This window comes from candidate division KSB1 bacterium (assembly GCA_022566355.1).
In the GTDB taxonomy this organism is placed as follows: Bacteria; Zhuqueibacterota; JdFR-76; order JdFR-76; family DREG01; genus JADFJB01.
This window is the reverse complement of sequence record JADFJB010000022.1, coordinates 1-42,317: the sequence shown is the minus strand read 5'-3', so window position 1 is coordinate 42,317 and position 42,317 is coordinate 1. Positions and strand designations below refer to the sequence as shown.

Genomic DNA, 42,317 nt, shown 5'->3' with positions numbered 1-42,317 from the left:
AAACCCTGTTCAAACCGGTATTCCCGGATTTATGGGAAATTCGGACAGAACTTTGATATTTGAACCAGAATGTTGTTCATTATCAAATAGATTAAAATATGTTAACTCCAGTAGATTTATTCCAAAGCCCTAACAAACTGGTAAAACATTACAGTCGCTTTCGTGTTGATGAGCGATTGCTTTTAACCGGCCATTCACATCAAGCGTGGCCGGATTGCGGTTTAGAAGGACAAAAACAAGCCTGGCTGGATGCATCAGAATTCGTCGATGAAAAATGGCAAAGAGCCTTTGCCAAAGCCGAATTAGTAGGTAGCGGTTTTGCCCGCCTCCTCGATGATGAAAATGGTATCATTGCCCTGGCGGGAAATACGCATGAATTGGTGATTCGCTTTCTTTCCGCCTTGCCTTTAAAACAACGACCAAAAATAGTGACCACAGATGGCGAATTTCATACGATCCGGCGGCAATTAGACCGATTGGCTGAGGAAGAAGTGAAAATCGTAAAAGTGGCAGCTTATCCTGCATCCTCAGTTTCGAATCGACTGGCTGATGCTGTAGACGATCACACGGCTGCGGTTTTGGTATCCTCGGTTTATTTTAAAAATGCCCACATTGTCCCGGGACTTTCTCATGTTTTAGATGCCTGTACAAAAGTAGGTGCAGAATTATTAATCGACGTTTATCATACTCTTAACGTCGTGCCGTTCTCAATTAAAAAGGAAAATCTACAACAAGCTTTTATGGTGGGCGGCGGCTATAAATATTGTCAGTTGGGTGAGGGCAATTGCTTTCTTCGATTTCCTAAGGATTGCCAAATGAGGCCGGTCATCACAGGATGGTTCAGTGAATTTGATGCGCTGACTGATAAAACCAACAGATTATCTTATGGTAAAGGACCCGCCAGGTTTGCCGGGGCGACATACGACCCAACCAGCCATTACCGGGCAGCAGAGGTATTTGCCTTTTTTGACAAGCATCAACTAACTCCTGAATTTCTTCGCAAAGTCAGTCAACACCAGGTTGGCCTGCTACAACAATTATTCGATAACCTCGATGCCGATCCTAAAATTATAAGCAGGGATCATTCAATACCTTTGGAAAATATTGGCGGATTCCTTGCCCTGGATTCCCCTTATGCCGAAAAGATGAACCAGCGATTAAGTGAACATGGTGTATTAACGGACTATCGAGATGAGACATTGCGGTTGGGTCCTGCACCCTATTTATCAGACGATCAATTGGGTTCTGCCATAGAGATTCTGGGTGAAATCATTCGAAATTTTTAAAGACATAATTATGAAGTTCTTTAGGGTTCAATTTCTCATCCTAACTTTTTTAATTCCGATAATTTCTTGTCAAACAAATAGTATTAAAAATAGCCTCGAAGGTGCATGGTCGACTAAAATGTATACTCTAAAAGATGGCGGTCAACATGTGGTTAAGGGCCATATCTTCTTTACAGAGAAGGATTGGACCGTTCTTTTTTTCGTAATGGATGATGAAGATAAACCACAACGAGGTTCTGCCGAAGGTGGCACCTATTTGCTGATTGGCGACAGCTTGGAATTCAAACATCACTATAATTTATCCGCCGGCAACGCCATTGGGGATTTAGCTCAAAGTCCGCTTCGGATGGAAATTCGTTCTGCAGCTGAGGCTTCTCAAGAAAAATGTTTAATTAAAATCGAACAAAACCAATTATCAATCTATTTCCCAAGCGGCAATTCTATGACATTCCTAAAAAAATAATTTCTTATAAAATTTTAATAGGAGTTAATCCGATGCGATTATGTAAGCACAATTATGGTTTATTTCTAGGGTTATTAATCGTTTGTACCTTCCCTGGTTGCGAATCAAAAAAAATGGAAACTATAAACTTAGAAACAGCAAAATGGACTATTCAAGACATTGATACTCCGGCTTCATTCCGTGGCTTAAGCGTCGTAAGTGACCAAATCGTTTGGGCAAGCGGATCCGAAGGAACATTTATCAAAACCATCGATGGTGGAGCGACCTGGAGTGTTGATTCCATATCCGGCGCTACAGACCTGGAATTAAGAGATATCGAAGCATTTGATGAGAATACCGCATACACCATGAGTGTCGGCGACGGGGAAAAATCGAGGATATACAAAACAACGGATGGTGGCAGGAATTGGACCCTGCAATTCACCAATCCACATCCGCAAGGTTTTCTGGATGGTATTGCTTTTTGGGATATAGATAATGGCCTTGCCTATGGCGACCCGGTCGATGGACATTGTTTCATCATCAGAACATCAGACGGTGGCGAAAACTGGCGCCGGGTAGCAATTGAAAATATTCCTCCCGCCCAAGCGGGAGAATATGGCTTTGCCGCCAGTGGCACGGGTATAACTGTGTTTGGAACAAATCATGCCTGGATCTGTACAGGTGGTTCTACTGCCAGGGTACTAAGATCAATCGACAATGGAAAAAGCTGGACCATTTCGGATACGCCCATCATTAGCGGTGAAACCTCCACGGGTATTTTTGGCCTGGCTTTCCGGGATGAAAACAATGGCGTGGCTGTTGGCGGCGACTACCTGAAACCGGATCAGACGAATAAAAACTTTGCGATTACGAAAGATGGCGGTGTTACCTGGCAACTGAATGAAGACTCTCCTCCAACCGGATTCAAATCTGCAGTAGCTTACCTGCCTGGCTCAACACCCCTTTCTTTAATTACCCTGGGAACATCCGGAACAGATTTTTCTGTGAATAATGGCATGGTTTGGACTCATATGGATACGACCAGTTTTAATTCTGTGGAATTTTCTCCGAGTGGTACGACAGGGTGGGCTGCTGGAATTAGAGGAAAGATCGCTAAATTAGCTGTACTGAAACAATAAATAAATGTATTAGGGCAAGTTTTGAGTGATTTAAAGCAAAGCTAACTTGTTCAGCTGGAAGAGTCTGTGCTCCATTTTGAGCTAATTCTTTAATAGATATTAATGATTGTAAAAAATATTAACCAGACCAAAATATCCCCCATTTTCATAAACCATTCCTTTTTGCTTCTGTAGTTATCTTAATTAACCTGTGATGCAAAATAAGGTTCAAACAGAGTTCACTCTAAACCATTTTGTGACAGAAACCCAAAACCTTTTCTAACCGTCTTATTTATTAACTGGAGGTAAGCATGAAAAAAAATGTCTACTGATTTATATTTTGTCAGCCTTTCTCGTTTGCGGAACAGCTTACAGTATGCATCCCGAGGAAGATTATTGGCAGCAATTTGTACATTAGACTATGGATGTTTCCCTCGAACCTGAAACGCATATGCTGACAGGCAATGAGACCATCCTTTATCGCAACAACTCTCACCCAATACCCTGAACAAATTCTACTTGCATTTATATCCAAATGCATACAAGGATGAAAACTCCACAATGGCTCAGGAGGCAAAAAAATACTACCAACTGCGAGATGTACCGGAGGAAGATCGCGGCTGGATCGAGATCACCTCTTTCAGGATCGGTTCACCTGGAGGAGCTGCCACCCAGGTTGTGACAGCATACCAGGTAGAGGATACCATTCTGGAAGCCGCACTGCCAAGCCCTCTACCGCCTGGTGGTGAAGTCACAATTCGGCTAAAATTTGAATCTAAAATCCGCAAAATATCGAGCCGGACTGGTTACCGCGGTACGCAGTACGACTTCGCGCAATGGTATCCAAAAGTCGTGGTTTATGATCATGAAGGCTGGCAAACTGTGGAATTTTGTGGGAGTGCATCTGCGAGGTTATGCTGGAACATCCTTCAGTGATCGGCCACCTTTACAAGATTTATACCGGGCTGAAGGTGCAAATCCAAGAACGCGATATCAATCCTCGTATCTCAAAAGCCGTGGATCATTTTTCCCAGAAGCTCATTTGCATGCACCAGGCGGGGGTAATCTGCGCGGCTATGTGACTATGCCTCTTGCCGGTGAAAAACTTATGGCCTTCAATATGGAACTTCGAAAAAGATTTCGACTGCCCATTCCTCTCATCAAGAAATTATTGGGAAATTCCACTTTGGTTGGATTCTATGATACCGGCAAAATTTGGAAAACAGAAGATGATACCCAGACTTTGTCAGATGCAGGCCTCGGCTTGCTTACACGACATAGAATATGGGGCCAAAACTTTACCATCCGAGCCGACTTTCCATTCTGGCTGAGTGTTCCGGAAGTGGATAATAACGGAATTGAAAAAGATAATGTGAGATTTCGCTGGGTTCTTGGTATTAGCCAGGTATTTTAATGACATAATATATCAACCATTTTTTTGACGTGAGTTCAAACCCACGTTTTTTATCATTTTAGGTTCTTCAGAGAATTAGGTTGCAATTGCAACCTTGAATTTACAGATTAATTCACTTGGTTCTCTGGAGAACCTAATTTTTTGAAGGATTTCTGATCCGGAAATATTTACACGAAAGGAAGGAAACTTACGACAATTAGGAATATTCAAAAGTATACTTTTTCTCACTTTATCTCAGGGGTGTTTTTTCTTATTATAATTTTCTTAATTTCTCAACCTGGTTATTCCCAATGGACACAATGGGGTGGGCCCAATAGAGATTTCACAGTGGAAGCCAACCCCCTCGCTTCTACCTGGCCTGAAAATGGTCCCACTGAATTATGGAGCCATGAGTTTGGGGATGGGTTTAGCACCATTCTCTATGAGGATGGCATTCTTTATACAACCAAAAGGAAAGGTGAGCTGGATGCAGTGGTTTCTTTGAATGCATCAACTGGCGAAATCATTTGGGAGACTACCTATGAAGCCCCTATGAAACCCAAAATGATCCTGGATTTCGGCCATGGACCAGTATCATCACCTCTACTGGTTGGCGATAAACTATATACTATAAGCTTGACTGTAATATTAAATTGTTTGAATAAAAAAACCGGTGAAATCATCTGGTCGAAAGATTTGATGGAAGAAATGCAAGCAAGTCACATGGGACGTGGTTATGGTCCAAGTTCAATAGCTTATAAGAATATGATTATCGTAAATGTCGGTGGTAAAGATCAGGCAGTCGTTGCTTTTGACCAAAAGAGTGGCGAAGTTATCTGGAAAAGCCAGAGTTTTCGCAATGGTTATTCGTCGTCGATTCTTGTCAATATTGCAGGCGAGGACCAACTGTTTGTCGCTATGGGAGCTGACCGTGCCGGTCTCGATCCCAACACCGGGGAACTTAAATGGCATCATGCTTTCCCACAAACTGCCGGCACTCTGTTCACGACTCAACACTTGGGGAAAGATAATCTTTTGTTTGGATCCCAGGCATATGCAGACGGCAGCAGGGTTCTTGAAATTACTAAAAAAGATGGTAAATATGAAGCCAAAGAATTGTGGTATAATCGTAAAATGCGTATCATGTACGGCACTTATGCTAGAATCGGAGATTATATTTATGGCTCCAGCGGTGGATTTGGACCGGCTTTTCTCATGTGTTTGGATATTAAAACCGGCAAAATCATGTGGCGGAAAAGAGGATTTTCCCGCGCCCATTTATCCTACGCTGATGAAAAACTGATCATCCTAGATGAAGATGGCAACCTGGCAATTGCAACAGCCACACCGGAAGGCTTGACGATCCATTCAAAAGCTCATATCATCGAGCGCACGGCATGGACGCCACCAACACTTGTGGGCAGTAAAATGTATATACGTAATCGCACAAAAATCAAAGCGCTAGAATTAGGAAAGTGATAGTACTACCCAGAACCCTTCAATTCGTTCAGGCTGCGTCCTGAGCTTGACGAAGGGATAACTTCTGCTAACATAGTAGGTTAGGTTAAAAATTGGTAAATCCATAATTTAATACAGGTTAAAAGAAATGAAACCAAGATTCTTTCCAATTAGATCAATTACCAAATTAGGGATTTTATTTATGTTGCTGACCCCTGTAACCACCCAGGCATTGGCTCAAGTGCCGGCACGCTCCGAAGCAGGCCAGAGTCTTGCTGTACCGGATGAACAGCTGGATCAAGGATTGATATATTACGTCTGGCCTGGTGAAGACACTCAGCTAATCTTAAAGTCCAGGGCATACCTGCAACGGGTTGCCGTTACGACCTGTCGTGCCGTTGGTTATATAGTAAGTCCTTTCGATTTGGAAGAAGACCCACTGACCCCAATTCTTGGCGGCGCATTTAGAATACCAACCACATCTTTTCGCAGTGGTATTGATGGTGGAGATAATCTTCTGCAAGGTAAAGATTTCTTTAATGTTAAGTTGTATCCGGAAATCACATTCGAAGTAATAAGCATTACCGATGTATTGCAAACAAAAAAATCGGATGAATCTACGACTTATGACCTCAATTTAACCGGGCTATTATCGATTAAAAAAACCAACAAAGAAATAACAATTCCGGCAAAGTTGGAATTCATACCCATGAATTATCAAATTTTTTCCAGAACCTATGATGACGTCCTCATACTTGAAGGGACAACTACTATTAAATTTGCAGATTTTGATTGGAAACCCGGCAGAGGTTTTACGGAGAGAGTTAGCGATGAAATCGAATTAGATATTTACCTCCTGTTTAGTACCATTTCGCCGGACAAATCTATGGATCCTACCGATAATCCAGGACACCATGCTAAACAGTTAAAATTCTTAACTATGCTGCGAGATCTCAATGAACCAGATGCAGCGTATGAATTTGGCGAGACATTCATGCAAGAAGTATGGGATTCTCCCAGACAACTTAAGCGGCTTGCCAACACAACTGCTACCAAAGATGGAATATTGAAAAGAGATTTCGATTTTGCTTTGAAAGCCGCTAAACGAGCCAGTGAATTAAATGAAAATAAAGATGCCAGCTCCCTTACAACGATTGCAACAATTTACTATAAAAAAGGAGAATTGAGCTTGGCAATCGAATGGCAGAAAAAAGCGGTTCAGTTATTAGAAGAGACAGAAAAAAATAAAGCAGATGCAGCTCGTGTTAAGCTCGATCTTTATTTGTCTGAAGCAGAGTCGATGGATTAATCATTAAACCCCAACCTCTCCCTCACCACATAACTATCTGTATCTTTGCTAGCGGAGCTTAACATTTCACCTAAAAGGCCAATAGAAAAGAATTGCACACCGACGATGATGAGCAGTATGCCTAAAAACAACAAAGGGCGGTTACTTAAGAATTTGTCCTCAAAAATTCTTTGATAGGTAAGCACACCTGAAATAATTGTCCCTAATACAAAACTGATCATTCCTAAAAATCCAAAAAGATGAAGCGGCCTTTTTCTATAACGAGTGAGGTATGTGACAGTAATTAAATCGAAAGCGCCATGGGTAAAACGGCTCAAACCAAATTTAGTTTTGCCATATTTTCGGGTATGATGTTTTACCGGAAGCTCGGTTACTCGGAATCCTTCACTATGTGCCAAAACCGGGATATAACGATGCTGATCTCCATAAACCCGAATGGATTTTACTACTTCAGAACGATAAGCTTTCAACCCACAATTAAAATCATGTAAACGGATGCCGCCAAAGAAGGAAGTTAAAATATTATATATTTTGGATGTGATTCTTTTTGTTAGTGGATCATGTCTAATTTTTTTCCAGCCTGACACAAGTTCGTAGCCTTCATTTAATTTGGCAATCAGGTTGGGAATTTCTGTGGGATCATCCTGCAAATCTGCATCCATTGTTACGACAATATCACCATTCGACGCGGCAAACCCTGCAGAAAGTGCAGCAGATTTACCATAATTCTTCCTGAATTGGATTATTTTTATCCGGCGATCGGCTTGGTAAATTTTCCGCATGATTTCAAGTGAATCATCGGTTGAACCATCATCCACAAATATAATTTCAAATTGTGAGTTTAATTTCTCTAAGACGGAAACAGTAGTTCGACATAACTCTTCCAATGATTCTTGTTCGTTGTAGGAAGGAATTACAATACTAATTTTGACAGAATTTCTCATTGTTCGTTTTGAGTTAGATTAATAATTTCAATATTTTTAGGCACTTTAAGCGCGAATCGATTTGGGCGCATTTTTTTATTTACGGTTATTCTTGAGTAGAAAAATGACAATCTCTCTTTGTGCGTAGGCCTGCTAACCTGAATATGTTTTGGAACATTTATGCCACTATATTTTCTGAATTGCTTAAATACAACATGGATACTATCTACTTCGCCTTTCCGAACCAAAGTGTACTTAATAAAAGAACCTTTACCCGGATCAGCAAGAAAATTATAAATATGGCCATTTCGAAGAAAAGTATATTGGATATTGCTACCGACATATTGGATTTTAAGTGCACTACTATCGGAGTTATCCGAAAGTTGATAGTTCTGGTAGCGTGGCAGTCCAAGAGCTGCATCATATATATTCGGCAAAGGAACTTTAATTCCGATAAGTTCTTCAAGAGGAACCTGGTCGCCCTTACTTTTGAATAGCAATTTTTTCCGGATATTATACATCCAGAATTGTTCATTTTTGATCAGCATGTATCCCAAAGAGATGCCAGGCCCGGTCTTAATCTGGATTAACAAGGAGTCGGGTTGTTGAAAATAAATCCTGGCGCTTCCATCAAAGCCGCCCTCGGGAGATTCAACAGTAAGATGGGCAAACCCTTCCAGAGAATTTAATTTTAGGGATTGCTGGAGCGCTGCATTATATAAAGCTAATGGATTCTTTCTAAAAAAATCCGCCCTTTGGCTATTATTGCCGGTACACGAAGAAAAACTTAGAGAAATGAATAGGAGAAATAAAACTAGTCTGAAGTATGGAAAATCTAATTTGAACACTCATAATTCTCCTTTTTCCAATTTCCGAAAGATTTCCCTATTACCCGGCTCCTTTTCGATCGCTTGTTGCCAATAGGTTTCGGCCGTCTTGAAATCCCCTAATTTCATATAAATATCGCCCATATGATCGAGCACCTCAGCAGAAGGCTCCCTTAATTCGATTGCCTTTTTAACATACTGCAAAGCAAGTTGATTGTCTCCCAATTTATAATAAATCCAGCCCAATGTGTCCCAATAGGCGCCTCTGGTGGAATCTTTCTCCACAGCAGTTTTTGCCATTTGAAGCGCTTCATCCAAACGTATTCCCCGTATTGACAGACTATAGGCAAAATTATTTAACATAACGGGATCGCCAGGCTTCAGCTTCATAACCTTATCATATAAAGGTTCGGATTTAGTAAATCGTTTCTGCAAATCAAAAATAGATGCCAGGGTGAGTAAGCCGCTTAAGTTTTCCGGATCTCTTCGTAATAAGGTTTCACATAATTTAATGGCATTGTTATAACTCTTTAATTGAATATATAAATTGGCCAGCTCCAGGGTAGAAGCCGGATTATTCGGATTTAATTGATGAGAGCGTGAAAGATACTTAACGGCATCCCCTTTTTTATCCATTTGACTTAACAAATAGCCGTAAAAATAATTAAGCCGGTCATCATTTGGAAATAGTTTCAGGGCCTTTTCAAAATGCACTTTGGCTGAATCGTTCTGTTTGGTTTGAATATACACAAATCCAAGGAAATTCCAGGCGTCAGGTAATTTAGGATTAAGCTCAATGACTTTTTTAAGATTTACAACAGCAGAATCGGATTGCCCCGCATCAAACTGAAGCCTGCCTAGATAATAATACGATCGCCAATCTTTGGGAAAATCTGTTGCCAAATCCCGATATGCCATATCTGACTTTAGGGTATCTCCTTTGGTAAGATAAATTTCCGCAATCCGTAATCGGGCAATCACATCACTGGAATCCTGATTACCGGATTCTTGATACAAGATAATTGCTTTGTCCCACTTTTCTTGAGCAGAATAAATTTCAGCCAGACTATCGCGGATCCTGACAAATTTTTCATCTTGTTTTAGTGCTTGCTGGTAAATGAGAACAGCCCCTGCAGTATCTTTTTGCATCAATTTAGTCATTCCTAGAAAAACATATGCATTTTCATTGCCTGGTTCCTGCTTTACCACGTCCTGGAAAGTCTCAATGGCTTTCTCATATTTTTTTGATTGGATATATAGCTCGCCTATTCTAAACAACACCTCCGGTTTATACCCCTCAAGCCGGTAAATTTCCTGAAACTCTGCTATACTTTTTTCTCCCTGGTTGAGCAACACGTACAGGTTGGCGAGTTTATAACGAATCTCAATATCCTGGGGATTAAGTGTCTTTAGTTTTTCAAATTTCTCCAGTGCCTTCTTAAACTGACGCGTTTTACTATAAAGATCCGCGAGCAGCTTATAACCATCCGCTTCCTGTGGTGCTAATTCAACTGCCTGGTTTGCCGTTTTTATTGCCGCTTCAATGCGGCCTAGATTTGAATATGCTTCCGAGATCGATCGAAGGATAGAGGGTGTATCCGGATCAAATAATAACGCTTCCTGAAAAGCAAGTAGTGCTTTTTCCCATTCACCATTATCGCTTTCCAAAATGCCATCCATATAGCGGGAAACTGCTATATGGTGCTTTTCCTTTTCATCCTTTTTCTGATCTACATCTTCTGTTTTAGCGGTCTCTTGTGGCTTATCGACTTTCGTCGTTGCACATCCTACGGAGAATAATGCTAACAATAAAACGTAGAGTTGTTTCATATTCATTTCTCAATATTCATAAATAATCTAATTGTTTCCAATTAAATAACTGAAAAATATATTATTAAAATGAATCAATAACAAACTTTAAAAGTGTCCGGCAAATCAAGATAAATTTTGAACTTCACAAAATATTTAATTTCATATTTATGAATTCAAAAGACACCAGCAACCAAAATAAATAGTGTATTTAAACCTCAATTTTATAAATTTATTTCAAGATCATACTCTTCCAAGAAGTGAAACCGGAAAAAAATTTTCCGGCTTAATTCCTAACTTAACTAAGTTCACCACAAATAGTGAAAGACTATACAAATGGATTATTACCAAATATGGTGCAATATAAGAGATTCTTCAAAAGATTTAGAATTTGCCGAAAACGTCCAAAAATATTTAGGTTTTTTACAGAAACAAGGAAAAATTAATGGATTTAGTATTTCACGACGCAAGCTTGGTTTTGGTCCTAACGACTTAGGGGAATTTAATATTTGTATAAAAACAGATGATTTAGGACAATTGGAAACCGCATTTCAACAAGTAGCAACCCGTAGAGGAGAGATGGAAACACTTCACAATGCAGTCTATATTGCAGTAAAAGATGTTAAATTTGCATTATATAGGGATTTTCCTGATCCGGTTAGACTGGAAGAAGAATAAACTGCAGTGAACTTAACTTCTCTCCTGAATCCTTTCAATCCAATTGAGAATTTCCCCGCAACAGCGATTCCAAACCTGTTCTGTAGTCAACGGCGACTTCTTTGGAACTTTTAGGGAGTGATCTCCATCTTCTATTAGAAATAAATGGCCGAATTTATCAAGCCTTGTTATTGTATCTTGCAACAAATCCAATTTCGCCAAGCTATCTTTTGATCCGGACACAAATAACAGGGGCTTTTGTAATGCATATAAATGTTCAGCTCGTTCCGTACCTGGCTTGGCAGGTGGGTGCAGGGGGTACCCCAAAAAAACCAAACCGATTACCCGGGAATATTCTCCGGCAATATAACTCGAAATTCGTCCACCCATCGATTTGCCACCTACAAATATTGGAATATCAGGATAAATTTCAGCCAATGCATATTCAATAACGGTCCGGTATTCAGCTTCTAATTGGGCACGAGGAGCTGGTGCTTTTCTGCCCGACTCCTTGTAACGAAAATTAAATTCAGTCACACAAATGCCCAGTGAAGATAAACGGCTTAAATAATATTGCATAAATGGCGTGTCCATTCCACCACCTGCACCGTGACCAAGGATTAGACCGAATTTGGGATTCTTGATATCACTATGTTTAGCACGGATCGAGCCCTCACGATAAGGAATCGATACAATATTTACGTCCGCATTCATGGATGTTCTAACTCACATTATTTGATTTATCAAAATTATATATTATTTGTTTGAACCAGGTTTTGAAACTTACGAAACGAAATCCTTTTCTGAACTTTCCAACCTCTTGCAAGCAGGACTTCTTCGAAAGCAATTAAGAATGCGGATAGATCATCAGCATCAACATCACCCATATGAGAAATTCTCAAAATCTCACCTTTCAACTTCCCCTGTCCACCTGCCACAACAAATCCTTTTTCTTTAAGTCTTTCCTTAAGATTATCTTCTTTTAAGGAATCCGGTATTTTTATGGCGGTTACAGAATCTGAGGGCATATCCGCCAGTAATACAAAACCTAATTGTTTTATGGCTTCCCGAAATGCAAATGCCAATATTTTATGTTTACTCCAAATTGTTTGGACTCCTTCAGTGACCATCATTTGCAACGCCTCTTCTAAACCGAAAAACAAGGAAATTGCAGGTGTAAATGGCGTATCTGAACTTGCCTGTGAATCTTTTGCTTTACGCAGATCAAAATAAAACCGATGCCGGTCCCCGGATTCAATGGCTTTCCAGGCTCTTTTGCTGCAGGCAATAAATGCTAGTCCTGCAGGGCATCGAAAGGCTTTCTGAGAAGCCGAAATCACCACATCCAAGCCCCAACTATCCATTAGCAAAGGTATAACCCCAACTGATGTAATTCCATCGACAACAATCAAAGCATTTGAATAACGATGAATAACTTTAGCTAAAGCTTCCAAATCAACAACTGAGGCAGTTGAAGTTTCACAATGGGTTAGACAAATGGCTTTATAATCTGAACTTTGCTTCAACAAGTCTTCCAACTCTATGGGGCTGCAAGATCTTCCCCACTCCAATCGATGGCGGCTAACTGGAATTTCGAATGCTTCACACATTTCTCCCCATCTCTCACTAAATCTTCCCATCTCAATGGTTAGCGCTTTATCGCCTTTTTTAAATAAATTTGCTAATGCGGCTTCCATAGCACCGGTTCCGGAAGAAGTCAATACAATCACGTCTTCTTCGGTTTGGAAGAGTTCTTTCAACCCAGCTTGCACCCTGCCAAACAATTCCCTGAATTCTTTGGTTCGATGATGGATAATCGGCTGGGCCATTTTGGTTATAACATTATCCGGAATTGGAGTTGGCCCTGGCGTTAATAATTTTGCAGTCACAATTAAAGCTTTAAGCTATTTTCAATCCAATGGAGCACTTCTTTCCTGCCAAATTTCGTTTTAGCAGAGAAAGGAATGTATTCAGATAGTCCAAATTCAGCTAATTTCTTTTCGATCAGTCGAAAGTTTTTCACTTTTTCACTCTGTTTTAGCTTATCGATTTTTGTAGCTACAATAACGGTATTCAAATGAATTTCTGAGGCAAAAGTCAACATTCCTTCATCGAGGTTAGTTAAACCGACCCTTGAATCGATAATGTGAATCAATCCCTTAAGTTTAGAATTATCCATTAAATAACTCTCAATTAATGTTTTCCATCGTTGTCTTTCAGCCTTCGATATTTTTGCATAGCCATAACCTGGTAAATCAACAAAGAAAAACCGGCGATTGATCAACAAAAAATTTATGGATCGCGTCTTGCCCGGATGCGAACTGATTCGGGCCAGGTTCTTTTGGCTGATCAAACAATTGATCATGGATGATTTGCCGACATTGGACCTTCCGGCAAATGCAATTTGATTGAATTGATCTTTTGGGAAATCGCCTGGCGTGTAAGAGGCGTGATGGAACTCAGCCTCAAATTGTTTCATAACTTATTTTTTAGCTTCGATTTCTAGACGTCCGTTCGCAAACGCATGAGAGAACACATCTTCCATTTTATGGACAAAAATGAGCTCAACTCCTTTTAGCACTTTTGGAGGAATTTCTTCCAAGTCCTTACGATTTTGTTCAGGTATGAGAACCCTCTTTATCCCTGATCTGCGAGCTGCAAGCAATTTTTCTGTAAGTCCGCCAATCGGTAAAATGCTACCTCTAAGGGTAATTTCACCAGTCATTGCCAGGTCTTTTGAAATCGGCTTTTTGGTTATTGCCGATACGATTGCTGTTGCTAATGTTATTCCAGCCGATGGTCCATCTTTAGGAATTGCTCCTTCAGGAATATGGATATGTATTTCATAGTTTTGAAAAACCTTTGGATCCACACCTAGCATCGTTGTATTGGATCGGATATAGCTTAAAGCAGCCTGGGCAGATTCCTTCATCACATCACCTAAATTTCCAGTTAAAGTGAGCTTACTTTTACCCTTCATCAAAGTCACTTCAATCTGAAGGAGGTCGCCACCGAACTCCGTCCAGGCAAGGCCGGTAGCGATGCCGATTTGGTCGGTTGTTTCTGCCATCTTTTCCAGGTATTTCGGTCCTCCCAGGTAACTCTTAAGATTTCTAGCATTAATAAATTGATTTACTTTTGTAGATTTCATTACAATTTGTTTTGCAAGTTTTCGGCAAACGTTTGAAATATTTCTCTCCAAGTTACGAACCCCCGCTTCACGTGTATAGTTTCGGATAATACTTAAAATCGCCGAATCTGTAAATTTCGTGTTCTTTGTGTTAAGTCCGGTCTCATATAATTGTTTAGGCACTAAATGAGAACGCGCAATTTCAAGTTTGTCATATTCCATGTACCCGGGAAGATCGATTATTTCCATACGGTCCATTAAGGGTTCCGGGATATTATGCCGAACGTTGGCTGTAGTCACAAAAAGAACATTCGATAGGTCGAATTCTATTTCCAAATAATGATCACTAAATTTATGATTTTGCTCCGGGTCGAGTACTTCAAGCAAAGCAGATGATGGATCACCCCGAAAATCCATGCTCATTTTATCTACTTCATCCAATAGGAAAACCGGGTTAATTGTTCCAGCTTTCTTGAGTGATTGAATGATTCGACCCGGCATAGAACCGATATAAGTTCGTCTATGCCCACGAATCTCAGCTTCATCCCTGATTCCACCAAGAGAAACACGTACAAATTTACGGCTTAAAGCCTTTGCAATCGACTTTCCAAGGGAAGTTTTACCGACACCTGGGGGTCCAACAAAACACAGAATCGGACCTTTGACTTTCTTCTTTAATTTTAGAACGGCAAGATGTTCGAGAATTCTCTCCTTGGGTTTTTTCAAGCCATAATGATCATTGTCTAAAGTCTTTTGGGCAATTTTTAAATTGAGATTATCCCTTGTTCTTTTATGCCAGGGTAAAGCGACCAGCCAATCTAAATAATTACGGATAACCGTAAACTCAGGAGACATAGGCGGTGTAAAACGAAGCTTATCGAGTTCTTCATCTGCTTTTTCCCTTGCCTCCTTTGGCAGTTTGGCTTCATTAATTTTTTCTTCCAAAGACTGATAATCATTGAAACCTTCCTCGTCCTCACCCAATTCCTGCTTAATAATGCGGAGTTGTTCCTGTAAGTAAAAATGGCGCTGGGAACTTTGCATTTTTTGGCGCACTTGGTCATCTATATTTTTTTCTAATTCGAGTATTTCTTTTTCGGATTGAAGCAACTCAGCAAGCATAAAAAGTTCATCATCAATATTAAATGCTTCCAGTAGTTGTTGTTTTTCTTCAAGCCGTTTGGGAACATGGGCCGCAATAAAATCAGTTATTCTTTGAACATTTTCGAGCGAATCAATAGAAAGGAGCAATTCATCAGGAAAATCTCTGTTTAATAATACAAATTCCTTAAACAGGCTAACCACATGCCTTAGAGCCGCTTCATTAGTTTTGGTTAATTTTGAAAATTCCTGGATCACCTCAAAACGTGATCTTAAAAATTCGGGATGAGGAATAAACCGCTTTATTCTTGCTCTTACCAACCCTTCTACTAATATTTTGACCAATCCATTGGGTAATTTTAAAATTTGCAATACTCGTGCAATCACACCAACCCTGAAAAGTTCACTCCTGGTGGGGTTGTCGTTTGAAACATCTTTTTGAGCCACCAATAATATCAATTTTTCGTGTATTAAAGCTTCTTGGATTGCTTTAATACTTGACTCCCGACCCACTAATAGTGGGTAGATCATATAGGGAAAAACTATTGTTTCTTTCAGGGGAAGAATCGGAAGTTTATCGTCGATTTCTATGATTATATCATCACGTTTTAATCGTACCATATTTAAGAAATCTTTCCTTTAACAAATAACTAATTTAGTTTAGGGATTACAATAGGGAAATTTTTGAAGCCAATTTAATAAAAACAGAAAACAAGAATAAATCTTACTATGAAGCCTTTTTCTTTACAGTCCTATACTCATAGATAGGTTCATCTTTCTTCTCAACTACGTTCACTGTAATGATGCACTTCCTAATCTCCGGATTTGAAGGCAATTGATACATAATCTCAAGCATTGCATCTTCCATGATTGAACGAAGGCCCCTTGCACCTGTTTTTCTTTTACGAGATTTTTTAATGACAGTCTTTAGAGCGTCGAGTTTGAATTCCAATTCAACACCTTCAAGTTCAAACATACGAATGTATTGCTTGGTAAGGGCATTTTTGGGTTCAACTAGAATTTTCATAAGAGCATCGTCATTAAGTTCATCCAATGCAGCTAACACCGGCAGCCTTCCAATTAGTTCAGGGATTAAACCAAACTTAAGAAGATCATCCGGTTCAACCCTCTGGAGATTTGAACTTCCTTCTATATTCTCCTTTGATTTTACTTCAGCTTTAAAACCCATTGTTTTAACGCCAATACGAGTTTCAATTAAATTCTCAACACCTTCAAATGCCCCTCCACATATGAATAAAATATTTTTTGTATTGATATTGATTAAGTTTTGCTCAGGATGTTTTCTTCCTCCCTTTGGCGGCACTGATGCAATTGTACCTTCCAAAATTTTCAACAAAGCTTGCTGAACACCTTCACCTGAAACATCCCGTGTAATGGAAGGATTGCCATTTTTCCTGGCTATCTTATCAATTTCATCGATGTACACAATCCCCTTTTCTGCACGTTCCAAATCATAATCAGCCGCTTGTAATAGCCGGACTAGAATGTTTTCAACATCTTCGCCAACGTAGCCTGCCTCAGTTAATGTAGTAGCATCTGCTATAGTAAATGGAACTTGTAAAAACCTTGCCAGCGTTTGCGCCAATAAAGTTTTACCGGTTCCTGTAGGCCCGATTAATAAAATATTACTTTTTTCTAATTCGTTTTCTTCATGAAATTTCTGTGAAGCAATTCGCTTGTAATGGTTGTAAACAGCTACAGCCAATGTTTTCTTTGCATGTTCTTGGCCAATTACATACTGTTCCAGTTCCTGGTAGATTTCCGAAGGAGTTGGCATTCCTTGTTTGGAAGAAAGTGAACGTCGTTTAATATCGCTTCTAAGAATTTCATTCGCACCGGCGACGCACTCATTGCAAATAAAAACACCCGGCCCAGTAATAATCGCGTCTACTTGTTGGGAGTTTTTCCCACAAAATGAACAGATATAAAGCTTTTCACTTTTTTCATAATTGGACATATTATTCTCTACTTTTTCTTGCTAGATTTATCTGTTTTCACTAGAACTTCATCTACAATGCCATAGACTTTGGCTTCCTCGGCAGACATAAAATAACTACGATCCGAATCTTTTTCTATTTTTTTTAATGATTGCCCTGTATGAACACTCAAAATTTCATTAATCTTGGTACGGAGTGTAAGAATTTCTTTTGCCTGAATTTCGATGTCCGATGCTTGTCCATGCGCACCGCCTAACGGTTGGTGGATCATAACCCTGGAATTAGGCAAAACGGATCTTTTACCATTTTTACCGGCAGCCAATAAAACGGCGGCCATACTGGATGCCTGCCCAATGCAAATTGTGGCAACATCAGGTTTTATATATTGCATCGTATCATAAATTGCTAGTCCGGAGGATATGTAACCACCGGGTGAATTTAAATATACTGAAATATCCTTGTCAGGATCTTCAGCCGCCAAAAACAACATTTGCGCTATTGTTAGACTCGCAACTGTATCTTCAATGGGTGAACCGATGAAAATAATGCGTTCCTTAAGAAGCCTGGAATAAATATCATATGCTCGCTCACCTCGACCCGTCTGTTCAACTACTATTGGAACCAATGCCATAAATAACCCTCGTTTATGCTTAACCTTATGCTGTTTCTATTAATTTAGATTTATTGTCCTTTATGATAACTTCCTTTATTTTGGCAGTCTTTAAAAGGCGTTCAAAAATTAAATTATCTAATATTTGTTCTTTTAGTTTTTCTTTTCGTTCTGTTGTCTGATAATATTTTTTAACTTCAGTTGAATCTGTTTTTGTTTTCTCAGCAATATCCTTTACAAAACTTTCAACATTTTCATCTGAGACTGATATGTTTTCTTGTTCTACAATTTTTCGACGAAGTAAATGCCATTTAATATTTCTAATCGCAAAAGGCCGGTTTTGTTCTTTGAGTTGTTCTTCATCCAGTTTCTGTTTAGAATCCTTTTTAATATCTTCAAACCAGGTATGTAAATAAAAATCAGCCATCAATGGAGGAACATCAAAAGGATTGTTTTTTATAACCTCATCAATCAATTCCGAATGCATTTGATCTTTGCTTCTATAATCTAATTCACGTTGCAAATTCTCTCGCACCGACTTTCGAAGGTCATCAATACTTTCATAATCGGAAATGGACAATGCAAATTCATCATCAAGATCAGGAAGATTTTTGTTCTCGATCCGTTTAATGGTTACCTGATAAAATTCTGTTTTCTTGGCATCCGGTGAGTCTTTATGTGGATAGGTCACTTCGACATTCCTAACATCCCCGACTTTAGAACCTTTCATCTGATCTTCAAATGTTTCCCCAAATACTTTACTGCCAAGCATAAAATATCGGTCCTCAAACTTATGCCCAATTATGGGTGATCCGGAAATATCTATCTCCTGAAAATCAGCCATGATATAATGGTTTTCATTCGCTTCGCCCTCAATAGGTTCTATAACCGCATGCTGGTCACGTAAATTTTCCATTGTCTTGTCAACATTTTCATCATTAACTATGTGGATCTCTTTTGAAACACTAAGCTTATCGATTTTCTTTAATTTAATTTCCGGCTCAATCTGAAATTCGAGGACAACAGCTAAAGAACCATCATCTTGCTTGTTATATGTTTTAATTGCACCGCCGCCAACAACTTTATAACTCTCTTGCTCCATAATCTTTTTAAAATTACGGTTGGTAACCTCGAATCGTGCATCTTCCTCAACATTTTTACCATATCGAGCTCGTACCACCTTGAGAGGCGCCTTTCCTTTTCGAAATCCCGGGATAGAAGCTTTTTTGCGTAACTGTTCCAATTCATTTGATACTTGTTGTTGAATTTCTTCAGCAGGGATGGTTAATAATATTTCGTGAACTGTATTTTTAAGCTGGTTGATACTATACTTCAACATTTCCTCTTATTTTAAGATTCTCTTAAAACCTAGCATATTCTATATACTCGATACTCGTGCGAGAGGGGGGACTCGAACCCCCACGGGGAAACCCCACTAGATCCTAAATCTAGCGCGTCTGCCAATTCCGCCACTCTCGCAATAAAAAAAATGACGCCCTAATAAGCAGGAGCGACCGAGTCTATGAAATATAAAGTTTTTTAGATCAAATGTCAATAGCTATTGAGTTAAAGGAATACCATAAATCAATATTTTAACTATATTTAAGGAATGTAACAAATGATAGAAAAGTTTGAAGGATAAATGTAAAAATGAATCCTTTAATTCATATCTTCAGCTGATTTATTTTTGTTTACGATTCTCTCGACGAAGTTATCCATGATTTGAGAACCATAATTTGAATTGGCATCTGACTTTTTATCTGGTTGATCATCCGGAGATTGTTCTGTCTTTTGAACACCATTATTTATAGCTTCACGAATAATACCTTTATCTACCATATTTTTAATGGATTGCAACGTTTCAACTTCACCCAATGGACTAACTATAAGAATTTCTTTTAATTTCTTACCTTCTTCAACCAATGGGAGTAGTACTTGTGAATTCGCATCTAAAAGGTTTCTGTCCAATTCTTCTTCAACTTCAAACAAAATTTCGAAATCAGAGAAATTTTTCTTTAGGTCATTCCATTCATTTAATAGTTCTCTACCTTGAGAAATCAATTCTTTGGTAGTTTCCTCAACCTTTTTGACCGTCTCTGCAGAGGTAAATTCTACAACAAAGGCGCCCTCTGACCAAATAGCCATACTCATAAACGCATCTTTTCCCGATTTTTCGGATAATTCTGCTTCACAAACCAATCCCTTCTGTAGATAGACTTTCCCGTGTTGGAGGTCGTGTTGCAGATATATGATTCCGGATTTTTCACCAAGTTCCAGGGATTGCAGTAAATCCAATAAGCTCATTTCGCTTAGTTTGCCTGAAAAACTTGCTACCGACTTCAGCGATCGCTTAGGGGCACTCTGTAATTCGGATACTAGAATATTCGTTTTCAAAACCAATTCTTTTGAATGAAATGGCACTCTTATGAATTCGTCAATATGTTCTGTCATTTGTTGAACCCTGATACGATAATCGGATTCATCAGAAAGAATAATAAAAAGGGGGTTATTACCGTTGCTTTGCTTCTTAATCTCTTGAATGATTTCCACACCATCAGCACCATCAAGTTGATTTGCTATGAAAACTAAATCAATAGATTGGTCAGCCAAAAAGTTTAAAGCCATTGCCTGTGAGTTTATGACATGAATTGAATAATTCTCGCCCCAATTAGCAGATTTAAATTCATCAATTATATCTTGGCGATTATCCACCAAAAGGACATTTAGTGGCATAATAAACCTTTAATTAAAATGACTAATATTTGTTTGTGAATTTAATTTGCCTCGATTACTAAAAGGAGAATACATACTAAGAAATACCATTTTCACATTATCAGAATCAGAAGGATTACAAGGAACCAATTCTTCAAAATCTTCCAAATACAATTCCTGAGCCAATGTTTCAATTCCTATTGCTTGTGGATGTCTCAGGTTAGTAATAGCTATCGCATAAGGTAATTGATATTGACTGCGGAATGTTTTTAACAAATAACCCAGGTAACTAAAGGATTCGGGTTCAATTGCGTTAATGATAATAATATAACCCAGGATATTTTCCTCAAATGAATCCAGGAAAATACCTAATTGCTTTTCAACCGGAACTCCCAGCAAAGTAAGCTCCAAATCATCAGCAGCAAGAAATTTGCCTATTTCAACAGGGTTTGGGAAAATGCTTTTCATGGTTTTTTCTTGATAGTCACTACAGGCAAGGGTTTGTATAAGCTCACTTTTCCCACTTGAAGCAGTTCCTATAATTGCTAACAACCGTTTGCTGCCATTATCCGATCCAAGTACTCGTTTTTGGAAAACCTCGAACTCCTTCTGCAAAAATATGGGTTCTTTCTTAGTTGTCGTTTCTTCTTCAACAGTAATCTCTTGCCGCGGTTTTTCTACCTCGGTTAGAAATCCCTGTTCATACATTTTTACAATTCTTTCAATGGCAACCAGGTCATCAAGTTTACTGTCATTCATTATTTTATCCACTGATCTTTTACCATCTAAAAGTTCAATAAATTGAATGATATCAACTGGCATTTCCCGATCTTCTATAAGCGTTACAAAAGTATTACTAAGTTTGAATATGGTGTCCGATGAAGGAAGTTCAAGTAGAAGTTTCCGTCGTTTTTCTATTCGTTTTTTTGACTGAAGAGTTAAATCAATATTTCCTATTGTTATGGTCTTTTCCACATCAACATCCTGGGTAATAATTGTGTATTCTCCTTTAGTCCATGAAACCATCTGGTAAACAGCTTTTTCTCCATGAAAGCCGTTAAGAGTAGAATTGACCACTTGACCTTCTACAAAAAATATTTGACCATTCTTCTTAAAGTTATTTGTGAGATTAAGGATTCCACTAAAACGTTGTGCGGATAAATCTTCCACTAAATCCAACAACCCTTTTCCTTCGAGTTTTCCGCTTACGTTACCAATATCCTTTTTCTGTTCCATTTGCCTTCGATCTAGTCTTGACAGAATCATTTTTGCCTTTGCAACAATTTCACTTACGTGCAATGGTTTAATAATATAATCCTTTGCACCATTTTCAAAAGCATTTATTTTTTCTTCAATATCCGAATTCGTTGTCAACAACAAAACTGGAATATCGGAAACGGTGGAATCTTCCTTTATCTTGCTAAGGAATTCATGTCCATTCAAATCGCTAACTTGCGCGTCAATTAGGATTAAGTCGGGACAAATATGATGTGCTTTTTGCAAACCATCGAATCCTGAATCGGAAGTTACAACTTGAAAGTGACTATTAATTAATCCACCGACCAGTATTTCTATGTTTTTAGGTTTATCATCTATTACCAATATTGTCTTTTTATTCATCATCCTTAAAATAGAAAAAGGGTCCTAAATACTTTCAATTATACAACGCACTTAACTTAGTATTTTGATAATAATGGTTCAGAATCTCGCTATACTTATAACCTTCTTCACCCATTACAGCAGCGCCTACCTGGCAAATGCCCACTCCATGCCCCCACCCAGCACCTTTCAAACGAATTTGGTTTAAATTACCATTGGGATCCATCTCTTTTTCCACATAAAAACAAGAACTATACAAATGAGTTTTTGATAACACATTGCGAATTTCAAGCTCCTTACCTATCACTGCTTCACCTAATTCACCTATTACCTTCGCATAAATGATCCGCCCGGAATCGCCTCTTTGTAAAGGAATAACATCCTCGATAGGTCCCAAATCTTTGCCAAGTTTCATAGCGACTATTCTGCCAAACTCTTCAGGAGAATATTCTGCTTCCCAACGGTAATAATCATGCGCATATTCTAAATAATTAGGTATCTGATAATAATCCGGGTTGCAAAACACATCATGTGATGATTGTATAAAAGTACGAATATTTTTTTCATTGTCAAGAATTTCATTAAGGTTTTTTCCATTTTTGGAATCAACAAATTTATCCAGGTATTTTATATGGCGGTTGTCCCACACATTTTTATAACTTTCACCAATTCCAGCGCAAATCTTTGCATAACGAGTATCACAAACTCGTCCTTCATGTTGTAAAATTTCGCCACGCGTTTGAGCAGACGCTTGCAAAGACTTTTCATAGATTACCCCTGCACCATGAAAACATTGACAATGGTCATCTGCGCATAAATCAAAAGGATCTTCGAAATGATGTTTACCTGATGTTGCAAATACGGTACATCTCGCCACTACAGTTTGCGCCTTTAAAAATTCCAGGTTGCAATCGGGCGTCATTTCTGACGAATTTACACTCGCTAAATATTTTTCGATATCCAACACATTAACAGCCGTTAATAATCCCTTTTTGTCTATATGAAATTCGAGAATTCCCTCTAAATCCTGGCTTTCCCGATGATCCCAATGAAACCCAATACCGACACGAACATTATCCAAAGTAAAATGAAGCTTACTATTCCCAAGAGGAACGATGCGAATGCCATCTTTAATAGTTTTTCCTTCAAATGAAATCGTTCCGGATATTTTATTTTCAGCAACCTGGATGATTTGATAGCTGCCAAAATCCGGTAAGTTTCTACGAACCTGATCGGCTGTCTCGTAAGATTCAAATTCCCCGGTTAGAACCCAATATTCACGATTATCAATAAACTTATTAGTAGCTATTTGTATTTTTTGACCCACCCTCTCGATATGAATTTCTAAATTTTTTCCCTGCCAATCCTCTGCTATTTTTTGAGCTTCCTCATGTTCATAACATATTGCAAGCCTGATTTTAATTTGGGATGCAGGGGGAGTCGTATTTAAGACCATTGCTTCATATTTTCGATTTTTCTCACCAGAGGCTAAGACGTTACCGGAAATATCCTCTACCCGAAAAGGAACATTTGACGAAAAAATCATTTTTTTTTCGAATTGCAATACACCTATTTTCACTAAAGGTCGTTTTGTCTGAAAATCAAATTCCATGAATTCTCTAATTTACTTGATCTATTCATAAACCTTATCACTGTTAATCGAGGAAATGATCTTTTTAAGATATTTTTATGCTTATCATGCAGCTTTTTCAAATGTATGGAAATAGATCCCGTTAAACGACGGGATGACATAGTTGGAAGTTTTAAGCATGAAAGCATGATTCATGAATTATTCAGGTTTATTATTTATATAGATAGATAAATAAATACTTAACAATTTAAACTTTCAATAGTTTAAAGGCAAAACAAATTAAATTACAGGAAACTACGGATTGATTTATTAGGTCGACTGCCAAATTTCTCCTAAAAATGTGGACCAGCAATTTCAGTATCACTCTTTTTGGAGCTTTTATTCCAAATTCGTGTAATCGAGAAAATAAAAATCGCAATGGATACCAAAACAATTTTGGAATCGACAAATTCATTCTTAAGATAAAGGGATTCAACTTTTGGAGTAGCGAATTTCAGGAACAGAATCGCTATGGCATTGTTTACAGCATGAATCAAAATGGTTGGATAAACGCTATCTGTTCGCCATGCAATTAATCCTAATACAACTCCCAGAATTGTTATTTGAAAAATCAGCCAGGGAAGAACATGAATTATTCCAAATAGCACAGCAGGAAATATTATTGCTGCAATAATATGCATTCGTTTTTCCAAAATTTTCTGGAAAAACCCTCTAAATAGCACTTCTTCACAAATTCCAGCCCCAGCGGTACCAATTAAAAACAACGTGATAAAATCCACAGCATATGTCGTTTGAAAAGTCAATTCTAGTTGTTCTAATAATTCGACGGGCATTGGATACCAGGATTGGATAATTCTATCCAATTGATCCCCAAGAATCGCAAGTGAAATACCAACCATGAAACTCCAAATCATTATATCCAAAGACACTGGATTGAGCCTAAAAGCTGCTTTGAGTGGAAAGCGGTATTTTCGTATAATCAGAATTGCAGGAATGACAATAAAAATCTCCACAACCATAAATGGACTTTTCCATTCGACCTGGCCCCAAATCGATTCTGCAAATAGACGTCCCATTACCCCGATGATCATGAATAATAAAATAGAAAAGAACACGATCATCCCTGCTCTTCCTGGGGAAATCGGAAGTTCAGATTCAACGGATTCGGAATATTTTTTTTCTTCTACTTCTTGCATTAACAATAAAAACTCCTGGTTAATGAATTCGAAGGACTAATACAAATTTAATGCCAGGGTTTATTCGAATGAATTCAGCTAAAATTTAATAATAATTTTAAAAATTATTGACTCACATTTGTCCAGGTGTTCCATCTCAAACAATCGTTTATCCATTTCTAAAAATCTCACTTAACATTATGCCTGCAGTAACAGCTGCATTTAGAGACTCTCCTTGTCCTTTCTTAGGGATACTTACTTTATAAGTAGCAATATTTATGATTTGTTCATCCACACCATGCCGTTCATTTCCAATGGCCAGAACCAACGGAGTGTGATATTCAACCTGGGTATAGTTCATCGAAAAACCAGGAGATGTAACTAATATCTTGAATTTCTTTTGCAGCAATTGTGTGAGAATTTCCTGAACACTAACCTGGTTAAAAATAAATCTCAATTGAAAAAATGCACCAGCTGTTGATCTTAAAACTTTACTATTGTAAACCTCGACACAATTATTACTTAGAATAATTGCCTGAACTCCAAACCAAGAAGCTGTTCGCAATATTGCTCCTAAATTACCCGGGTCCTGAATTTCATCCAGCATTAGGATTACAGGATTTTCCAACTGCCACAATTCATCAAAATTATGGGTTTTCATTAAGACAACTGCAATGATACCTTGTGGCGTTACAGAATCACTTAAAGCTACTACGTTTTTATCAGGTATAAACTCAAAGGGAATGGCATTGTTAACGGCTAATTTTTGAATCGATTGAAATGAAGAATTCGATCTATGTTTATCTGATATTAATATTATTTCTATTTCCGCATTATTTTTCAGTGCAGCTTCACAAAGATTTATGCCTTCAATTATGAATTTTCTATGTGAATAGCGGAATTTTTTTAACTTTAAGGATTTATATATTTTTAACTGAGCTTTGGAAATCATTCGAAGAATCATCTTGATGGAGACAAGGATGGGATTTTATCGTTTTCTTCCCCAGAATCACCTGGTCCAAAGAATTAAAGGGAACTGTTTCCTGGTCACCCGTATTCATTTCTTTTAGAATTACTGTTTTCGAAGCAATTTCATTGTCGCCTACTATTAAAACAAATTGAGAGTTAAATTTATTGGCTTCGCGCATTTGAGCTTTTAAGCTGCGATTCAGATAATCATATTCACAAACTAAGCCATTCCTCCTTAACTCGTTTGCTTTCTTAAACACCCACTTCAAGGCGTCTTCACCCAAGCCAATAAAATAAAGATCAACCCGATTATCAAATTCTGGAAATAGCTGCAACTTTTGCAAAACCGTTAACAATCTATCCATCCCTGCTGCGAATCCAACTGCAGGTACACTTTGACCGCCTATTTCTTCAGCAAGATAATCGTAGCGCCCCCCTCCAACGATCGAATCTTGCGAACCCAATTGATTCGATTGAATTTCAAAAGCAGTCTTTGTGTAATAATCTAGTCCCCGGACAAGTTTCTTATCGATCATATATTGTAAATTGTTGTAATCAAGGTACTTGCGGACATTATCGAAATGGTCTTTACACTCATGACAAAGGTACTCAAAGATGGCAGGTATATCCTTCGTAAGCCGATTACAATTTTCCTTTTTGCAATCAAGGATTCGTAATGGATTCGTATGATAGCGATTTTGACAATCACCGCATAATTCACTTAAGATATTTTTTAAATTAGATTTTAGTACTTCTTTGTATTTTGGCCTGCAAGAGTTACACCCGACACTATTCAGTTTTACTTTTATTTCCTTGATCCCTAATAGGTGTAAAACTTCAACGGAAAGAGTAATTGTTTCCACATCCGCGAGATAATTATCTGTACCTATTATTTCGATTCCATATTGATAGAATTCGCGAAACCGTCCTGCTTGTGGTTTCTCTTGACGAAACATGGGTGAAATATAATATAATTTTTGAATTCTACGGTAATCGCCAAGGTGGTGCTCAAGATAAGATCGCATAACCGAAGCAGTCATTTCAGGTTTTAATGTATAGCTTCTACCGCCTTTATCTGTTAAGGTATACATTTCTTTCTGGACAATATCCGTTGTTTGCCCAATTCCCCGTGCAAACAGCTCAGTATCTTCAAAAGCTGGGGTTCTGATCTCAGAAAAATTATATTTCGAAAAAACCTTGCGTAAATGCGATTCCAAAAAATGCCACTTAGACATTTCGGCTGGTAAAATATCCTTTGTACCTCTTGGAGTTTTAAATCGGTTGGCCATAATTTTTTATTTACCAGGTAATAAGACTTAAATATTATTCATCATCAATTGTGCGATTCCCTCCGCTTCTTCGAGATCTTTTTCCGAAATCCAAATCGTTATTTTACCCGGAGAATAAACAGAAATACTACCAGCCCCAAGAATTCCTCTATCTTCACCTTTGATGATACAATTAATCTCATTTCTCTTAAGAGCTTCTGCGACCATCTCAGCATATAATCTGCCAGGAAATGTTCTCCATTTTATTAAATGAATTGGATGTTCATTTTTGTCCGGCATTTTAATCTAATAATCTTGGTTTAAATTGTATAGAGTTTAGGTTTCGAATACAGCTTCTTCTTCCCGGCGAATAAGGTCTAAGACTTGTTGCGAAGTTTTTGCTTGCAATAGACTATTACGAAATTCATTTTTGTTCAGTAGTCGCGAAACCCGGCTGAGCACCTTGAGATGGGAACCGGTGGCATTCGGAGTAGCAATTAACAAAAAGACCAACCGGACTGGTTTATTATCAATTGACTCAAAATTAATATCCGTATCTGATATACCAAAAGCGCCTACCACCTCATCGACACCATCAGACTTTCCATGTGGAATTGCGACATGATCTCCGACACCAGTACTCATCACTTTTTCTCGTTCTAATATTGCTTTAAAGGCGCTATCCGGATCTTTCACTTTTTGGTTTGCAGCTAACAGGTCCACTAATTCAGCAATAACCTCTTGCTTTTCATTCCGTTCTAGCGGAAGTTTGATTAGTTCTGGGCTTAATAAATCAGCAATCTTCATTTCAGTCTCCGATACCGATAAAAACAGGTCTTAATTCTTATAAAACTAATAGTTAAGACAATAGTAAACAGTATCATTTAATATGTATAATAGAATTACCGAATTGCAATAATAATTTATGTTTTGTGGAATAAAAGAAGGGAAGGATACAGGTATTTTGATAAGGTAAATGATTTTCGAGCTATGAGGTTTAATTCAGGATTCTTCTTTTAATTGATCATCTCTTTGGGGGGAATCTACTTTATGAATCACTTTTACTTTTTTAATCCGTTGTCGAACAACTTCTTCAATTACGAAATCATAGTTTAAGTAAGTAATCAGATCATTTGTATTTGGAATACTTTCTGTGAAATGGTATATGAGCCCGGCAAGAGTTTCGTAATCTTCTTCTTCTGATTGGAGGATAGGTTCAGGCAAGACTTCATTCAATTCATCGATTGACATTCGGCCATCTACCACAAAAGTTCCGGGTGTAACCTTGCGATATAACGGTTGCTCTTTATCATATTCGTCTTGAATTTCTCCAACTATTTCTTCAATAATATCTTCTAATGTAACGAGTCCGGCAGTGCCGCCATATTCATCAACCACAATGGCCATATGAATTTTTTCCCGCTTAAGTTCACTCAGTAAATCACCTATCTTTTTGCTTTCCGGCACAAAAAAAGCGGGTCTTAATAATCGCTGTAGCTTTATATTTTTTTTGTCGGCTAATAATTCCGGGATCAGGTTTTTAACATGGATGATCCCCTTAATATTGTCAACTTGCCCCCCATAAATGGGTATTCGAGAATGGCCTTTTTCGCCTGTAACTTTAATTAAATCATCTACTGACGAACTAATTTCGATGCAAACCATATCGATTCTTGGAACCATTATTTCTTTTACCGTTGTTTCTCCAAATTCAAAAATCGAATGGATCATTTCCGTTTCTTCTACATGAATTGTTCCCTCCTCTTTTCCTAATTCAATCATAGATTTCACCTTCTCCTCAGAAAGCGTAAAAGGATCTCCCTCTATCTTAAAAATTTTACCGATTAATTTAGTCAATTTTAGAATCAGTGTTGATATAGGGAAAAAGAATAAATAAGCCAAATAACTAAAACCTGAAAGTTTTAAGCTAACTGATTTTGAATTGCGAATTGTTAAAATTTTAGATGGAATTCTGGTAAGGACTAGCACCGTAGACGCAATCAATAAAACCAAAGTAAGAATCACATAGTTATTTGTAAATTCCAGCTTTTGGACAAGCTTAACAAATACAACCGATGCAAGTATTGCAGCTATTGCTACTGAAAATAAATTACCCAAATAAATTGACAGCATAAATCTTTGTGAATCAGATATTAGTTTAACAACTCGTCTTGCCGATTTGCTCTCTTCTTCGCGGAGGTGTGCGATATCTACTTCAGGCATCGAAAAAAAAACAGAATCGGAAATAGAAAATAGACCGGAAATAATTGATGAAATCAAGAAAAGAAAACAATAAACAAATAAGTTGGGTTCCAGGATAATTCAGAGCTCCTTTCTGCTAATTTCAAACATGTTTAAATATTCATTTTCTTTTTTTCGCATACTATCTCGTTCGCTTGAGGTACTGTCGTTGTCTCCGAGAAGATGTAGTGTACCGTGTATAATTAACCGCCATAACTCTTCTTCCACATCAACATCATAATGGGACGCTTGTTTTTGGGCTTGATCTACATTTACATAGACTTCACCTTCTAATAAATGATCACTTGATTCTAGATGAAAAGAGATTACATCTGTTGTATAATCATGTTCCAAATATTTTCGATTTAAATTTTTGCAGTATTCATCATCAATAAATATTATGCGAATTTCACCATCGACAAGGGGTTTTTCAATAGCAATTAGCTCACCCATAGCAAGTTTTATCTGATGATGAGATACATAAGAAGGTTCCCCGGTTTCATAACATTCAATCTTCAAGAATTTTTGCCTTAAGACGCTAAAACTTTTTTTGATGTTGTACCTAAAGTCATCTTTTTTTGTCCGGGGTATTCGACCCTATCATGATGAATTCCGGTAAGTATATTTGAAAACGTATCAATTATTATTCGAAGCTCTTTAACTGTTAGCGGGCAATTATCCAAATCGCCTGTATGAAACCTGTCGTTAACAATATTTTTGACAGCATTACGAATTTTTCCAAGGTTTGGATCTTTAATGGATCGAACCATTGCTTCAGCAGAATCAGCCAACATTAAAATACCTGTCTCCCTGGTTTTGGGTCGATTGCCCGGATAGCGAAAATCACTCTCAAGAATTTCAATATTCTTTGACTTAGTGTTTTCTTTTGCTTTTTCATAAAAAAACTTCATTAAGCTTTGCCCGTGATGCTCCAAAATAAAATCAGACACAACTGAGGGTAATTTATTATGTTTGGCAAATTCATAGCCCTTTCGAACATGGTTTATCAAAATTAAACTACTCAACCGAGGTGAAAGTCGGTCATGTGGATTTTTGCCGTTAAATTGGTTTTCAACAAAATATTCCGGCATAAACATTTTGCCTAAATCATGATAATAAGCGCCTACTTTAGCCAATAAGGCATTTGCACCGATTGCTTCTGCAGCGGATTCGGTTAAATTACTCACCTGTAAACTGTGATGATAAGATCCAGGAGAACGTAATGACATCATTTTAAGCATTGGATTATTTAAATCACTTAATTCAATCAACTTAAACTCTGAAGCTACATCAAAGACAGAATCAAAAAGCATTATAAATACATACGCGAGTATTGGCGAAAAAATAGCGGCTCCGAGGGCACCGGCAAGTGCCAAACCTAAATCATTCAAACTAATAAAGCGAAGGATTCCCACAGCGGTAATACCAAGAACATAGGCTATTGCTAAAACTAAAGTTGCGTTTGTTAGGCGCTTCCGAAATTTTGATAAGCCAAATGAAATTATTGAAGCAGACGACACCAACATTCCAATTAATGCAATTTCATAATCCAACCCGAGTTCAGCACTAATCAAAAAGCTTAAGCTAAGCCCAACGAACAATCCTGACCTCGTGTCCATGTAAGAAGTAACAATAAGGGGTACTGTTGCAAACGGGATTAAAAATTTAGGCACATCATAGTCCATCACAATCACTGCCACAACAACAACAAACAACATTGATGATGTTATGATAAACATCATACGCAGATCATCCCAAATGCTACGTCGATAAAAATATAAGAACAAAAGCAAAGGAATCTGAGTGCTGATAATCAATAAAATTTTACCGAGCCAGATTAGAGCTTGAGAAATGAATCCAGCTTGCTTTTCTCTAGCTCGAAGCTCTTCTCCCAGAGAATGGAATATATCAATGTGCTCAAGCGTTACGCGCTCATTGCTATCAATAATTCTTTCACTTTTTAATATTCTTCCCTTCACAAGGGGAATTTGTGCAATAGCTTCATCGATTCTGAATTCGGTTAATTCACGATCTAAAATTAAATTTGTAGTGAGCAAAGATTCCAATAATGCATAACCAACTTTAACCGAATCACTATTTTCGACAAATTGACCTTGCAGTTTCTCCAATAATCTATCTTCTGCTTCAGAAAGTTCATAAAACTCATTACTCGATTTTTCAAATTCCTGATTTGAACGTAATACCGTGATCTTATTTTTAAAATTTGGAATTTCAGTCTTTTTAATATCACACACACCAAGCACGAGAATATCTACTAAGATATTTTCAAGCTGATCGAAATAACGATCATAAGGTTGGAAATCCAGCTCCAACTGCTTTTGATCAATTTCTTTTTGACTTAGATGAATAAAAAATGGAATTAGATCTTTAGTAAGAATAATATCATTATCGTTTAAGATTCGTTCGATTTCTTGTTGTTTTAAAGAATCATTGAGAGTTAAGCTTAATATGTTTTTAAGACTATCTTGAAGAATTTTTAGTTCTGTCTGAGAATTCAATAAGGTCGAATCCGAATAGTGAAATACCGGTAATATCTTTCCCCACGCTTCTTCTCTTTCAAGGGTTAGCTGTTGCTGATTTTTCTGAACCCTGAATGTGAATGGGGCAATTACTTCCTCGCTGGATATATTTCCTTCCTTGAGAATTGCAAATTTAAAGGATTCTCCATGTGGAAATATAAGTAAAGTTATAAGGAGAAAGACAAATCCAAGGCAGAACCTAAGGAATGTGATTGATCTATACCAATGTACAGGTTCCTTGGATGAAGAATTCCCATTGATTTGATTTTTTCTAAATGTAAATAGTTTGGCCAAACTGCTTATTCCTGGGTATGGTTGGAATTTTCGTTTCGTAACTTGGTGACGATTTTAGTCTTTCTGTGATTGATCATATTGATCGTAAGCTACAATGATATCTTTCACCAACCTATGTCTAACAACATCCCTTTCATCCATATATACAAATTGAATACCATTCACGCCTTTAAGAACATGCCGAATTTGGGTTAATCCAGATCGATTTTTCTCCGGTAAGTCAATCTGTGTAATATCACCGGTAATTATTGCTTTCGACTTTACACCTAATCTTGTAAGAAACATCTTCATTTGATTTTCGGACGTATTTTGCGCTTCATCCAGTATTACGAATGCATTATTTAAAGTTCTTCCTCGCATATATGCCAGCGGAACAATTTCAATGATATCCTGTGCTATCATTTTGCGTAACCTCTCTGCAGGTAACATGTCATAAAGAGCATCGTACAGGGGCCGTAAGTAAGGATCAACTTTTTCTTTAAAATCTCCTGGCAAATAGCCTAATTTCTCTCCTGCTTCTACGGCTGGTCTTGTCAAAACGATTCGATCGACATCATGCGCGTTTAAATATCCGACAGCAAAAGCAACTGCAAGATATGTTTTACCTGTTCCAGCTGGTCCAATTACAAAAACGATATCATTATTAATTACGGCATTATTATAAGATTTTTGTCCTTCTGTCTTTGTAAGAATTGAATCTTTTTTCCCATTTATGACGATTTGATCATTACGCAAGTTGTGTAAATTCGTTTTTTTCTTCCGTGTTAGTTGGATGATTGCATCAATGTCTGATTCGGTTAATCCACCATTTCTATGAATTAACTCGGCCAGCTCTGAAAATAGTTTCTCCAATTGTTTAACTTCTGAAGCTTCACCATCGAAAAGTAGGTTGTCCCCTCGTGCTATTATTTTAGCCTGATAATACTTTTGGATAAACCTTAAATTGGAATCTCTTGAACCAAGAAGTAATAGATGATCTATGTCTCGTAAAGTAAACTTCTTTTGCATTTAATGAATAGGTATTCCAATAAAAAAAGCCCCTCATCTGGCCTTTGGCCAAAATGACAGAGCCGCCAATTAATTTTAATAAATATGATTGATAATATCCACAACAAATTTGGCTGGCAAATTTGTTAAATAAATAAAAAGCCTTGCTGGGTCTAAACTAAAAATTAGACCCGGCAAGGACTTTATGAAAAGTGACATTAATTTCGTGGAATTACTAATATTTGATATGGATAGATTGTGTTGGGGTCTGAAATTATTTCTTTATTGGCTTCATAAAGTTTAGTCCATTCTGTCGGATTCCCGAGCACATCTGGATTTGAAGCAATTTTAGACAAAAATTCACCTTTCACAACAATATATTCATTCGGGCCTACTTTCCGTGGAATTTTAAAAACCCAATCAGGATAAATCAAATCCGGATTTTTAATCATATCACGATTATAAGTATAAATTTTCATCCATTGCATGGGGTCATCATAAATCTCTGATTTTTTAGAAATCTTCCACAAGTAATCACCCTTAACCACATTGTAGTCATCGTACACTGATTTTGGCATACGATTTTTAACCAGGGTCAATTTCCCCTCGATTGTGGCTACTTTATCTTGCATTTCCGAAAGCGCATAAATTCTATTTGCCTTGTGCTCTTCAAGTTTGCTTTCAATATCCTTTAATTCATCCCTTTTTTGGAACAGTTCTTCGGATGATAAAGAACTTAAACCATCAACTTGACTTTCCAGTTGATTCAAAGATTGGCGATAAGCTTCAACACCTGCTGCATCAGTTCCAATCATCTTGTAAATCTCATTCCATTCACTTTTAATACTCTCTTCCAATGCAGTAATATCATTTTGTAAAGCTGTTTTATCCGTATTACTACACTGCTCTAACTTTGCTTTTGCAGCAGCCTCACGCTGTTGATATCCAGCCATCATGGTATTATACTCGTTCATTTTAATCTTGCGCTCTTGTCCAAAAGCACTCATGGGTAGGAAAGATACTGCAAGTATTAGGGCGAACAATGTGAAAATTACATTTTTTGTTTTCATTTTGGTTTCATAACCTCCTGATTATGATTTAATATTTCTTACATTTGAGTTAAACGTTGCCTTACCTTTTCTTTTTCAGCTTTCACATCACTTAATTCTGTATTCTTAGCATCAAGTTCTTTTTGTAAAGCTGCCTGTTCGCCCTCACAATCTACCGCTGCTCCTTCCGCACTTTCTGCAGCTGCTTTTTGTTGATCCAAAGCACTTAGTTGATCTGAGTTAGCATATCTTGTACAACCGGTTGAAAAAATAGAGCTAACCATAAAAACAACTATTACTATCAACGATCCTAATTTCTTAAAGGCCGTCATCAAGATAACACCTCCTTCCATATTGAAAAATTAAATTAATTGCCCAATATTAAAAAAAATAAGCCTCTTTGTCAAGAGAAAAGTTAAAGAAAAGTAAAATAATACGTTTTTAATCACTAATAAAGTCCATTTTAAAAGATATTTCGGTTTAAATAAGTCTTAGATTAAAAAAGACCTGCTATTAAATAGCAAATTAACGCCACACCCCCTACAGTTAATGCATAAGGCAGTTGGGTTTTGACGTGATCGATATGGTCACTGGCAGAACCCATAGATGCAATGATCGAAGTATCTGAAATAGGAGAAGCATGGTCGCCAAATATTCCACCTCCTAGCGCTGCCGCAACACAGGTGCTTAGATTCACATCTAGTGTAGATGCCATTGGTACGGCAATTGGGATCATTATGGCGAAAGTACCAAAACTTGTACCGGTTGAAAATGCGATAAAAGCAGACACAAGAAATAGTATCACAGGAACCAAATTCGGACTAACGAATTTTTGTGCATTGCTTGCTACATAAATACCTGTCCCTAATTCTTTGCATGTTGCTCCAATTGAAAATGCCAGTACCAGTAAAATAGCCATTGGCATTAATCCACCCACACCTTTAAAGAATAAATCAACTTGTTCAGAAATTGAAAATAAATTTTGAACTTTGTAAAGAATAGCGGCTGAGACTATTGCTGCCAACACAGCCCAAAATACTGCTGTTGAACCTGAACCATCTAGAATACTTCCATTTCCTGTAATAAGAAGTCCAACCGGCATCATTACAACCATCACTGCTATTGGTATAATCATATTTTTTGCATTAGGGGTTATCCCTTCTTTTACAGGTAGATTGATCACATCGGTGGAGATTAAAGGTTCTGCCCCATCAGCCAAGACTTTACCTTCTTGCCTAGCTCTAAGTTCCGCCACTTTCATCGGTCCGAAATCTTTCCCTGTAATAATCAAAACCAAAACAAATAAAACTGCAATCAAAGCATAAAAATTCAAAGGGATGGCATAAGCAAATATGGCAACAGGATCTTGAATATCTTCGTTCATTAATAATGTGACGATATATGCACCCCATGCATTAAAGGGGATTAATATACAAATAGGAGCCGAGGTAGAATCCAAAATGTAAGCTAATTTTTCTCGGGATATCTTAAGTTTGTCAAAAACAGGCCTGGAGATTGCTCCGGCAACTAGAATTGTGATACTGGATTCTATAAATATAATGACTCCAATGAGCCATGTAAATAAAGAAGCTTTCTTCTGAGAATTAGTCAACCCTTTTGTGCCAGCCCACTTGATAAAACCATCAACACCCCCTGAGCGCTGGGTGAAAGTTATAACAGCACCCACCATTGCACTAAATAATATTACTCGAGTATTCCCTGCATCGGCAAATACATTGACACAAGAGTCAAGGGCTTTTGTAAATCCTAAAAAAGGATTACCACCGGTAATTACTATCCAACCAGTCCATATCCCTATAAATAAGGAAAGATAGACTTGCCTGGTTTTCATAGCTAGAATAATTGCCAAAACCGGGGGAAGCACAGAAAGCCACCCATAGCTTTGATCCACGATTTTACCTTAATTGTCTTTGTGTTAAAAAAAAATTATCTAAGGGCTGCTAAGATAACCAGATGATTCGATAAAATCCAGTAGTTTTCTAGCATTGGTTGTAACGTCTGTTTCGATGGATGTATCTAAAATAAATTCCGGATTTAAAGGTTCCTCATAAGGAGCTGAAATTCCGGTAAATCCTTTAATTTCCCCTTCACGAGCCTTTTTATATAATCCCTTTGGATCTCTTTGTTCGCATGTAGCAATATCACATTTTATGTAAACTTCTACAAATTCATCCTTCCCCAACAACTCTCTTACGATATCTCGGTCAGACCGATATGGTGATATAAATGCTGTTAAAGATATCACCCCTGCTTCAACAAATAGTTTAGCTGCTTCTCCTATTCGACGGATATTTTCAGTACGATCTTCAGGAGAAAAACCAAGATTTTTATTCAATCCATGACGAATGTTATCACCATCTAATACGAAACTCCTAATCCTTTTCTGAAATAACATTTGTTCAAGTTCAAGAGCAATTGTGGACTTACCGCTTGCAGATAATCCTGTAAACCATAAGCAGAAACTTCGATGTCCGCTTAGTTTTTGACGATCAGTTTTAGTAATTTCTCCTACATGCCAATATACATTTGTACTTTTCATATCTATCATAATAGACCCTTATCTATTTATTCATAATGTCCGGATCAGAAATAAATTGTATATATCAAATATATTGTAACAATCCCTACTAGTATTTGCAGTGGGGTTCCTATTTTAATATAGTCTTTAAATTTATAACCACCTGGCCCATAAACCATTAAATTGGTTTGGTACCCAATTGGAGTTGCAAAGCTTGCACCGGCACCAATTGCAACAGCAATTGCAAATGCAGTAACATCAACGTTGAGTGTTTGTGCAACAGGAAATACAACCGGAATGATCATCGCTGCAGCTGCGGTATTGGTTAGTATTGTGGAATAAATATTGGTAATTAAATATACTCCTATTAAACTTGCTAAGATTCCCATAGACTCGCTTACTCCGATTAAAAAGCCTGCGACCAGGTCTGCTAATCCCGAATTGCCAACTGCTTTTGAAATACCTAATGCCGAAGCAATAACGATTAGAACTTTCCAATCTATCAACTCTATTGTATCGACTAATTTTATACTTTTACTTAAGATTAATATAAGAGCTGTAACTGCAGCAGCTGAAATTAGTGGCAGTATTTCAAATACAGTTAGCAAAACCATGCCGATTAAAACGAAAACTGAAAAAAATGCCTGCCATTTTGGTTTTGAAGGAACGACATCAGACAACGAGATAAGATAAAAATCATTCGAATAATACCACTTTTTATGAAATTGTTTTTCAGCCAGGAGGAGAAGTGTGTCTCCTGCATGCAACACTACATCCCCTATTTTTCTCTTTATTCGCATCCCATTACGGTGAATAGCAATGATCACAGCATTATATTTACTACGAAAATTACTTTCACGAACATTTTTACCAACAAGAAATGAACTCTGTGAAATAACAGCTTCAAACGGCTTTATTTCATCGGAGTCGTAATGTTTAAGGTCAAATTTGGAATGTTCAACGAGTTGCAGATCTTTTGTCTTTTGTAATTCTAGAATTGTTTTAGGAAGCCCTGTAAAAAACAATCTGTCGTTTTCGTAAATCTTTTCTTCAGGTTTGGCGGGGGCTATGATTTGTCCTGCTCTTTCTATTTGAAACAGGAATAAGCCTTTTAAATGTCTTAATCCAGCATCTTCAATTGTTTTCCCGATATTTTTATAATTTTCAGTAACTTTTAGTTCAATTACAAATTCACGAGTATGTTCACCCAATTCAATAATAGGTTCTTTACGATTTGGAAGAAGATAATTTCCAAAAACGATTATATAGATTAAACCGATAATGGCTACAGGGATCCCGATTGTCGATATTTCAAAAAAAGAAAATCCTTCATGCCCATTATTAATCATAATCCCATGAACAATAAGGTTTGTACTGGTTCCAATTAATGTACACATCCCGCCTAAGATAGCTGCATAAGAAATCGGGATAAAAAATTTTGCAGGTGAAATATTGTGTTTTTCCGCCCAAGATCTTACAATGGGAATAAAAAGAGCTACAACAGGTGTATTATTTACAAATGCTGAAATTACGGAAACCGGTAATATATATTGAATTAAGTTTCTTTTGTTCGAAGAGCTGATTTTACCTGGTAATATCTTAAAATAATTTAATGCATTGGATTTGCTTAAACTACCTGAAATAATGAATAGAAAAGCAATAATCAGAACACCCTCATTCGAAAATCCCGAAAATGCCTCTTCAACTGTAATAACACTACCTAAGAGGAGTAAGATTAACGTTCCAAATAATACAACCTCAGTTTCAACCCATTCCTTGATCAAAAGGTATGGCATGATTATTATTAGGGCCAATGTATACCAGAAAGGGAAATCCATGGAACAACTAAGAGTTAAAAATATACATAAGAGGTAGTAATTCTTGCAATAATTCCTGTCTTATGGCATTTTTGCTTTATTCAAGCTGCATCAATCAATAGAATGGCCACTTCCGGTCGAGCAAACTCTTTGGGAGGCAGCTCACTCCTTTTAATGTGTCTCATTAATAACATTTGTTTGGCGATTTGCCCTGCTTTGTAAATTCACTAATATTTCATCAGAAATTTGTAAATCACCTTTTCCATTCCCCATATTTACACCTGGCTTATTTTGTCCATGATAATCCGATCCTCCAGAAATAGCAAAATCATTTTTTAGGGCGAGATCCAACAATGCTGTTTGTAGATCTATTGGCATTCCAGGATAAAATACTTCGAAGCCATCTAACCCGGACTCACCCAATTTTAAGATCTTGTCAAATGTTTCATCAACTCTTTCAAACCCCATTAAGAAAGGATGTGCAAGAATAGCCAGTCCATTCGCTCGATGGATAATATCGATAGCTTCTGCTTCGGGGAATTTTACTTTATCCATATAAGCTGGTTGTCCCTTTGCTAAATATTTATCAAATGCTTCTTGAATTGAGGAAACAACACCACTTCGAACAAGGATTTTTGCCACATGCGGCCGGCCAATCGACCCTTCCGCTGCTTCTTCCATTAACTCATCCATAGTTATCGGAATTCCTAATTTATTTAGAGCATCTATGATTTTACCAGCGCGTTCATTCCTATGATCCTGTAAATAGTCTAGTTTATTCTTTAAATCTGCAGAAAACGGATCAATAAACAAACCCAACATATGCAAATGACCATTATTGGGGAGCTTGGTATCGATACTGATTTCGACCCCGGGAACCGTAATAACACCAAGTTCTTTTCCTGCTTTTATAAACTCTGCAACACCTTCACTTGTATCATGATCGGTTAATGCAATCGCCGATAATCCAAGTTCTTTGGCTTCTTTCACCAAATCCGATGGCGATAGACTCCCATCGGAAAAATCACTGTGCATATGTAGGTCTATCATAATAAAATACTCTATTATTGATTATTTTTAATAATTTCGGTTCCCATGTAAGGATGTAACACTTCAGGAACGATAACCGATCCCTCATCAGTTTGGTAGTTTTCCAAAATGGCGATTACTGTCCTGGGCAAAGCCAGCCCTGATCCATTTAATGTATGTACATATTCAGGTTTTGCATCTGACGTCCTCCTAAACCGGATGCTGGCTCGTCTTGCCTGAAAATCTTCAAAATTACTAACTGAAGAAACTTCCAAATATTTATTGACACCCGGAGCCCAAACTTCAATATCATAACATTTCGCTGCTGCAAAACTAAGTTCTCCCGTTGCCAAAACTAAAATTCTATAAGGCAATTTCAACTTTTGCAGTACTTCTTCGGCATTATCTAAGAGAATCTCAAGTTCCATATATGAATTTTCCGGTTTTACAAACTTTACCATTTCAACCTTGTCAAATTGATGTATCCTAAATAAACCACGTGTTTCTTTTCCATAAGAACCGGCTTCCCTTCTAAAACAAGGCGTATAAGCTGTATAATTCAACGGCAGCCGAAATCCATCAATGATTTCACCCTTGAAAAGATTTGTAACCGGGACCTCGGCAGTGGGAATTAAAAATAGATCATCTTGTTCTATTTGATACATATCATCTTCAAGTTTTGGTAATTGCCCGGTCCCATACATAGCATCACGCCGAACAATAAATGGTGGAGAGATCTCCTGGTAACCGTGTTTCTCAGTATGCATATCCAGCATAAAATTTATTAAGGCTCGTTCGAGCTTTGCTCCCATTTTGGAGAATACTACAAAATTGGAACCGGATATTTTGCTGGCTCTGTCTAATTCGAGCATTCCTAATCGATCAGCCAGCTCCCAATGCAGCTTGGGCTTAAAATCAAATTCAGGTTTATCTCCCCAGGTTTTAACTTCAAGGTTTGCAGATTCATCGCCAATTGGAACCGATGAATGTGGTATATTTGGAATCCAATTAAGGATATTTTGGCTTTCATCCTCTAAACTTGAAATATCACTATCAATTTTTTTGATCTCTGCAGAAACCTTTTTCATCTCCAGGGTGATCGAATTCGCATCTTGCCCGGATTTTTTCATTTCTCCAATTTTTTTTGAAACAACATTCCTGTGATGTTTGAGTTCTTCCACACGCGCCAACTGTTTTCGTTTCTCAGAATCCAGGTATAGAAGTCTATCAACATCCGCTTTTTCATTTTTGTTACGAATTGCTTCTTTGACAAGTTTAGAATGTTCGCGAATATACTTAATATATATCATAAAATCAGAACCTATTAATTGGAGATTTTGAAACCTTACAAGCTAATGTTTAATTGTTTTATATGGCAAAACTTTGTAAATGAGCAATATTTTTAAAATAGCTAGAGGTTATTGCTTGAATCAAAATAAATACCGGATACTGATTTCTTGATGAAGGCAAACTATTCAGATTATCATCATTTTTCTCCAGAATCAAGCAGCCAGAATCTATATCATTTTCTCATCTGAATCAATCTGAGAATTGGTATATTGCTACTTGTCGGTTTGGGGCAAAGCTTCACTAATTATTATAGAATTGATGAATTTGCTCCACAACATATTCTTGATGGTCAGTGGGTAATTCAGGATAAATAGGTAAGGATAAAACCTTTTTTGCCACTGTTTCCGAAATTGGGAAATCATTTTCATTATAACCCAAAATTTTAAACGCAGGCTGTAAATGAAGTGGGATGGGATAGTGTATGCCAGTTGCAATGCCACGCTCTCGCAGAAAATTCTGCAATCCAAACCTGTCGTCGAGCTGAATGGTATACTGATGAAAAACATGTTGATTTTCATCTGCGATAGCCGGACAGACAAGTCCCGGAATATCACTTAATAATTCAGTATATCTTGCAGCATGTTTCCGGCGTAATTCATTCCATTTGTCAATATATTTCAATTTAACATTGATCACTGCTGCCTGAATTGAATCCAAACGGCTATTTATCCCCAGCAAGGTATGTTCATATTTTGATTGTGATCCATGTACTCGAATCATTTTAATTTTTTCGGCAAGCTCATCATCATTGGTCAAAACTGCTCCCGCATCGCCATAGGCACCTAAATTTTTAGCTGGGAAAAAACTGAGACAACCAGCATCACCCAAAGTGCATGTTTTTTGCCCTTTATAAGTTGCGCCAATTGCTTGCGCACAATCTTCGATTACATCCAGGTCGTGCTTTCCTGCAATCTCCATGATAGGATCCATATCAGCCGACTGACCATACAAATGGACCGGAATAATTGCCCTGGTTTTATCGGTAATTTTCGCTTCAATTAAATTAGGGTCTATACAATAGGTTTCCGGATCAACATCCACGAAAACAGGCTTCAATCCCAACAATACCATAACCTCAATGGTGGCGACAAATGTCATTGGAATGGAAATAATTTCATCCTCTTTCTTATAGC

At 37.5% G+C, this 42,317-nt stretch carries 38 protein-coding genes and 1 tRNA gene; 8 read left to right on the top strand and 31 right to left on the bottom strand.

Annotated features, from left to right (window positions below):
• Positions 1 to 98 precede the first annotated feature (98 nt).
• The 7 genes from IIC38_06175 to IIC38_06145 all read left to right on the top strand — a co-directional run bounded on the left by IIC38_06175 (position 99) and on the right by IIC38_06145 (position 7,009).
• Complete coding sequence (locus tag IIC38_06175) at positions 99 to 1,286, top strand: kynureninase (protein MCH8125532.1); 1,188 nt, start codon at positions 99 to 101, stop codon at positions 1,284 to 1,286.
• 118 nt (positions 1,287 to 1,404) lie between these two features.
• The gene (locus tag IIC38_06170) at positions 1,405 to 1,749 is read left to right on the top strand and encodes a hypothetical protein (protein ID MCH8125531.1); all 345 of its coding nucleotides are present in this window, start codon (positions 1,405 to 1,407) and stop codon (positions 1,747 to 1,749) included.
• 113 nt (positions 1,750 to 1,862) lie between these two features.
• Entirely contained in the window at positions 1,863 to 2,870 is a 1,008-nt protein-coding gene (locus IIC38_06165; protein MCH8125530.1) for a glycosyl hydrolase, read from the top strand.
• Between the two features lie 540 nt (positions 2,871 to 3,410).
• Positions 3,411 to 3,785: a hypothetical protein gene (locus IIC38_06160; protein ID MCH8125529.1), complete on the top strand. Its 375-nt coding sequence runs from the start codon at positions 3,411 to 3,413 to the stop codon at positions 3,783 to 3,785.
• Complete coding sequence (locus IIC38_06155; GenBank protein MCH8125528.1) at positions 3,715 to 4,263, top strand: hypothetical protein; 549 nt, start codon at positions 3,715 to 3,717, stop codon at positions 4,261 to 4,263. Before IIC38_06160 ends, IIC38_06155 begins: the two co-directional genes overlap by 71 nt.
• Positions 4,264 to 4,590: 327 nt before the next feature.
• Positions 4,591 to 5,721: a PQQ-like beta-propeller repeat protein gene (locus IIC38_06150; protein ID MCH8125527.1), complete on the top strand. Its 1,131-nt coding sequence runs from the start codon at positions 4,591 to 4,593 to the stop codon at positions 5,719 to 5,721.
• Between the two features lie 127 nt (positions 5,722 to 5,848).
• On the top strand, positions 5,849 to 7,009 hold the full coding sequence (locus IIC38_06145) for a YceI family protein (GenBank protein MCH8125526.1): 1,161 nt from the start codon (positions 5,849 to 5,851) through the stop codon (positions 7,007 to 7,009).
• Here IIC38_06145 and IIC38_06140 read toward each other — a convergent pair.
• From IIC38_06140 to IIC38_06130, 3 genes are read right to left on the bottom strand one after another with little or no spacing between them, the layout of a single operon-like run.
• A complete protein-coding gene (locus IIC38_06140) occupies positions 7,006 to 7,953 on the bottom strand; it encodes a glycosyltransferase family 2 protein (protein MCH8125525.1) in 948 nt (315 codons plus the stop codon). The two genes, IIC38_06145 and IIC38_06140, sit on opposite strands and share 4 nt — an antisense overlap.
• A complete protein-coding gene (locus IIC38_06135; GenBank protein MCH8125524.1) occupies positions 7,950 to 8,780 on the bottom strand; it encodes a DUF4292 domain-containing protein in 831 nt (276 codons plus the stop codon). Before IIC38_06135 ends, IIC38_06140 begins: the two co-directional genes overlap by 4 nt.
• Positions 8,781 to 10,589: a tetratricopeptide repeat protein gene (locus tag IIC38_06130; GenBank protein ID MCH8125523.1), complete on the bottom strand. Its 1,809-nt coding sequence runs from the start codon at positions 10,587 to 10,589 to the stop codon at positions 8,781 to 8,783.
• 315 nt (positions 10,590 to 10,904) lie between these two features.
• Here IIC38_06130 and IIC38_06125 point away from each other — a divergent pair, with 315 nt between their 5' ends.
• The gene (locus tag IIC38_06125) at positions 10,905 to 11,246 is read left to right on the top strand and encodes a hypothetical protein (protein MCH8125522.1); all 342 of its coding nucleotides are present in this window, start codon (positions 10,905 to 10,907) and stop codon (positions 11,244 to 11,246) included.
• A 12-nt stretch (positions 11,247 to 11,258) separates the two neighbouring features.
• Here IIC38_06125 and IIC38_06120 read toward each other — a convergent pair whose 3' ends face one another.
• From IIC38_06120 to IIC38_05985, 28 genes are all read right to left on the bottom strand, one after another.
• Positions 11,259 to 11,939, bottom strand: a complete 681-nt coding sequence (locus tag IIC38_06120; GenBank protein MCH8125521.1) for a hypothetical protein — start codon at positions 11,937 to 11,939, stop codon at positions 11,259 to 11,261.
• Positions 11,940 to 11,974: 35 nt separating this feature from the next.
• Positions 11,975 to 13,114, bottom strand: coding sequence for an alanine--glyoxylate aminotransferase family protein (locus tag IIC38_06115; protein MCH8125520.1), 1,140 nt, complete (start codon positions 13,112 to 13,114; stop codon positions 11,975 to 11,977).
• A gap of 2 nt (positions 13,115 to 13,116) precedes the next feature.
• Positions 13,117 to 13,704: a YihA family ribosome biogenesis GTP-binding protein gene (locus IIC38_06110; GenBank protein MCH8125519.1), complete on the bottom strand. Its 588-nt coding sequence runs from the start codon at positions 13,702 to 13,704 to the stop codon at positions 13,117 to 13,119.
• 3 nt (positions 13,705 to 13,707) lie between these two features.
• Positions 13,708 to 16,077, bottom strand: coding sequence for an endopeptidase La (gene lon / locus IIC38_06105; protein ID MCH8125518.1), 2,370 nt, complete (start codon positions 16,075 to 16,077; stop codon positions 13,708 to 13,710).
• A 106-nt stretch (positions 16,078 to 16,183) separates the two neighbouring features.
• Positions 16,184 to 17,434 (bottom strand): ATP-dependent Clp protease ATP-binding subunit ClpX, encoded by a 1,251-nt coding sequence (gene clpX / locus IIC38_06100; GenBank protein MCH8125517.1) that lies wholly within the window; start codon positions 17,432 to 17,434, stop codon positions 16,184 to 16,186.
• 8 nt (positions 17,435 to 17,442) lie between these two features.
• On the bottom strand, positions 17,443 to 18,045 hold the full coding sequence (clpP, locus tag IIC38_06095) for an ATP-dependent Clp endopeptidase proteolytic subunit ClpP (GenBank protein MCH8125516.1): 603 nt from the start codon (positions 18,043 to 18,045) through the stop codon (positions 17,443 to 17,445).
• A gap of 25 nt (positions 18,046 to 18,070) precedes the next feature.
• Positions 18,071 to 19,363 (bottom strand): trigger factor, encoded by a 1,293-nt coding sequence (gene tig, locus IIC38_06090; GenBank protein ID MCH8125515.1) that lies wholly within the window; start codon positions 19,361 to 19,363, stop codon positions 18,071 to 18,073.
• Positions 19,364 to 19,420: 57 nt separating this feature from the next.
• Positions 19,421 to 19,503, bottom strand: a tRNA-Leu gene (locus IIC38_06085).
• Between the two features lie 180 nt (positions 19,504 to 19,683).
• Positions 19,684 to 20,757, bottom strand: a complete 1,074-nt coding sequence (locus IIC38_06080; protein MCH8125514.1) for a response regulator — start codon at positions 20,755 to 20,757, stop codon at positions 19,684 to 19,686.
• A gap of 9 nt (positions 20,758 to 20,766) precedes the next feature.
• Positions 20,767 to 22,356: a response regulator gene (locus tag IIC38_06075; protein MCH8125513.1), complete on the bottom strand. Its 1,590-nt coding sequence runs from the start codon at positions 22,354 to 22,356 to the stop codon at positions 20,767 to 20,769.
• A gap of 34 nt (positions 22,357 to 22,390) precedes the next feature.
• On the bottom strand, positions 22,391 to 23,947 hold the full coding sequence (locus IIC38_06070; GenBank protein ID MCH8125512.1) for a SpoIID/LytB domain-containing protein: 1,557 nt from the start codon (positions 23,945 to 23,947) through the stop codon (positions 22,391 to 22,393).
• 311 nt (positions 23,948 to 24,258) lie between these two features.
• Positions 24,259 to 25,128, bottom strand: coding sequence for a CPBP family intramembrane metalloprotease (locus IIC38_06065; GenBank protein ID MCH8125511.1), 870 nt, complete (start codon positions 25,126 to 25,128; stop codon positions 24,259 to 24,261).
• A gap of 142 nt (positions 25,129 to 25,270) precedes the next feature.
• On the bottom strand, positions 25,271 to 26,053 hold the full coding sequence (locus IIC38_06060) for an RNA methyltransferase (GenBank protein ID MCH8125510.1): 783 nt from the start codon (positions 26,051 to 26,053) through the stop codon (positions 25,271 to 25,273).
• Complete coding sequence (locus tag IIC38_06055) at positions 26,022 to 27,359, bottom strand: histidine--tRNA ligase (protein MCH8125509.1); 1,338 nt, start codon at positions 27,357 to 27,359, stop codon at positions 26,022 to 26,024. Before IIC38_06055 ends, IIC38_06060 begins: the two co-directional genes overlap by 32 nt.
• A 27-nt stretch (positions 27,360 to 27,386) precedes the next feature.
• Positions 27,387 to 27,638 (bottom strand): DUF2007 domain-containing protein, encoded by a 252-nt coding sequence (locus tag IIC38_06050; GenBank protein ID MCH8125508.1) that lies wholly within the window; start codon positions 27,636 to 27,638, stop codon positions 27,387 to 27,389.
• Between the two features lie 36 nt (positions 27,639 to 27,674).
• A complete protein-coding gene (locus IIC38_06045; GenBank protein MCH8125507.1) occupies positions 27,675 to 28,145 on the bottom strand; it encodes a PTS sugar transporter subunit IIA in 471 nt (156 codons plus the stop codon).
• Between the two features lie 195 nt (positions 28,146 to 28,340).
• On the bottom strand, positions 28,341 to 29,618 hold the full coding sequence (locus tag IIC38_06040; protein MCH8125506.1) for an HlyC/CorC family transporter: 1,278 nt from the start codon (positions 29,616 to 29,618) through the stop codon (positions 28,341 to 28,343).
• Positions 29,619 to 29,660: 42 nt separating this feature from the next.
• Positions 29,661 to 30,098, bottom strand: a complete 438-nt coding sequence (gene ybeY / locus IIC38_06035; GenBank protein ID MCH8125505.1) for an rRNA maturation RNase YbeY — start codon at positions 30,096 to 30,098, stop codon at positions 29,661 to 29,663.
• 11 nt (positions 30,099 to 30,109) lie between these two features.
• Positions 30,110 to 32,413 (bottom strand): HDIG domain-containing protein, encoded by a 2,304-nt coding sequence (locus tag IIC38_06030; protein ID MCH8125504.1) that lies wholly within the window; start codon positions 32,411 to 32,413, stop codon positions 30,110 to 30,112.
• A 54-nt stretch (positions 32,414 to 32,467) separates the two neighbouring features.
• On the bottom strand, positions 32,468 to 33,421 hold the full coding sequence (locus IIC38_06025; GenBank protein MCH8125503.1) for a PhoH family protein: 954 nt from the start codon (positions 33,419 to 33,421) through the stop codon (positions 32,468 to 32,470).
• Positions 33,422 to 33,618: 197 nt separating this feature from the next.
• Positions 33,619 to 34,470, bottom strand: coding sequence for a LysM peptidoglycan-binding domain-containing protein (locus tag IIC38_06020; GenBank protein MCH8125502.1), 852 nt, complete (start codon positions 34,468 to 34,470; stop codon positions 33,619 to 33,621).
• A gap of 38 nt (positions 34,471 to 34,508) precedes the next feature.
• On the bottom strand, positions 34,509 to 34,781 hold the full coding sequence (locus IIC38_06015; GenBank protein ID MCH8125501.1) for a hypothetical protein: 273 nt from the start codon (positions 34,779 to 34,781) through the stop codon (positions 34,509 to 34,511).
• Positions 34,782 to 34,945: 164 nt separating this feature from the next.
• On the bottom strand, positions 34,946 to 36,301 hold the full coding sequence (locus tag IIC38_06010; protein ID MCH8125500.1) for a sodium:solute symporter: 1,356 nt from the start codon (positions 36,299 to 36,301) through the stop codon (positions 34,946 to 34,948).
• A 99-nt stretch (positions 36,302 to 36,400) separates the two neighbouring features.
• Entirely contained in the window at positions 36,401 to 37,009 is a 609-nt protein-coding gene (gene cysC, locus IIC38_06005) for an adenylyl-sulfate kinase (GenBank protein MCH8125499.1), read from the bottom strand.
• 44 nt (positions 37,010 to 37,053) lie between these two features.
• Positions 37,054 to 38,784 (bottom strand): SLC13 family permease, encoded by a 1,731-nt coding sequence (locus IIC38_06000; GenBank protein MCH8125498.1) that lies wholly within the window; start codon positions 38,782 to 38,784, stop codon positions 37,054 to 37,056.
• A gap of 192 nt (positions 38,785 to 38,976) precedes the next feature.
• A complete protein-coding gene (locus tag IIC38_05995) occupies positions 38,977 to 39,855 on the bottom strand; it encodes a PHP domain-containing protein (GenBank protein MCH8125497.1) in 879 nt (292 codons plus the stop codon).
• Positions 39,856 to 39,869: 14 nt separating this feature from the next.
• On the bottom strand, positions 39,870 to 41,144 hold the full coding sequence (gene serS / locus IIC38_05990) for a serine--tRNA ligase (GenBank protein ID MCH8125496.1): 1,275 nt from the start codon (positions 41,142 to 41,144) through the stop codon (positions 39,870 to 39,872).
• A gap of 280 nt (positions 41,145 to 41,424) precedes the next feature.
• On the bottom strand, positions 41,425 to 42,317 hold an 893-nt coding region (locus IIC38_05985), incomplete at its 5' end, for a DegT/DnrJ/EryC1/StrS family aminotransferase (GenBank protein ID MCH8125495.1).

Coding starts and splice junctions, on each gene's coding strand:
- IIC38_06000 (MCH8125498.1), bottom strand. CDS start 38,784: ATGCCATACCTTTTGATCAAGGAATGGGTTGAAACTGAGGTTGTATTA.
- clpP (MCH8125516.1), bottom strand. CDS start 18,045: ATGGCATTGGTTCCAATAGTAGTTGAACAGACGGGTCGAGGTGAGCGA.
- IIC38_06050 (MCH8125508.1), bottom strand. CDS start 27,638: ATGCCGGACAAAAATGAACATCCAATTCATTTAATAAAATGGAGAACA.
- IIC38_06165 (MCH8125530.1), top strand. CDS start 1,863: ATGGAAACTATAAACTTAGAAACAGCAAAATGGACTATTCAAGACATT.
- serS (MCH8125496.1), bottom strand. CDS start 41,144: ATGATATATATTAAGTATATTCGCGAACATTCTAAACTTGTCAAAGAA.
- IIC38_06160 (MCH8125529.1), top strand. CDS start 3,411: ATGGCTCAGGAGGCAAAAAAATACTACCAACTGCGAGATGTACCGGAG.
- IIC38_06045 (MCH8125507.1), bottom strand. CDS start 28,145: ATGAAGATTGCTGATTTATTAAGCCCAGAACTAATCAAACTTCCGCTA.
- clpX (MCH8125517.1), bottom strand. CDS start 17,434: ATGTCCAATTATGAAAAAAGTGAAAAGCTTTATATCTGTTCATTTTGT.
- IIC38_06120 (MCH8125521.1), bottom strand. CDS start 11,939: ATGAATGCGGACGTAAATATTGTATCGATTCCTTATCGTGAGGGCTCG.
- tig (MCH8125515.1), bottom strand. CDS start 19,363: ATGTTGAAGTATAGTATCAACCAGCTTAAAAATACAGTTCACGAAATA.
- IIC38_06020 (MCH8125502.1), bottom strand. CDS start 34,470: ATGAAAACAAAAAATGTAATTTTCACATTGTTCGCCCTAATACTTGCA.
- IIC38_06145 (MCH8125526.1), top strand. CDS start 5,849: ATGAAACCAAGATTCTTTCCAATTAGATCAATTACCAAATTAGGGATT.
- IIC38_06055 (MCH8125509.1), bottom strand. CDS start 27,359: ATGGCCAACCGATTTAAAACTCCAAGAGGTACAAAGGATATTTTACCA.
- IIC38_06070 (MCH8125512.1), bottom strand. CDS start 23,947: ATGGAATTTGATTTTCAGACAAAACGACCTTTAGTGAAAATAGGTGTA.
- IIC38_06175 (MCH8125532.1), top strand. CDS start 99: ATGTTAACTCCAGTAGATTTATTCCAAAGCCCTAACAAACTGGTAAAA.
- lon (MCH8125518.1), bottom strand. CDS start 16,077: ATGGTACGATTAAAACGTGATGATATAATCATAGAAATCGACGATAAA.
- IIC38_06125 (MCH8125522.1), top strand. CDS start 10,905: ATGGATTATTACCAAATATGGTGCAATATAAGAGATTCTTCAAAAGAT.
- IIC38_06170 (MCH8125531.1), top strand. CDS start 1,405: ATGTATACTCTAAAAGATGGCGGTCAACATGTGGTTAAGGGCCATATC.
- IIC38_06075 (MCH8125513.1), bottom strand. CDS start 22,356: ATGAATAAAAAGACAATATTGGTAATAGATGATAAACCTAAAAACATA.
- IIC38_06015 (MCH8125501.1), bottom strand. CDS start 34,781: ATGACGGCCTTTAAGAAATTAGGATCGTTGATAGTAATAGTTGTTTTT.
- IIC38_06155 (MCH8125528.1), top strand. CDS start 3,715: ATGAAGGCTGGCAAACTGTGGAATTTTGTGGGAGTGCATCTGCGAGGT.
- IIC38_06060 (MCH8125510.1), bottom strand. CDS start 26,053: ATGATTTCCAAAGCTCAGTTAAAAATATATAAATCCTTAAAGTTAAAA.
- IIC38_06110 (MCH8125519.1), bottom strand. CDS start 13,704: ATGAAACAATTTGAGGCTGAGTTCCATCACGCCTCTTACACGCCAGGC.
- IIC38_06010 (MCH8125500.1), bottom strand. CDS start 36,301: ATGAAAACCAGGCAAGTCTATCTTTCCTTATTTATAGGGATATGGACT.
- cysC (MCH8125499.1), bottom strand. CDS start 37,009: ATGAAAAGTACAAATGTATATTGGCATGTAGGAGAAATTACTAAAACT.
- IIC38_06140 (MCH8125525.1), bottom strand. CDS start 7,953: ATGAGAAATTCTGTCAAAATTAGTATTGTAATTCCTTCCTACAACGAA.
- IIC38_05995 (MCH8125497.1), bottom strand. CDS start 39,855: ATGATAGACCTACATATGCACAGTGATTTTTCCGATGGGAGTCTATCG.
- IIC38_06025 (MCH8125503.1), bottom strand. CDS start 33,421: ATGCAAAAGAAGTTTACTTTACGAGACATAGATCATCTATTACTTCTT.
- IIC38_06130 (MCH8125523.1), bottom strand. CDS start 10,589: ATGAAACAACTCTACGTTTTATTGTTAGCATTATTCTCCGTAGGATGT.
- IIC38_06080 (MCH8125514.1), bottom strand. CDS start 20,757: ATGCCACTAAATGTCCTTTTGGTGGATAATCGCCAAGATATAATTGAT.